General features: G+C 72.4%; 54 protein-coding genes (1 of these 54 only partly in view). 26 read left to right on the top strand and 28 right to left on the bottom strand.

Annotated features, from left to right (window positions below; all coding sequences use genetic code 11):
• Positions 1-200: 200 nt before the first annotated feature.
• Complete coding sequence (locus ACH4RC_RS30880; RefSeq protein WP_398206722.1) at positions 201-1,910, bottom strand: chitinase; 1,710 nt, start codon at positions 1,908-1,910, stop codon at positions 201-203.
• Between the two features lie 187 nt (positions 1,911-2,097).
• Positions 2,098-2,598 carry a DinB family protein gene (locus ACH4RC_RS30885; RefSeq protein WP_398206724.1) on the bottom strand — a complete coding sequence of 167 codons (501 nt, stop codon included), beginning with the start codon at positions 2,596-2,598 and terminating at the stop codon, positions 2,098-2,100.
• A 254-nt stretch (positions 2,599-2,852) separates the two neighbouring features.
• Here ACH4RC_RS30885 and ACH4RC_RS30890 point away from each other — a divergent pair, with 254 nt between their 5' ends.
• On the top strand, positions 2,853-3,266 hold the full coding sequence (locus ACH4RC_RS30890) for a hypothetical protein (protein ID WP_398206726.1): 414 nt from the start codon (positions 2,853-2,855) through the stop codon (positions 3,264-3,266).
• A 25-nt stretch (positions 3,267-3,291) separates the two neighbouring features.
• On the opposite strand, the gene ACH4RC_RS30895 is transcribed toward ACH4RC_RS30890, so the two are convergent.
• Positions 3,292-4,524, bottom strand: a complete 1,233-nt coding sequence (locus ACH4RC_RS30895) for a GNAT family N-acetyltransferase (protein WP_398206727.1) — start codon at positions 4,522-4,524, stop codon at positions 3,292-3,294.
• 254 nt (positions 4,525-4,778) lie between these two features.
• Between ACH4RC_RS30895 and ACH4RC_RS30900 the strand changes: the two genes are divergently transcribed.
• The gene (locus ACH4RC_RS30900; protein ID WP_398206729.1) at positions 4,779-5,807 is read left to right on the top strand and encodes a MerR family transcriptional regulator; all 1,029 of its coding nucleotides are present in this window, start codon (positions 4,779-4,781) and stop codon (positions 5,805-5,807) included.
• On the opposite strand, the gene ACH4RC_RS30905 is transcribed toward ACH4RC_RS30900, so the two are convergent.
• Positions 5,782-7,155: a cryptochrome/photolyase family protein gene (locus ACH4RC_RS30905; RefSeq protein ID WP_398206731.1), complete on the bottom strand. Its 1,374-nt coding sequence runs from the start codon at positions 7,153-7,155 to the stop codon at positions 5,782-5,784. The two genes, ACH4RC_RS30900 and ACH4RC_RS30905, sit on opposite strands and share 26 nt — an antisense overlap.
• Before the next feature lie 505 nt (positions 7,156-7,660).
• Between ACH4RC_RS30905 and ACH4RC_RS30910 the strand changes: the two genes are divergently transcribed.
• A complete protein-coding gene (locus ACH4RC_RS30910; RefSeq protein WP_398206733.1) occupies positions 7,661-8,110 on the top strand; it encodes an ATP-binding protein in 450 nt (149 codons plus the stop codon).
• Positions 8,111-8,219: 109 nt separating this feature from the next.
• Here ACH4RC_RS30910 and ACH4RC_RS30915 read toward each other — a convergent pair whose 3' ends face one another.
• Positions 8,220-9,059, bottom strand: a complete 840-nt coding sequence (locus tag ACH4RC_RS30915) for a SigB/SigF/SigG family RNA polymerase sigma factor (protein WP_398207024.1) — start codon at positions 9,057-9,059, stop codon at positions 8,220-8,222.
• 142 nt (positions 9,060-9,201) lie between these two features.
• On the opposite strand from ACH4RC_RS30915, the gene ACH4RC_RS30920 reads away from it, so the two are divergent.
• From ACH4RC_RS30920 to ACH4RC_RS30930, 3 genes are all read left to right on the top strand, one after another.
• A complete protein-coding gene (locus tag ACH4RC_RS30920; RefSeq protein WP_398206734.1) occupies positions 9,202-10,587 on the top strand; it encodes an FAD-binding oxidoreductase in 1,386 nt (461 codons plus the stop codon).
• 168 nt (positions 10,588-10,755) lie between these two features.
• A complete protein-coding gene (locus ACH4RC_RS30925) occupies positions 10,756-12,063 on the top strand; it encodes a hypothetical protein (protein ID WP_398206736.1) in 1,308 nt (435 codons plus the stop codon).
• 66 nt (positions 12,064-12,129) lie between these two features.
• Complete coding sequence (locus ACH4RC_RS30930; RefSeq protein WP_398206737.1) at positions 12,130-13,005, top strand: universal stress protein; 876 nt, start codon at positions 12,130-12,132, stop codon at positions 13,003-13,005.
• 12 nt (positions 13,006-13,017) lie between these two features.
• On the opposite strand, the gene ACH4RC_RS30935 is transcribed toward ACH4RC_RS30930, so the two are convergent.
• Both ACH4RC_RS30935 and ACH4RC_RS30940 read right to left on the bottom strand, forming a co-directional pair.
• A complete protein-coding gene (locus ACH4RC_RS30935) occupies positions 13,018-13,215 on the bottom strand; it encodes a ferredoxin (protein ID WP_398207026.1) in 198 nt (65 codons plus the stop codon).
• 5 nt (positions 13,216-13,220) lie between these two features.
• Entirely contained in the window at positions 13,221-14,468 is a 1,248-nt protein-coding gene (locus ACH4RC_RS30940) for a cytochrome P450 (RefSeq protein WP_398206738.1), read from the bottom strand.
• 862 nt (positions 14,469-15,330) lie between these two features.
• Here ACH4RC_RS30940 and ACH4RC_RS30945 point away from each other — a divergent pair.
• From ACH4RC_RS30945 to trpS, 3 genes are all read left to right on the top strand, one after another.
• Positions 15,331-16,371, top strand: a complete 1,041-nt coding sequence (locus tag ACH4RC_RS30945) for an NAD(P)-dependent alcohol dehydrogenase (RefSeq protein WP_398206740.1) — start codon at positions 15,331-15,333, stop codon at positions 16,369-16,371.
• Between the two features lie 138 nt (positions 16,372-16,509).
• Complete coding sequence (locus ACH4RC_RS30950) at positions 16,510-17,733, top strand: cytochrome P450 (RefSeq protein WP_398206742.1); 1,224 nt, start codon at positions 16,510-16,512, stop codon at positions 17,731-17,733.
• Between the two features lie 187 nt (positions 17,734-17,920).
• Complete coding sequence (trpS, locus tag ACH4RC_RS30955; RefSeq protein ID WP_398206744.1) at positions 17,921-18,943, top strand: tryptophan--tRNA ligase; 1,023 nt, start codon at positions 17,921-17,923, stop codon at positions 18,941-18,943.
• Between the two features lie 71 nt (positions 18,944-19,014).
• On the opposite strand, the gene ACH4RC_RS30960 is transcribed toward trpS, so the two are convergent.
• The 7 genes from ACH4RC_RS30960 to ACH4RC_RS30990 form a co-directional block, all read right to left on the bottom strand.
• Positions 19,015-20,292, bottom strand: coding sequence for a cytochrome P450 (locus ACH4RC_RS30960; RefSeq protein WP_398206746.1), 1,278 nt, complete (start codon positions 20,290-20,292; stop codon positions 19,015-19,017).
• Positions 20,289-20,903 (bottom strand): GTP-binding protein, encoded by a 615-nt coding sequence (locus ACH4RC_RS30965; RefSeq protein ID WP_398206748.1) that lies wholly within the window; start codon positions 20,901-20,903, stop codon positions 20,289-20,291. Before ACH4RC_RS30965 ends, ACH4RC_RS30960 begins: the two co-directional genes overlap by 4 nt.
• The gene (locus ACH4RC_RS30970) at positions 20,884-21,243 is read right to left on the bottom strand and encodes a DUF742 domain-containing protein (protein WP_398206750.1); all 360 of its coding nucleotides are present in this window, start codon (positions 21,241-21,243) and stop codon (positions 20,884-20,886) included. The genes ACH4RC_RS30965 and ACH4RC_RS30970 overlap by 20 nt, the downstream gene beginning before the upstream one ends.
• A complete protein-coding gene (locus ACH4RC_RS30975; RefSeq protein WP_398206752.1) occupies positions 21,240-21,659 on the bottom strand; it encodes a roadblock/LC7 domain-containing protein in 420 nt (139 codons plus the stop codon). The genes ACH4RC_RS30970 and ACH4RC_RS30975 overlap by 4 nt, the downstream gene beginning before the upstream one ends.
• 108 nt (positions 21,660-21,767) lie before the next feature.
• A complete protein-coding gene (locus ACH4RC_RS30980) occupies positions 21,768-23,411 on the bottom strand; it encodes an ATP-binding protein (RefSeq protein WP_398206754.1) in 1,644 nt (547 codons plus the stop codon).
• Positions 23,412-23,988: 577 nt separating this feature from the next.
• On the bottom strand, positions 23,989-24,237 hold the full coding sequence (locus ACH4RC_RS30985) for a zinc-ribbon domain-containing protein (RefSeq protein ID WP_398206756.1): 249 nt from the start codon (positions 24,235-24,237) through the stop codon (positions 23,989-23,991).
• Between the two features lie 78 nt (positions 24,238-24,315).
• The gene (locus tag ACH4RC_RS30990; RefSeq protein WP_398206758.1) at positions 24,316-24,957 is read right to left on the bottom strand and encodes a MerR family transcriptional regulator; all 642 of its coding nucleotides are present in this window, start codon (positions 24,955-24,957) and stop codon (positions 24,316-24,318) included.
• 85 nt (positions 24,958-25,042) lie between these two features.
• Between ACH4RC_RS30990 and ACH4RC_RS30995 the strand changes: the two genes are divergently transcribed.
• From ACH4RC_RS30995 to ACH4RC_RS31005, 3 genes are all read left to right on the top strand, one after another.
• Positions 25,043-25,522: a DUF4188 domain-containing protein gene (locus ACH4RC_RS30995; protein ID WP_398206760.1), complete on the top strand. Its 480-nt coding sequence runs from the start codon at positions 25,043-25,045 to the stop codon at positions 25,520-25,522.
• A gap of 95 nt (positions 25,523-25,617) precedes the next feature.
• A complete protein-coding gene (locus ACH4RC_RS31000; RefSeq protein ID WP_398206762.1) occupies positions 25,618-26,115 on the top strand; it encodes a peptidylprolyl isomerase in 498 nt (165 codons plus the stop codon).
• A 159-nt stretch (positions 26,116-26,274) separates the two neighbouring features.
• Positions 26,275-27,603 carry a S28 family serine protease gene (locus tag ACH4RC_RS31005; RefSeq protein WP_398206764.1) on the top strand — a complete coding sequence of 443 codons (1,329 nt, stop codon included), beginning with the start codon at positions 26,275-26,277 and terminating at the stop codon, positions 27,601-27,603.
• 6 nt (positions 27,604-27,609) lie between these two features.
• On the opposite strand, the gene ACH4RC_RS31010 is transcribed toward ACH4RC_RS31005, so the two are convergent.
• Entirely contained in the window at positions 27,610-29,790 is a 2,181-nt protein-coding gene (locus ACH4RC_RS31010; RefSeq protein ID WP_398207027.1) for an FUSC family protein, read from the bottom strand.
• A gap of 223 nt (positions 29,791-30,013) precedes the next feature.
• On the bottom strand, positions 30,014-31,654 hold the full coding sequence (locus ACH4RC_RS31015) for a penicillin-binding transpeptidase domain-containing protein (RefSeq protein ID WP_398206766.1): 1,641 nt from the start codon (positions 31,652-31,654) through the stop codon (positions 30,014-30,016).
• Between the two features lie 180 nt (positions 31,655-31,834).
• On the opposite strand from ACH4RC_RS31015, the gene ACH4RC_RS31020 reads away from it, so the two are divergent.
• A complete protein-coding gene (locus ACH4RC_RS31020) occupies positions 31,835-33,022 on the top strand; it encodes an alpha/beta hydrolase family protein (RefSeq protein ID WP_398206768.1) in 1,188 nt (395 codons plus the stop codon).
• Between the two features lie 43 nt (positions 33,023-33,065).
• Here the strand turns inward: ACH4RC_RS31020 and ACH4RC_RS31025 are convergent, their stop codons facing one another.
• Both ACH4RC_RS31025 and ACH4RC_RS31030 read right to left on the bottom strand, forming a co-directional pair.
• On the bottom strand, positions 33,066-33,938 hold the full coding sequence (locus tag ACH4RC_RS31025; protein ID WP_398206770.1) for an SGNH/GDSL hydrolase family protein: 873 nt from the start codon (positions 33,936-33,938) through the stop codon (positions 33,066-33,068).
• A 174-nt stretch (positions 33,939-34,112) separates the two neighbouring features.
• Entirely contained in the window at positions 34,113-34,274 is a 162-nt protein-coding gene (locus ACH4RC_RS31030) for a hypothetical protein (RefSeq protein WP_398206772.1), read from the bottom strand.
• 315 nt (positions 34,275-34,589) lie between these two features.
• On the opposite strand from ACH4RC_RS31030, the gene ACH4RC_RS31035 reads away from it, so the two are divergent.
• Complete coding sequence (locus ACH4RC_RS31035; RefSeq protein WP_398206774.1) at positions 34,590-34,799, top strand: hypothetical protein; 210 nt, start codon at positions 34,590-34,592, stop codon at positions 34,797-34,799.
• Between the two features lie 143 nt (positions 34,800-34,942).
• Here ACH4RC_RS31035 and ACH4RC_RS31040 read toward each other — a convergent pair whose 3' ends face one another.
• On the bottom strand, positions 34,943-35,755 hold the full coding sequence (locus ACH4RC_RS31040) for an alpha/beta fold hydrolase (RefSeq protein WP_398206776.1): 813 nt from the start codon (positions 35,753-35,755) through the stop codon (positions 34,943-34,945).
• Between the two features lie 135 nt (positions 35,756-35,890).
• On the opposite strand from ACH4RC_RS31040, the gene ACH4RC_RS31045 reads away from it, so the two are divergent.
• Positions 35,891-36,715 carry a Cof-type HAD-IIB family hydrolase gene (locus ACH4RC_RS31045; protein WP_398206778.1) on the top strand — a complete coding sequence of 275 codons (825 nt, stop codon included), beginning with the start codon at positions 35,891-35,893 and terminating at the stop codon, positions 36,713-36,715.
• Positions 36,716-36,748: 33 nt separating this feature from the next.
• On the opposite strand, the gene ACH4RC_RS31050 is transcribed toward ACH4RC_RS31045, so the two are convergent.
• Positions 36,749-37,270: a hypothetical protein gene (locus tag ACH4RC_RS31050; RefSeq protein WP_398206780.1), complete on the bottom strand. Its 522-nt coding sequence runs from the start codon at positions 37,268-37,270 to the stop codon at positions 36,749-36,751.
• A gap of 531 nt (positions 37,271-37,801) precedes the next feature.
• On the opposite strand from ACH4RC_RS31050, the gene ACH4RC_RS31055 reads away from it, so the two are divergent.
• The 5 genes from ACH4RC_RS31055 to ACH4RC_RS31075 all read left to right on the top strand — a co-directional run bounded on the left by ACH4RC_RS31055 (position 37,802) and on the right by ACH4RC_RS31075 (position 42,284).
• On the top strand, positions 37,802-37,987 hold the full coding sequence (locus ACH4RC_RS31055; protein ID WP_398206782.1) for a hypothetical protein: 186 nt from the start codon (positions 37,802-37,804) through the stop codon (positions 37,985-37,987).
• Positions 37,988-38,241: 254 nt separating this feature from the next.
• Positions 38,242-39,396 (top strand): alpha-lytic protease prodomain-containing protein, encoded by a 1,155-nt coding sequence (locus ACH4RC_RS31060; protein ID WP_398206784.1) that lies wholly within the window; start codon positions 38,242-38,244, stop codon positions 39,394-39,396.
• Between the two features lie 82 nt (positions 39,397-39,478).
• Entirely contained in the window at positions 39,479-40,264 is a 786-nt protein-coding gene (locus ACH4RC_RS31065) for an NPP1 family protein (RefSeq protein WP_398206786.1), read from the top strand.
• A gap of 216 nt (positions 40,265-40,480) precedes the next feature.
• Positions 40,481-41,806, top strand: coding sequence for a lipase family protein (locus ACH4RC_RS31070; RefSeq protein ID WP_398206788.1), 1,326 nt, complete (start codon positions 40,481-40,483; stop codon positions 41,804-41,806).
• Between the two features lie 67 nt (positions 41,807-41,873).
• Positions 41,874-42,284 carry a RidA family protein gene (locus ACH4RC_RS31075; RefSeq protein ID WP_398206790.1) on the top strand — a complete coding sequence of 137 codons (411 nt, stop codon included), beginning with the start codon at positions 41,874-41,876 and terminating at the stop codon, positions 42,282-42,284.
• An 8-nt stretch (positions 42,285-42,292) separates the two neighbouring features.
• Here the strand turns inward: ACH4RC_RS31075 and ACH4RC_RS31080 are convergent, their stop codons facing one another.
• The 5 genes from ACH4RC_RS31080 to abc-f all read right to left on the bottom strand — a co-directional run bounded on the left by ACH4RC_RS31080 (position 42,293) and on the right by abc-f (position 48,244).
• Entirely contained in the window at positions 42,293-43,777 is a 1,485-nt protein-coding gene (locus ACH4RC_RS31080; protein WP_398206792.1) for a SulP family inorganic anion transporter, read from the bottom strand.
• Positions 43,774-44,352, bottom strand: coding sequence for a carbonic anhydrase (locus ACH4RC_RS31085; RefSeq protein WP_398206794.1), 579 nt, complete (start codon positions 44,350-44,352; stop codon positions 43,774-43,776). Before ACH4RC_RS31085 ends, ACH4RC_RS31080 begins: the two co-directional genes overlap by 4 nt.
• A 74-nt stretch (positions 44,353-44,426) precedes the next feature.
• On the bottom strand, positions 44,427-44,762 hold the full coding sequence (locus ACH4RC_RS31090; RefSeq protein WP_398206796.1) for a hypothetical protein: 336 nt from the start codon (positions 44,760-44,762) through the stop codon (positions 44,427-44,429).
• Between the two features lie 211 nt (positions 44,763-44,973).
• The gene (locus ACH4RC_RS31095; protein ID WP_398206798.1) at positions 44,974-46,605 is read right to left on the bottom strand and encodes an ABC-F family ATP-binding cassette domain-containing protein; all 1,632 of its coding nucleotides are present in this window, start codon (positions 46,603-46,605) and stop codon (positions 44,974-44,976) included.
• The gene (gene abc-f / locus ACH4RC_RS31100; RefSeq protein ID WP_398206800.1) at positions 46,598-48,244 is read right to left on the bottom strand and encodes a ribosomal protection-like ABC-F family protein; all 1,647 of its coding nucleotides are present in this window, start codon (positions 48,242-48,244) and stop codon (positions 46,598-46,600) included. Before abc-f ends, ACH4RC_RS31095 begins: the two co-directional genes overlap by 8 nt.
• A 308-nt stretch (positions 48,245-48,552) precedes the next feature.
• Between abc-f and ACH4RC_RS31105 the strand changes: the two genes are divergently transcribed.
• The 3 genes from ACH4RC_RS31105 to ACH4RC_RS31115 are packed head-to-tail and all read left to right on the top strand — an operon-like array spanning position 48,553 to position 52,466.
• Positions 48,553-49,425 (top strand): ABC transporter ATP-binding protein, encoded by an 873-nt coding sequence (locus ACH4RC_RS31105; protein WP_398206802.1) that lies wholly within the window; start codon positions 48,553-48,555, stop codon positions 49,423-49,425.
• The gene (locus ACH4RC_RS31110) at positions 49,422-50,396 is read left to right on the top strand and encodes an ABC transporter substrate-binding protein (protein ID WP_398206804.1); all 975 of its coding nucleotides are present in this window, start codon (positions 49,422-49,424) and stop codon (positions 50,394-50,396) included. The genes ACH4RC_RS31105 and ACH4RC_RS31110 overlap by 4 nt, the downstream gene beginning before the upstream one ends.
• Positions 50,397-50,399: 3 nt before the next feature.
• On the top strand, positions 50,400-52,466 hold the full coding sequence (locus tag ACH4RC_RS31115) for an iron ABC transporter permease (RefSeq protein WP_398206806.1): 2,067 nt from the start codon (positions 50,400-50,402) through the stop codon (positions 52,464-52,466).
• 19 nt (positions 52,467-52,485) lie between these two features.
• Here the strand turns inward: ACH4RC_RS31115 and ACH4RC_RS31120 are convergent, their stop codons facing one another.
• On the bottom strand, positions 52,486-52,962 hold the full coding sequence (locus ACH4RC_RS31120; RefSeq protein ID WP_398206808.1) for a peroxiredoxin: 477 nt from the start codon (positions 52,960-52,962) through the stop codon (positions 52,486-52,488).
• Positions 52,963-53,045: 83 nt separating this feature from the next.
• On the opposite strand from ACH4RC_RS31120, the gene ACH4RC_RS31125 reads away from it, so the two are divergent.
• The gene (locus ACH4RC_RS31125; RefSeq protein WP_398206810.1) at positions 53,046-53,243 is read left to right on the top strand and encodes a hypothetical protein; all 198 of its coding nucleotides are present in this window, start codon (positions 53,046-53,048) and stop codon (positions 53,241-53,243) included.
• Between the two features lie 15 nt (positions 53,244-53,258).
• On the opposite strand, the gene ACH4RC_RS31130 is transcribed toward ACH4RC_RS31125, so the two are convergent.
• Entirely contained in the window at positions 53,259-53,486 is a 228-nt protein-coding gene (locus tag ACH4RC_RS31130) for a CopG family transcriptional regulator (protein ID WP_398206812.1), read from the bottom strand.
• A 298-nt stretch (positions 53,487-53,784) separates the two neighbouring features.
• Here ACH4RC_RS31130 and msrA point away from each other — a divergent pair, with 298 nt between their 5' ends.
• Positions 53,785-54,306 (top strand): peptide-methionine (S)-S-oxide reductase MsrA, encoded by a 522-nt coding sequence (msrA, locus tag ACH4RC_RS31135; protein ID WP_398206814.1) that lies wholly within the window; start codon positions 53,785-53,787, stop codon positions 54,304-54,306.
• Positions 54,307-54,370: 64 nt separating this feature from the next.
• The gene (locus ACH4RC_RS31140) at positions 54,371-54,781 is read left to right on the top strand and encodes a hypothetical protein (protein ID WP_398206816.1); all 411 of its coding nucleotides are present in this window, start codon (positions 54,371-54,373) and stop codon (positions 54,779-54,781) included.
• A gap of 77 nt (positions 54,782-54,858) precedes the next feature.
• On the opposite strand, the gene ACH4RC_RS31145 is transcribed toward ACH4RC_RS31140, so the two are convergent.
• Positions 54,859-55,761, bottom strand: partial view of an FAD-dependent oxidoreductase gene (locus ACH4RC_RS31145; RefSeq protein WP_398206818.1) — the 3' portion only. The gene runs 462 nt beyond the window's last position; 903 of the gene's 1,365 nt are visible here — the last part of the coding sequence; its start codon lies beyond the right edge, outside the window; it ends in the stop codon at positions 54,859-54,861.

A 55,761-nucleotide genomic window follows, 5' to 3' on the forward strand; every position in this document is an offset into this window, starting at 1 on the left:
GGTAGGTTGCTCCACACTAAACCGATCTCGGTCAACACCTGATCATTCAACCTTTCATGCATTTCCCAAAAACAAGGTTGTTTTACGGCGTTTCGCCGGGGGGCACTCCTCGGCTTCCGCCTCCGCGGAGACGGGCGCCATGTCTGCGGGGCCAGGTGTCCCACGGACACGGACACCACCCCACGGCACGCCATGGCCCGCTACGGCAGGCTGTGCACCTTCGGCCCGACCGCGTTCGACCAGGCGTTGCCCGCCGTCGCGTCCCAGTTCGTGGACCAGGTCATCGCGCCGCGCAGCCCCGGGTAGGTCTTCGCGGGCTTGAAGGAGCCGCAGCCGGTGCCGCGCGCCAGGCAGTCGAGCGCGTTGTTGACGATGGCCGGGGAGACGTAGCCGCTGCCCGCGCCGCGCGTCGACGCCGGAACGCCGAGGCCGACCTGCGACGGGTCGAGGCCGCCCTCCAGCTGGATGCAGGCGAGCGCGGTGAGGAAGTCCACCGAGCCCTGGCTGTACACCTTGCCGTCGCAGCCGAGCATCGAACCGCTGTTGTAGTACTGCATGTTGACGACGGTGAGGATGTCCTTCACGTTCAGCGCCGTCTTGAAGTACTCGCCCGACGTCGACTGCATGTCGATGGTCTGCGGCGCCATCGTGAGCACCAGCTTCGAGCCCGCCTTCGCGGACAGCTGGCGCAGCGCCTTCGTCATGTACGTCGAGTTGAGGCCGTTCTCCAGGTCGATGTCGACGCCGTCGAAGCCGTACTCCTGCATCAGCGCGTACGCGCTGTTCGCGAAGGCGGTCGCCGAGGCGTCGCTGTTGACGGAGATGCTGCCCTTCTCACCGCCGACCGAGATGATCACGGACTTGCCGGCCGCGTGCTTGGCCGCGATGTCCGCCTTGAAGTCGGCGGCGGAGCCGTAGCCGACGGCCGGGTCGAGGTTGAAGGTGATCTGCCCCGGCGTGGTCGTGGCGTCGGCGAACGACACGGCGATGATGTCGTACTGCGACTGGACGTCGCGCAGCTTCTGGACGGTCGCCCCGTTGTCGAAGTTCTGCCAGTAGCCGGTGAGCGCGTGCTTGGGCACGGTGCCGCCGCCCGGGTTGCCCCCGGTCGCGGCCGTCTTCGCGGTCACGGCGGCCGACTTGGCCGACTCGCCGGCCGAGTTCACCGCACTGACCTGGAAGCTGTACGAGGTGCTGGCCGCGAGCCCCGTCACGGTCGCCGAGGAGCCGGTGACGGAGGCGACCTTCGTGCCGTCGCGGTAGACGTTGTAGCCGCTCGCCGTGGAGGCCGGGGTCCAGGACAGGTCGACGGACGAGGAGGTGGTCGAGCCGGCGGTGAGACCCGCGGGCACGCCGGGTATCTCGACCGGGTCGCTGCCGCCGCCCCCGTCGGGCCCGTAGACGCTCAGGTCGTCGACGTAGTACGGGCTCTGCCCGTACCAGCCGTGCGTGTAGACCGTCACCGACGTCGTGTTCGCGCCGGTCTTGAAGCTGGTGGTGAGCTGCTGCCAGGACGAGCTGCCCGGCGTCCAGGTGGAGACGTCCGTCGTGCCGGTGCCGCTCGCACCGAGGTAGGCGTAACCGCCCTGGACCCAACTGCTCAGCGTGTACGTCGAGTTGGGCTTGACCGCGACGGTCTGCGAACACTTGGCGTTGTCCTGGCCCGCCGGTGTGGCCCTCAGCGCTTTGGCGCCGCCGTGCACGGGCGAGGAGACGGCGGTGCCGCTGCCCGCGGAGCAGGTCCAGTTGGCCAGATCTGCCTCGAAGCCGGCGTTCTTGGCGACGTTGACGTCCGCTGCCTGCGCGGGAGCGGCGAGGGCGGTGACGCCGAGCGCCGCGGCCGAGGTGACGGCGAGCGCGCCGCCGAGCCAGCGGCGGGCGCCGGGTCTGCCATGACGTGCACGGTCCACGGGGTGCCTCCGGGGGAAGAGGTGGGAAGGTCGAGTGAACGGTGGCCACCGCTGTGCGCCAAAGCTGGTCCAGACCAATCGAGTTGTCAAGACCTTTGGCACGTCTTGCCCTCCGCCCGCGCCCCGGACGCGCGAACGGCGCCGAACGAGGAGTTCAGCGCCGTTTCACGGAAGTGCGGTGTGGTCGTCAGAGCAGCCCGCGTACGTACGCCGCCTGGCCCGCGTGCTGGAGGTCGTCCGACAGCACGCTGACGAGACGCGCGCCGAGCGAGACCGGCGGGTCCCAGTTCTCGTCGACGATGCGGTCGAGATCGTCGTCCTTCAGGCCGCCGAGGAAGCCGAGCGTCCGCTCGTGCACCGCGTCGTAGTAGCCGAGCAGCAGCTCGCCTGAGTCCACCCGCACCTGGCCGACCTGTTCCGGCGTGTGGCCGTACCCGGTGTCGGTCGCGGGCAGCGGCAGGGCGAAGCGGTCGGCCCACCCCTCGGCCGACCAGACCTGCTCGCCGTCCGACGCGTCGGCGACGTGGTCGTCCTGCACGCGCGTGAGGTGCCAGATCAGCCAGGCGATGGAATTGGCCCCGCCGCCGGGCCGCTTGTGGAGATCGTCGGGGGGAAGGTCCTCGACGGTGGAGTGCACCACTTCCTTAATCCGGCCATAACCTTCGATGAGTACGTCGTGTGAGCGCATGAAGTGCAGTTTCGTCGACCCCGCCGATTTCGGCCAACGGCGCGCCGGAATACGGCGTGAGACTGGCGTGAAAAGCGTGGTGACAGTGCGTTCGAAGTGCCGATACTTCACAGGAGGGACGGTTGAATTTTGTTCGAAGGTGGTGGACGGACGATCAATCCTCTTGATCGCCCCGGCCGTGCCGTCGAAGCCGTCGATCGCTGATCAATTTCCGGACCGGTGCCTCTTCGCGGCGCCGGGCAATGGGGGAGATCGTGCACGACGAATTCCTGTGCCACGTCACCGCATACGGAATCTGCGGCGGACGACGCGTCGGAGTTCCCCTCGGCACTTATCGCGCGCCCACGCTGCCCCTCGCCCTCTGGTGGCTGCGCGACCGCGCCTCCTGGATCGCCGACCGCCTCGACCCGCGCCCCGATCTGCCGCACGTGCCGTCCGGTGCGCTGATGCCGGTCACCGACGACACCACGGACGTGCCCGCCCTGTTGCGCGCGTGGTGCGCGGACACGGTCCAGCAGCAGCGCGTCGCCGAGGAGCTGGCGGGCGGCCGGCTCGTGCGCGTCGCCACCCGGGACGAGACCACCGAGTACGAACTGCTCGCCGAGTCCGTGGACGCCCTCCGTATGGCCCGTACGGCCCTGTGGAGCCCCGCCCACGCCTCGGTGTGACGGCCGGCCGTACCCGGCGGCGGGCTCAGAACCCGTCGACCGTGTGCGGCAGCAGCTCCGTCCGCAGCGCCGCGTCGAACATCGCCGCCGCGTCCTGCTTGTACTCGCCGACCAGACCCGCCCCCACCAGGGCCCGTACGGACGTGGCGCCCATGTAGACCGTCGCGAGGTCCCGCGCCTCGATCACGAGGTCCGGATCGTCCCCGGTCGGCGCGTACGAGAACCCGTCCGGTGACGCGATGAGCCGGAAGCCGCCCGCGTTCGCCGGCACCTGCTCGTCGCGGACCGCGAGGACGAGGTCCACGGGCGCGGCCCAGGTCCGGGCCTCCAGGGCGGCCCGCACGTCGACCAGACGCACCCACAGCGCCGGGAACGTCTCCGTGACCCGCACCTGGTCCGGGTCGGCCGCGAACAGCGGCAGCGGGTCGTCGACCGGCCGGCCCCAGGACCGTACGGTGCCGGTCAGGTCGATGGCGGTCAGGTAGCTCCACAGGGTGGCGGCCGCCTCGGGGGTGTCGGCCTCCAGGTCGTCCACCCGGACCGAGCCCGGCGTACGGGCCTCCTCGTCGCCGGACTTGGTGCGGTAGACCGCGTACCCGGCGAGCGGATCGCCGAGCGCGACGACGCGCGGCGGCGACAGGTCGTCGTCGTCCTCGTCCTTCTCGACGAGCCACTCGTCGCGCCACCACGCCTCCGTACGGGCCGGACGGCCCGCCCGCCGCGTGCGCGTCCGCTCGTAGTACGGGCCGAGCAGCGCGGGCGCCTCCGCCGGGTCGACCAGGCGCAGCGGACGGGGGTCCGGCGCGATTCGCAGCGCCAGGGGGCGCCGCGAGTCGATCCGGAGGCTCGCGCCGTAGGTGCCGGGGCCGAAGCCGAACCGGCCGTAGATGGACGCTTCCGACGCCCACAGCGCGACGAGCGGAGCGCCTTCGCGCGCGCAGCGGGCGAACAGCTCGCTCACCATCCCGGAGAGCACGCCGCGGCGCCGGTGGGTGGGCGCCACCGACACGAACGTCAGACCGGGGCAGGGCAGTTCGCCGCCACCGGGCACGGACACGGAGAACGGGTGCGCGGCCGCGAAACCGACCAGGTCCGCACCGTCGTAGGCGCCGATGCGCAGGAAGCCGGCCATCGTCTCGCGGTGGTGCTTGCGCCGCTCGTCCGGCGGTGACTCGTGGAAGACCAGGTAGGCGAGCGCGAGGGCGCGCTCGATGTCGGACTCGGGCAGCTCACGGATCAGGACGGATCGGGCACTCATGATCACAGACCCTAACCGGGGGGCGCGGCTCGCGCCCCTGGGTCGTCGCCGTGAACGGTGCCCGGTGAGGCACCGTTCACGGGACGGTCCTCGGCGGCGCCGACACCGTCGAGGACGCGCAGAGGCGAACGGAAGCGGACGGAACCAGAGGCAAGCGGGCGGATCGGCCCCGTCCCCGTCCGCGGAGCGGTCATCTTCTGCATAGTCACGGTCGTACCCCAACCCGCATCGTTTGTGCGTCGTATCGTGGGCCGATGGACCTGGAGCGGGACGACGAGCGGGGCGGCAACGGCGCGGTGTCGACAGTGCCGGGGGTCACCACCGGTGCCCTCGCCCGGCGGCTCGGGGTCGCGCCGACGACCCTGCGCACCTGGGACCGGCGCTACGGCCTCGGGCCCGCCCAGCGCGCCGACGGCCACCACAGGCGCTGGTCCGCCGAGGACGTCGCGGTCGTCGAGGAGATGTGCCGCCTCACCGCGACGGGGCTGCCGCCCGCCGACGCCGCCCACCAGGCCGTCTCCCGCCGCGGCACCGGCCTCCTGTCCGTGGCGCTCCCGCCCCAGCGCCGCACGCCGGAGCGCCCCTCGAAGGCCACGCTCGAACGCCAGCACCGCGGCCTCTCCCGCGCGGCCACCCGGCTCGACGCGCCCGGCGTGCGGTCCCTGCTCACCGAGGCGGTGGAGCGGCACGGCATGGTCCACGCCTGGCAGGACGTCATGGTGCCGGTCCTGCACGCCATCGGCCGCAAGTGGGAGGAGGCGGGCGACCGTTACGTGGAGGTCGAGCACTTCCTGTCCTGGCACGTCTCGGGCATGCTGCACCGTGGCCCCGTCGCGCCCGTCACCCTGTCCGTGCCGCCCACCGTCCTGGCCTGCGTACCCGCCGAACAGCACTCGCTGCCCCTCGAGGCGCTGAGCGCGGCCCTCGACGAGATCGGCCTTCCGCAGCGGATGTTCGGGGCGGCCGTGCCCGTCGAGGCGGTCACCGCCGCCGTGCGCCGGACGGGCCCGCGCGCCGTCGTGCTGTGGGCGCAGGCCCGCTCCACCGCCAACCTCCCGCTGGCCCGGCAGCTCGCCGAGAGCCGCTGGGGCGTGCGCGGCGCCCGCGGCGGACCCGCCGTCGTGCTCGGCGGGCCCGGCTGGGCGGGGCGCACGGTGCGCGGCGCGCTGCGCCCCTCGACGCTGCCCGAGGCGCTGGCCGCCATCGAGCGGCTCTATCCGGAGCTCACCGCGTCCACCGTGTCCACCGCGCCAGGGCTCAGCGCACGCCCCGGGCGCGCTTGAACCGGGCGAGCCCGTCGGGCAGTTCGAGCAGCGGCTCCGGATAGTCGTACTCCGCCCGGTCCTTCGCCTTCAGCTTCCACGGCTCGTGCACGGCGGATCCGGAGATGCCGGCGAGCTCCGGTACCCACCGGCGCACGTACGCGCCGGACGGGTCGTACCGCTTGCCCTGCGTCACCGGGTTGAGCACCCGGTTGGGCCGGCTGTCCGTGCCCGTGCCCGCCATCCACTGCCAGTTCATCTGGTTGTTGGCGATGTCACCGTCCACGAGCAGGCTGAGGAAGTGGCGGGCGCCGACCCGCCAGTCGACGTACAGCGTCTTGGCGAGGAAACTCGCGGTCAGCAGCCGGGCCCGGTTGTGCATCCAGCCCTCGTGGCGCAGCTGCCGCATGCCCGCGTCGACCGCCGGGTAGCCCGTGCGCCCCTCCTGCCACGCCTCGATCTCCTTGCGCGCCGAGCGCTGTGAGCGCCAGCGGTCGTGGTGGGTGCGGTAGTCGTCGTGCGCGGCGGCGGGGCGGGCGGCGAGGACCTGGCGGTGGAAGTCCCGCCAGGCGAGCTGCCGTACGAACGCCTCGGCGCCCGGACCGCTCGCGGCCCGCGCCCGCTGCACCGCCTCCGTCGGGCTGATCGTGCCGAAGTGCAGATCGGGGGAGAGCCGTGAGGTGGCGTCGCCCGCCATGTCGTCGTGCTGGTCCTCGTAGGCGCCGATGCCCGAGCGCAGCCACGCGCTGAGGCGCTCCCGGCCCGCTTGTTCGCCGCCCTCGGCGAGCGCCGGTGACACGCCCTCGACGGCGCCGCGCCCGGGCAGCGGTTCGGACTTCACCTCGTCCGGCACGGTGACCTTGCGCGGCGCCCGGCCGACGGCCCGCGTGTGCTCCTCGGCCCATTTCCGGTGGTAGGGGGTGAAGACGGCGAAGTGGTCCTTGCCCGCCGGGGTGACCGCGCCCGGCGGCACGCAGGTCACCACCGCGTCATGGACGACCATCTCGCACCCGGTGCCGTCGAGCGCCGAGCGCAGCCGGTCCTCGCGGCGGTGGGCGTAGCCGCTGACGTCGCCCGCCAGGTGCACGGCGCTCGCGCCGCTCTCCGTGACGACCTTCGCGACCTCCTCCGCCACCGCGCCGGAACGGACGACGAGGCGCCCGCCGCGCTTGCGGAGGTTCGCGTCGAGATCGCGCAGGCAGTCGGCGAGGAACGCCTCCCGGTTCGGCGCGGGGAACCCGGCCCCGGCGATCCCGGTGTCCCGGACGAACAGCGGTACCACCGCGTCGGCGGCCTTGAGTGCGGACCGCAGCGGTGGATGGTCGTGGACCCGCAGGTCGGCGGTGAAGAGAACGACATGAACACGCACGGAGCGGCTCCCGGCTGAGCGGTGACATTGCGACGTCCAACAGGTACTGCATGCGCGCCTGAAAAGCGGGCAAGCGGAAGACAGGGAGGACGGACGGTCACCGAGTGGGAACCGTCCGTACGGTGGAGACGGGCGTGGAGGTGCGGCGCTATGCGGACGACGGTGTTGCGGCGATTTCCCGCGGGGGCGCCCCGCGGTTCCTGGCCGGCGGAGGAGTACGCCGCTCAGGTGCGTGCTCAGGGACGGTCCGCGACGGTGGTGATGGACCTGGATACGGACGCGTTCCTGGTGGTCACCGGTGACGGCGACGTTCCCGGCTGACCCGGCCGCCGGTCCGCGCACGGGCGGCGCGAGGAGCCGGCGAGCCCTTGCTGGGCCCCGTCCCGAGTGGCGGGGCCCAGTGCCGTCAGTCACATCGCAACCCGAAGGACTGCACTGCCCCACTCGGGGTATCAGCATGGCTGCGGGGGCCTGACCACCTCAGGCCCGGTCGAGAGAGACGCGAATGACCGAGTATTTGGACGGGGCAGTGATCCCAATTGGCTTCGACACGCCTGTCGAACCGCTGCGGCGGATGAGCCACTACTCCGGGGAGCCGGGCTGCATAGCGCAAGCCCGGAGCTTTGCGGAGACGTTTCTGGCGCAGCTGACGCAGGAATGGTGTGTCGACGTCGACCGCAGGCTCGCGGGCGACGTCCTCCTCGTCGTCAGCGAGCTGGTCACCAACGCGGACCGGCACGCCCACGGCCCGTACGTGCTGGAGCTCGAGGGCACCGCACGGCAGATCACCGTCGCCGTGTACGACAGCAGTGACACCGTCCCGCGGCGCTATCCACGGGACCCGGGGCGCATCGGCGGCCACGGTCTGGAGATCGTGGGCATGCTCGCCGACGTCACCGTCGAGCGGGTGCCGGTCGGCAAGCGCGTGAAGGCCGTCCTGACGCTTCCGGAATGAGCACGCCTCTGGAGTGAGGACGCTTCCGGAATGAGCACGCCTCCGGAGTGAGGTCGCTTCCGGAATGAGCATGCTTCCGGAGTGAGCCTGGCCGGGGCCGCCCGGCGTCTCAGCTCTGCGTGAGCATCCCGGACCTCAGCCGGGCGATGAGCCGCGTGATCAGCCGTGAGACGTGCATCTGTGAGCAGCCGAGCCGCTCGCCGATCTCCGCCTGGGTCAGCTCCTCCACGAACCGCAGGTGCAGCAGCCTGCGGTCGCGCTCGGGCAGCCGGGCGAGGAGCGGGGCGAGCGCGTGGAAGTCCTCCACCAGCTCCATCGCCGCGTCCTGCGCGCCGATGAAGTCGGCGAGCACCGACTCGTCGTCCTCGTCGCTGTCGCCGCCGGGCGCCGCGTCGAGCGACGTCGACCTGTAGCCGTTCGAGGCCAGCCGGGCCTCGCGGATCTCCGCCTCCGGCAGGTTCATCAGCGTGGCCAGCTCGGCGGTGGTGGGCTCGCGGCCCAGGCGGGTGCGGAGCTCCTCGCGGGCCTTCGCCAGTTCGAGGCGCAGCTCCTGGAGGCGGCGCGGCACGTGCACGGCCCACGTCGTGTCGCGGAAGAACCGCTTGATCTCGCCGCTGATGTACGGCAGCACGAACGAGGTGAACTCGACCTCGCGGGAGATGTCGAACCGGTCGATGGCCTTGATCAGACCGATCATGCCGACCTGGACGACGTCCTCCATGTCGTCGCCGCGATGGCGGTAGCGCCCCGCCGCGAAGCGGACGAGCGACATGTTCATCTCGATCAGTGTGTTGCGGGTGTACTGGTACGCGCGCGTGCCCTCCTCCAGCTCGGCGAGGCGGCGGAAGAAGAGGCGGGAGAGTTCCCGCGCGTCCTGCGGTGTCACGCGCGTGGGGTGCGGGACGCGGGGGAGCGCCGCCCCCGTCTCCGTGGCGTGCGTCCCCCTCATGGTGGAGCCCATCGTCCCTCCCGGCCGTTCGGCGGCGCGAAGCGCTGTCCCATCATGGTGTCCGGGGGTTACCCGGCACCTCGCCGGTCATGCGGACACGCTCTGGAGGTACGACATCAACACGGCAGAAACAGCAGACACGGTGCGCGAACTCGTGGACGCGCTGCCCGGCAGCACCCTTGTCACCGACGCGGACGTCCTCGCGACGCTCGGCCGCGACGACGCCGAGTGGGCGCCCGTGGGCCGCCCGCTCGCGGCGGTCCGCGCCACCTCCACCGAAGAGGTGCGGGCGGTGGTGCGGGTCTGCGCCGAGCGGCGGATACCGGTCGTCACACGCGGCGCGGGCACCGGCCTGTCGGGCGGCGCCAACGCGGTCGACGGCTGCGTCGTCCTCGACGTCTCCAGGATGAACCGCATCCTGGAGATCGACACCGAGAACCTGCTCGCCGTCGTCCAGCCCGGGGTCGTCAACAACGACCTGAAGGCCGCCGTCGCCGAGCACGGCCTGTGGTACCCCCCGGACCCGGCCAGCGCCCCCTGGTCCACGATCGGCGGCAACGTCTCGACCAACGCGGGCGGCCTGTGCTGCCTCAAGTACGGCGTCACCCGCGACTACGTCCTCGGCCTCGAAGTCGTCATGGGCGGCCCGGCGGGGGAGTACGGCAGCCGCGTCCGGCTCGGCCGGCGCACCACCAAGGGCGTCAGCGGCTACGACCTGACGAGCCTGTTCGTCGGCTCCGAGGGCACCTTCGGCGTCATCACCGAGATCACCCTGCGCCTGCGGCCCGCGCCCGCCGCCGAACCGCGTACGGTCGTCGGCGCGTTCGACAGCCTGGTCGCCGCCGGCGCCGCGGTCGCGCTCGTCACCCGCCGCGGTCTCGCCCCCGCCGCCCTCGAACTCCTCGACCGCGCCTGCATGGAGGCCGTCGAGGACTGGAAGCACCTGGGCATCGAGCCGGGCGCCGAGGCCATGCTGCTCGCCCGCATCGACGCGGCGGGCGACGCGGGAGCCGCCGAGGCCGCCGCGGTGGCGGACGCCTTCCAGGAGGCCGGCGCGCTGTGGGCCGAGCAGTCCACCGACGCCGTCGAGGCCGAGGCCCTGTTCGACGTACGACGCCTCGCCTATCCCGCGCTGGAGCGGCTCGGCCCCGTCCTCACCGAGGACCTCTGCGTGCCCCGCTCGGCCGTGCCCGACATGCTGGCCACCATCGAGAAGATCGGCCGCCGGCACGGGGTCCGCATCGCCACCATCGCGCATGCCGGTGACGGCAATCTGCACCCCCTGCTGATCACCGAACCCGGCGACGAGGCGGCCCGCGTCGCCGCGCAGGCCGCGTTCGAGGAGCTGCTCCAGGCGGCGGTCGCCGCGGGCGGCACGGTGACCGGTGAGCACGGTGTGGGCCTGCTCAAGCGCGGCGGCATGCGCAGCGAGCTGGGCCCCGAGGTCTGCGCGATGCAGCGAGCCGTGAAGCGGACGCTCGACCCGCTGGACCTGTTCAACCCGGGCAAGGTCGTCGGCGAGGACTGACGCCCCGCCGTCCCGGTCCGCCACTCACCCGTTGGCGCATCCCCTCACCCGTTCGCCCGGCGCGTCGCACTAAAAGTCCGTTTAGTCCGTTTATCGGATTTACGGTGCGAAGGTCGATGTCAATGGGGGACACACAACGCGCCTCGCTCGGCGCGGATGGGGATCTGCATGAGTGGAATCAGCCGCAGAGGAGCAGCGCGCCTGGGGCTCGGGATCGGCCTCGGCGCCGCGGCCGGGTCCCTCACGGGTTGCGGCCACGGCGAGGCCGGGGGCTGGCCCCCGGCGGGCCCGGGGCAGCGCCAGGAAGGGCCCCAAGGGGCGCCGAAGAAGGTCGCGCCGCGGCTGATCGGCGACGGTTCGACCTCGTACACCGGCAAGCAGCCGCGCCAGCCCGGCGCGGCCGCGCCCCTCGAGGCCGGCGAGCGGCCCCCGCAGTTCGTCGTCTTCTCCTGGGACGGCGCGGGCGAGGTCGGCAACGGCCTCTTCCCCCGCTTCCTGGAACTGGCCCGCGAGCACAACGCGCACATGACCTTCTTCCTCTCCGGCCTCTACCTGCTGCCCGAGGAGAAGAAGCGCCTCTACCGCCCGCCGAACAACCCGGTCGGCGCCTCCGACATCGGTTACCTGACGAACGACCACGTCAAGGAGACCCTCAAGTACGTGCACCAGGCCTGGCTCGAGGGCCACGAGATCGGCACGCACTTCAACGGGCACTTCTGCGGCGGCGCCGGATCCGTCGGCAACTGGAGCGCGGCGCACTGGCGCAGTGAGATCGAGCAGGCCCAGGCGTTCGTCAAGACCTGGCGCAGCAACACCGGCTGGCACGAGCAGCCGTCGCTGCCCTTCGACTACGACCAGGAGCTGATCGGCGGCCGCACCCCCTGCCTCCTCGGCCAGGAGAACCTGCTGCCGGTCGCCCGTGAACTCGGCTGGCGCTACGACGCCTCCTCGCCCGGCGGCGAGCAGCGCTGGCCCGACAAGAAGCACGGGGTGTGGGACCTGCCGCTGCAGGCCGTCCCGTTCCCGGGCCACCGCTTCGAGGTCCTGTCGATGGACTACAACATCCTCGCCAACCAGTCGAAGAACTCCACCCGCGCCCCGTCCTACAACTACCCGGGCTGGCGCACCCAGGCCACGCAGGCCTACGTGCACGGCTTCCAGCGGGCCTACGAGACGAACCGGGCCCCGTTCTTCATCGGCAACCACTTCGAGGAGTGGAACGGGGGCATCTACATGGACGCCGTCGAGGAGACGCTCAAGCGGGTCGCGGACAACAAGGACGTACGGCTCGTCTCCTTCCGGCAGTTCGTCGACTGGCTCGACGCGCAGGACCCCGCGGTCCTCGCCAAGCTGCGCGGCCTGAACGTGGGCGAGCGGCCGCCGGGCGGCTGGAACCGCTTCCTGCGCCCCGAGAAGCCCGCCGGGCCCGGGAGGCCCGAACCTTCCGGGGCCACCGGCGCCCGCGTCGCCACGTAGGGCAGGATCGGCGGTGGACGGCGGCAGCCGCACGGCGCGGCCACGGACCCTACAGGAGGCCCCACCATGACCCGGCCGATCACCGCGGGAGTGGACGGATCACCCGAGAGCGAGGCCGCGGCGGCCTGGGCGGCGCGCGAGGCGGTGCGGCGCGGGACGCCGCTGCGTCTGGTGCACGTCGGCACGCCCGCACCGGAGGCGCTCGCGCTCGCCGCCGACGCGGACGCGCAGGCCCGCTGGGCCCGTGACCTCCTCGAGGAGACCGAGCAGGAGATCGCCGAGCGGCACCGCACTCTCGCCGTCACCACCGACGTCCTCGACGCGGACGGTGCCGCCGACGCGCTCCTCGCCGTCGCCCGGGGCGCGGAACTCCTCGCGCTCGGCTCGCGCGGGCACGGCCCCCTCGTCGGTTTCCTCCTCGGTTCGGTCGGCCGGCAGGTCATCGCCCGGACCGAGCGGCCCGTCGTCCTGGTCCGCGCGGACGACAAGGCCTTCACCGAGGCGGCCGGGCACGAGGTGGTCGTCGGGCAGGAGGGCGCACCGGAGGACAGCGCCGCCGCGCTGGAGTTCGCCTTCCGCACGGCGGCGGCCCGCGGCGCGAGCGTCCGGGCGGTGCGCGCCTGGAGCCTGCCGCCGGTCTTCGCCTACAGCGCCGCCTCGCTCGAACTGCTCGACGAGGCGGGCGGCATGGAGCCGTACGAGAAGAAGGCGCTCGGCGCGGCTCTCGCCCCGTGGCGTGAGCGCTTCCCCGACGTGCCCGTCGTCGAGCACGTCGAGATCGGCAGCGCCGGGCAGGTGCTGCTCTCGGTGGCGCCGCGGGCGCAGCTCCTGGTCGTCGGCCGCCGCGCCCGGCGCACCGCCGTCGGCGCCCGCATCGGCTCGGTCGCGCACGCGGTGCTGCACCACGCGCCGTGCCCGGTGGGCGTGGTGCCGCACGTCTGAGACGCCGGGCCGTCAGGTCCCGGTGACGGAGACCGCCCCCACCGGGCAGGCCCGTACCGCCTCCTTGACCATCGGGTGCTCCCCGGCCCGTTCGGCGCCGCCGGGAAGCACCTCGCTGAAGCCGTCGTCGTCCTGCGTGAACACGTCAGGGGCGGTCAGCGCACACATGCCCGCGCCGACGCAGCGCTCCTTGTCGACCTCGATCCCCACGGCGCTCACCACGCCACGGGCAGTTCGAGCATGCCCTGGATCGTGTCGCCGGGTTTGAACGGGATCTCCTCGGCGGGCGCCGCGAGGCGGAGCCCCGGCAGCCTCCCGAAGAGGGTGCGCAGCGCGATGTCCAGCTCGGCGCGGGCGAGATTCTGGCCCAGGCACTGGTGGATGCCGAAGCCGAACGCGAGGTGGTGGCGGGCCGAGCGGTCCCAGTCGAGGGCGTCCGCTCCCGGGAACGCCCCCTCGTCCCGGTTGATGAGGGACGTCGAGAACACCACGCCCTCGCCGGCCCGGATGGTTCGCCCCTCGACCTCCATGTCCTCGTTGGCGACGCGCAGCAGCCCGTCCGCGATCGACAGGTAGCGCAGCAGCTCCTCCACGACGACGGCCGTGGTCGTCTCCCCGGACCGCAGCGCGGCGAGCTGCCCGGGGTGGCGCAGCAGCGTGAACGTGCCGAGCGAGATCATGTTCGCCGTCGTCTCGTGCCCGGCGATGAGCAGGATCACCGCGTAGGCGATGAGCTGGTCGCGGTCGGGCGGTCCGTCCGGCCCGTCCCGGTGGATCAGTTCGTCGAGCAGCCCGTCGCCGGGCTGGCGCCGTTTGCGGTCGATCAGGTCGCCGAGGTAGCCCTCCAGCTCGACCCTGGCCTGCTCCACATCGGCGGCGGCCGGTCCGCGCAGCAGGCGCCGGGAGCGCTCCTCGAAGAACTCGTGGTCGGCGTAGGGCACGCCGAGCAGCGAGCAGATCACCATCGACGGCACCGGCAGGGCGAAGGCCCCGACCAGCTCGGCCGGTGGCCCCTGCCGCTCCATCGCGTCGAGCAGCCGGTCCACGGTCTCCTGGATGCGCGGGCGCAGCGCGGCGATCCGCTTCACCGAGAAGCTCGGGATCAGCAGGCGGCGCTGGGCGTTGTGCTCGGGGTCGTCGACGCCGAGCAGCGCCACCCGGCGCGCCCTGGTCTTCGCGAGCCGTTCGGTCGTCGCCGGGAAGTCGGCCCTCGTCCGGTCGCTGGAGAGCCGGGGGTCGGCCAGGAGCCGCCGGGCCAGGGCGTGCCCGGTGACGACGTGCGCCCAGGTGCCGTCGAAGAGGGTGATCCTGCCGAGGGGAGCCGTCTCGCGCAGCGGCGCGTACGCGGTGGGCGGGTGGTAGGGGCAGCCCCGGTCCTGCGGGAAGGAGACCTCGGTCGTGAGGGTCGGGGGATGAGGGTGGTGCAGGTCCTGGCGGGCCGGTTCCGTCGTGGATTCCGTCATGGATCGGATCGCCTCGCAGTGCTCGTCCGTGCGCGCGGAGCTGGTCGTTCCGCGCTCCACCTCTATTGGATGCCTCAGGCATCTACCTGGTCGACGGCAAGACCGGCCAGTTCCGCCGGACGGGGGATCTGGCCGGTGCTTTTCGCACGTGTTCGATCGGGGGCGGCGTTTCCTCAGCTCGGAGCGGGCCCGTACGACCGGGGCCCGACCGGCATCTGGCGCGTCGGCGGCCTGATGGCTCCCGCACACCGACCGGAATCATGCCGTCCGTACCTGCCGCCGACGCGTCCGCGTCTTCTGGCGCGGGCTGAGGCGAGTGATTTGCGGCTGATGCTCCTATGTGTCCGACCTCACGCGGCGTACCTTGATCGCATGTATCGGACGCGGTTGGTTCGCTGTTAAACTTATGAGCGAGGCCCCGACCGTTCTCCCCCGTACGGTCGGGGTCCTCTTATGTCCGCGCGCCTGTACGGGCGGCGGGCCCGGGCCGATGGCCGGGCCGGCGGTCCTGGCGGTGCGACGTCGCCCTGCCGCAGAGCGCCGCTTCCTGGCGGCCGGTGCCCGCCCTCGCCGGACTCGTTCGGCGACGTGCCGCAGGTCCCCAAGGTGCTGAACGTCCACCCCAATGCGCTGTGCCATCCCGTCCGTGAAGCCGTGGCGCCCGTCGGCCTCGACCTGGCGACCCGGAACACCGGCTCGCCGCGATGCTCCTCCGGCTCTCCGGTGACCACCCACGCTAAAGTCCCATCGGGACGGAAGTCCCACTGAGACGGAAGTCCCATCGAGACATATGTCCCAGTGGGACGCGAAAGAGTTACGGTAGGGGCGCGGGGGACCGAGAGAGCGACGAAGGAGTCGAGCCATGAAGGCACTTCAGTACCGGACCGTAGGGGCAGCACCCGAGGTCGTCACCGTCCCCGACCCGGAGCCCGGCCCCGGGCAGGTCCTCCTGAAGGTCACCGCCGCCGGCGTCTGCCACTCCGACATCGCGGTCATGAGCTGGCCCGCGGAGTCCTTCCCGTACGAGCTGCCGCTCACCCTCGGCCATGAGGGCGTCGGCACCGTCGCCGCGCTCGGCGCGGGCGTCAGCGGTCTGGAGGAGGGCGACTCCGTCGCCGTCTACGGGCCCTGGGGCTGCGGCACCTGCGCCCCCTGCGCACAGGGCAAGGAGAACTACTGCCTGCGCGCCGACGAGCTCGGTATCCGCCCGCCCGGCCTCGGCGCCCCGGGCTCCATGGCCGAGTACATGCTCGTCGACGACTCACGCCACCTCGTGCCGATCAACGGGCTCGACCCCGTCGCCGCCGTGCCGCTCACTGACGCGGGCCTCACCCCGTACCACGCGATCAAGCGCTCGCTGCCGAAGCTCGTGCCCGGCTCGACCGCCGTCGTCATCGGGACCGGCGGCCTCGGCCACGTCGCCATCCAGCTTCTGCGCGCCATGTCCGCGACGCGCGTCATCGCCCTCGACGTCTCCGAGGACAAGCTCGCCCTGGCCCGTACGGTCGGCGCGCACGAGGCGATCCTGTCGAACGCCGAGGCGGCCGGGAAGGTCAAGGAGCTGACCGGCGGCATCGGCGCCGAGGCCGTCTTCGACTTCGTCGGCGTCCAGCCCACCGTCGACATCGCGGGTGCCGTCGCCGCCATCGAGGGCGACGTCACCATCGTCGGCATCGGCGGCGGCACCCTGCCCGTCGGCTTCGGGCAGCAGAACTTCGAGGTCAGCGTCACCGCGCCGTACTGGGGCAGCCGCGGCGAACTCATCGAGGTCCTCGACCTCGCGCGGGCCGGCGCCGTCTCCGTGCACACCGAGACGTACTCGCTCGACGACGCGCCCCTCGCCTACGAGCGCCTGCACGACGGCAAGATCAACGGGCGCGCGGTGATCCTGCCCAACGGCTGACATCAGCCGCCACGCCGACCGTTTTCGGCCACGAAATTCGTGTAGTCCTCAACTGACGGCGTGGAGGGGGCTGTTCCGGGTGGCGGGCGATCCCTAGCCTTGGCGACGGATCGTCCGTTCACCCACTCAGGGAGCTCCATGTCCACCGCGCAGGTCCCCGACATCCTCTCGCCGGAGTTCGCAGAGAACCCCTACCCCGCGTACCGCGAGATGCGCGCGAACGCGCCGCTCTTCTGGCACGAGCCGACGCAGAGCTGGATCGTCTCGCGGTACGCCGACGTGGAACGCGTCTTCAAGGACAAGGCGGGCCAGTTCACCACCGACAACTACGACTGGCAGCTGGAACCCGTCCACGGCAAGACGATCCTCCAGCTCAGCGGGCGCGAGCACGCGGTGCGCCGCGCGCTCGTCGCCCCGGCCTTCCGCGGCAGCGACCTCCAGGAGAAGTTCCTCCCCGTCATAGAGGCCAACTCCCGTGCGCTGATAGACCAGTTCCGGCACACCGGCGCCGCCGACCTCGTCCACGACTACGCCACCCGGTTCCCGGTCAACGTCATCGCCGACATGCTCGGCCTCGACAAGGCCGACCACGCCCGCTTCCACGACTGGTACACCGCAGTCATCGCCTTCCTCGGCAACCTGGCGGGCGACGCCGAGGTGACGGCTGCGGGGGAGCGCACCCGTGTCGAGTTCGCCGAGTACATGATCCCGATCATCCGGGCGCGCCGCGAGAACCTCGGCGACGACCTGCTCTCCGCGCTGTGCGCCGCCGAGGTCGACGGCGTGAAGATGAGCGACGAGGACATCAAGGCGTTCTGCAGCCTGCTCCTCGCCGCCGGAGGCGAGACCACCGACAAGGCCATCGCCAGCATCTTCGCCAACCTCCTCGTCAACCCCGAGCAGCTGGCCGCCGTCCGCGCGGACCGCTCGCTGATCGAGCGCGCCTTCGCGGAGACGCTGCGGTTCACCCCGCCCGTCCACATGATCATGCGTCAGTCGGCGGTCGACGTGGAGGTGTCCGGGGGCACCATCCCCGCCGGGGCCACCGTCACCTGCCTCATCGGCGCCGCCAACCGCGACGAGGACCGCTACGCGGACCCGGACCGCTTCGACCTCTTCCGCACCGACCTGACGGCCACGACCGCGTTCTCGGCCGCCGCCGACCACCTCGCCTTCGCCCTCGGACGGCACTTCTGCGTCGGCGCGCTGCTCGCCAAGGCGGAGGTCGAGATCGGGGTCAACCAGCTCCTCGACGCCATGCCCGACGTCCGTCTCGCCGACGGCTTCGACCCGGTCGAACAGGGCGTGTTCACGCGCGGCCCGCAGTCGCTGCCGGTCCAGTTCACACCGCTGGCACCCTAAGAGCCGCACAGGCGGGTGTTAGGCTCGTCGTATGTCCGACTTCTCGTGTCTGTGCTGGTGGCGCCTCACTTAGAGGCGGCCACAGCCATGCGCGAACCGAAGGGCCGTCCCCCGGACGGCCCTTTTCTCTCTTCCCCAGGGAAGTCATGCCGTCCCGAGGGCGCCCATGACCAGGGAGAGAGAAACCATGACCAGCACCGAAGAACTCATCCGCAAGGAGCCCGGCCGCCACCGCGTCCTCACCGGCGACCGGCCCACCGGACGCCTCCATCTCGGCCACTACTTCGGCACCCTGCACAACCGCGTCAGACTCCAGGACCTCGGCGTCGAGACCTTCGTCCTCGTCGCCGACTACCAGGTCCTCACCGACCGCGACGTGGCCGAGAATCCGAAGGAGTACGTGGAGGAGCTCGTCCTCGACCACCTCGCCGTCGGCATCGACCCGGACCGCTCCACGATCTTCGCGCACAGCGCCGTGCCCGCGCTCAACCAGCTCCTGCTGCCGTTCCTCAGCCTCGTCTCCGTCTCCGAGCTGAGCCGCAACCCCACGGTCAAGGACGAGATCGCGCACTCCCGGCAGGCGGCGGTCAGCGGGCTGATGTTCACCTACCCGGTGCACCAGGCGGCCGACATCCTCTTCTGCAAGGCGAACGTGGTCCCGGTCGGCCAGGACCAGCTGCCGCACCTGGAGATCACCCGCACCGTCGCCCGCCGCTTCAACGAGCGCTACGGCCACGGGGAGCAGGTCTTCCCGCTGCCCGAGGCGCTGCTGTCCACGGCGCCGCTGCTGCTCGGCACCGACGGCACCAAGATGAGCAAGAGCCGGGGCAACGCCATCGCCCTGTCCGCCGACGCCGACGAGACCGCGCGCCTGATCCGCGGCGCCAGGACCGACGCCGAGCGCCACATCACCTACGACCCCGACGCGCGGCCCGAGGTCTCCTCGCTCGTCCTGCTCGCCGCGCTGTGCGAAGGTGCCGACCCGCTCCGGGTCGCCGAGGAGATCGGCGCCCAGGGAGGAGCCGCGCTCAAGCGCCGCGTCACCGACGCCGTCAACGGGTACCTCGCCCCGATCCGGGCCCGCCGCGCCGCCTACGCCGAGGACCGCGGCTACGTACGAGAGGTGCTCCGGGCCGGGAACGAGCGGGCCAACGCGATCGCCGACGCGACCCTGAGGGACGTGCGGGCCGCGATGCGCGCCGATTACTGAAGAAGGCACGGGCTGTGCACCCGCGGACGGGTGCACAGCGGCTACCGCACGCCCGGCTACCGCACGACGTGCTACTGCACGACCGGTGTGAAGCTGACCGGCAGCTCCGTGAGGCCCCGCATCCAGATCGAGGGCCGCCACCTCAGCTCCGCCGGGTCCACCGCCAGGACGATGTCCGGCAGCCGGTCCAGGAGCGTCTCCACCGCCGTACGGGCGATGACGTCGGCAAGGAGCGGAGCCGGGTACGGGCAGCGGTGCTCGCCGTTGCTGAACGACAGGTGCGCCGCGTTCTCCGCGCCCACGTGGGACTCCGGCCAGATCTGCGGGTCGGTGTTGGCGGCGGCGAGCCCGAGGACCAGACAGTCACCCGCGCGGATCTGCCGCCCGCCGAGCTGCGTGTCGCGCACGGCCCAGCGGCCGATGAAGTTCTGCGTCGGGGTGTCGAGCCACAGCACCTCGTTGAGCGCCTCGCCGACGCTGAGCCGGCCGCCCGACACGTTCAGGGCGAACCGCTCGTCCGTGAGGAGCAGGCGCAGCGTGTTGCAGATCCAGTTGGCCGTGGGCTGCTGGGCCGCGGCGATCACCGAGATCAGGTCCTGCACGATCTCCTCGTCGGTCAGCCCCGCCGGGTCCTGGATCATCCGCGAGGTGACGTCGGCGCCGGGCCGCTCCCGCTTCTCCTTCACGAGCTGCTGAATGCGCTCGCCGACGCGCACGTACGCGGCCACGGGGTCGTCGCCCTCGGCCGCGTCGAGGGAGATCTTCAGGTCGTCGACCAGATCCTGGGTCTCCGTGCCCGAGAGCGGCATCCCGCACATCCGCACCGCGGCGAGCATCGCGAGGGGGTGTGCGAACGCGTCCATCAGCTCGGCCTGGCCGCTGCCCGCGAACCCGGAGATCAGCCGGTCGGCGATGAGCGCGCACTCCCTGGCCAGCTCGAACTGGTCGACCTGTTCGAGGGCGTTCGTGATCACGCCCGCGCGCCGCCGGTGCTCGGCGCCCTCGGTGAACAGCACCGAGGGCTGGTAGCCGACGAACGGGAGGAGCGGCCAGTCCGCGGGGATGTGCTCCCACTGGTTCCAGCGCCGCGAGTCCCGCGCGAACAGCTCGTCGTGCGCGGTCACGTAGCTCACCTCGGAGTAGCCGAGTACCAGCCACGCGGGCACGTCCCCGTCGAGCAGCACCGGCGCGACCGGGCCGTGCTCGCGCCGCAGCGCGCGGTAGAGCTGGGACGGCGTCTGCTGGTACTCCAGGCCGCTGAGCGGGACCGCGCCCGCGTGCGCGGGGCAGCCGGGGGGTGCGGCGCCGGGGGCGGCCTCGGTCGAAGGGAGCGGGCTCTGCTCGGTCACGGTGTCGTCTCCTGGGCCATGGCCAGTGCGTAGAGGTGGTCCACGAGGGTGATGAGCACGTCCTTGCCGGACGATCTGACCCGGGCGTCGCAGTCGATCATCGGCACGTGCTCGGGCAGCGCGAGAGCCTGCCGTATCTCGTCGAGGGAGTGGCGCACGGGCTCGTCGTCGAAACGGTTGACCGCGACCACGAACGGTGTGCCGTGGTGCTCCAGGCGGTCGATCGCGTACCAGGAGTCGTCCATGCGGCGGGTGTCGACGAGGACGACCGCGCCGAGCGTCCCGGAGAACAGCCGGTCCCACAGGAACCAGAACCGCTCCTGGCCGGGCGCCCCGAACAAGTACAGGACCATACGGTCGTTGAGGCTGATGCGGCCGAAGTCGAAGGCGACCGTGGTCGTGGTCTTCGACGCCACGCCGGTCGTCTCGTCGACGCCGACCCCGGCCTGCGTCATCACCTCTTCGGTGTTGAGCGGCCGGATCTCGCTGACGGAGCGGACCAGCGTCGTCTTGCCGACGCCGAACCCGCCGACCACGACGATCTTCAGGCCGGTGTCCGCGAGGGCGCCGAGCGGTGTGCGTGCGGGCAGTTCAGAGGTTGCGGAGCCCATGGAGCACCTCCTTGAGAAGGTCGGAATCGGGGAGCGAGGCGATGGTGTCGGCCGCGCGCGGATGCCGGGCGGTGACCTTGCCGCCGGCGAGCAGGTCGCCGAGGAGGATCCGGACGACCGTGATCGGCAGCTTCAGCTCGGCCGCGATCTCGACGACGGCGGCCGGCTGCCGGCACATCTCCAGAATGCGAACGTGCTCGGACTGCATCCCCGCGACCGGCTCGCACTCGCTGACCACCAGCGTGACCAGGTCGAACGACTCGTCGTCGGCGCGGCTGCGGCCCCCCGTGACCGTGTAGAGCCGGTCCGGGTCGCCGGTGTCCACCGGCCGCCGTGTCATGAGGCGCCGCCTCCTGCGGGCGACTGGCGCGGCTCGGCCCGCAGGTGCTCGCCGATCTGCTCGACCAGCTCCGTCATCTGGTGGCCGACCACGCCCGGGTCGGCGTCCTCGTCGGCGACGACCGCCAGGTGCGCACCCTCGCCCGCGTCCACGATGAACAGCAGGCCGCCGTGGAACTCCGTCATCGAGTGCCGTACGCCGCCGGTCCCGTCGCCGAACTCGACCGAGGCGCCCTGCGCGAGGGCCTGGATGCCGGAGCAGATCGCCGCGAGCTGGTCGGCCTGGTCGAGGGTGAGGTGCTCGCTCCAGCACAGCTTGAGCCCGTCCCGGGACAGGACGAGGGCGTGCCGGGTGCCGGGGGTGCGCTGGAGCAGGCTCTCCAGGAGCCAGGTCAGGCTGGTGTCAGTGGTCTGCATGGCGGGGTCGGGCGGCGCTGCGTCCGGCTGGGCCGGAGACCGCCCGTGCCTCCAATCTCACGGTGTAGAGCGGGGGTTACGAGATGTCGGGGGGCGCGGGGGCGCGGCCTATTCGGGGCGGTCGGCGTCCTTGCCCTTGCGGCCGCGGTGGAAGGCGCCGAAGCGGGCGCCCGCGTCACGTCCCGGCGGGGTGACCCGGTCGGCGGCGGGCTGCTCGGACTGTCGCCCGCGCTGCTGTTCGGCGGCGGCCATGGTGCGCCCCGGCGGCCGTACCGGCAGCCCGTTCGGGGTGGCCGACGCGGGCTCGGCGGGCCGGGGTTCGCCCGGTCCCGGGAGCGCGGTGGGTTCGGCGGCGCGTTCGTGCGTCTCCGCCGGGGCCGGGCGCGGCGCGGGCAGGCCGGGGGAGTGCACGAGGTCGCGCTGCTGGGCGAGGAGCTGGGGCGGCAGCAGGACGACGACGCCGGTGCCGCCGCGCGAGGAGGGGCGGAAGTTGACGTCGATGCGGTACTTCGCGGCGAGCCGGCCGACGACGGCGAGCCCGAGCCGCGTGCCCTGCAGCGAGGCGAGGTCGGTGAGCTGCCCGGACACCGCCTGCTCGGCGCGGCGCATCGCCGCGTCGGCCATCTTCAGACCGCTGTCCTCGATGGTCACCACGAGCCCGGCGGACCGTTCCTCCACGTAGACGTGGACCTCGTCGATGGGCGGCGAGAAGTTGGCGGCGTTGTCCATCAGCTCGGCGAGGAGGTGCATGACGCCCTCGGCCGCGAACCCCGCGATCGCCGCGTCCGTGGCGCAGTGCAGCCGCACCCGCTGGTAGGCGGAGATCCGGCCGACGGCGCCGCGCAGCACGCTCTCCATCACGATCGGCTTGTTCCAGGCGCGGCTGGAGCGGCCGCCCATGAGCAGCGCGAGCCGGTCGGTCAGCAGGCCGAGCTGGGACGTGGCGTGGTCCAGGCGCAGCAGGTCGCCGAAGACCTCCTCGCCGTGGCGCTCCTGCATGGAGCGCAGGTCGGCGAGCATGCTGACGGACTTCGCCTGGACGCGGCTGAGCGCCTTGGCCGAGGCCGCCTGCGCGGCGGCCGAACCCCGCTCGCTGCGCGCGAGTTCACGCAGGGACGCCTCGGCAGGGACGCGCAGGAACGGGCTCTGCGGCCAGTCGAGCTCGGCGAGGACGGTCTCGGCCGACGAGCCCTCGCGCAGCCGGGCCACCGCGGCGGGAAACGTTTCCGCGGTGAGGCGCTCCAACTCCCGCCCCGCACGCTCCAGTTCGCCCCGGGCGGCGTCACGCTCCGCCGCGGCATGCGCGGCCTCCCGTACGCACGTCTCGACGGCGGCCGTGAACTCGTCCAGTATCCGGCGCAGTTGCGGGTCGGAGGGCACCGTGACCGGGCCCGTGCCCGCCGTCTCCCGCAGCCGGCGCAGGATGCCGGGCAGTGTCACGTTCACCAGCTGCGCCGACTCCGCCGCCTGCTGGGTCAGCCGGCCCTGCGCCTGCGCCAGTTCGGCCCGTGCCCGCGCGCCGGAACGGCGGGCGCGGGCGAGCAGCAGGGTGCCAGCGACGACGGCGACGGCCAGGCACACCCAGGCGACCGCGGCCGTCCACACCGCCCAGGCGCGGGCGGCCGACGGGGCGAGGGCCGCGGCGGCGCCGGCGGCGGCCGCCGCCACCACGAGCACGGCGAGCGCCGGGCCGAGCGGGGAGCGTTCCGCCTTGGCCATCGCGTGCGGGCTGGGGGGTGCAGGCACTGACATTCCGCGGGTCCCTCGGTCCTTGAGTGGGAAGCGACGAGCCGACCGGTCGAGTCGGCTGCGGGTCCGGCCGGCGGGCGTCGAAAGGGACGCCGATCTTCCGGACCGTACGGCGTTCATGCTAGTCATGCCGCGCGCCGAGCAGACCGGACAAGCCGGATAGTCCGCCCCACCGGTGACTTCGTCGTGAAGTCGCCGTCGGGCGGCGGGGGCGTGCTACCTCCCGGGCCGCCCGTTCCGGCATCGGAAACACGGAGATTCCGGACCGGCCGCGACGACGAAGACCTCCGGGACGGCCATCGGAACCCGGCCGACGGCCGCCGTGACCCAGTCGTGACCGAAGTTTTTCGGCCATCGTCGGCGGGTCCGGCGCCCTCGCGTCGGCCCTGCGGCGGCCCCGTGGCCCGACGGTCGCGCGGCCGCTGCCGGGACCCGCGAAAAAATTCCGCGACAGTCGTGCATGCCCCGGCCGAACCGGGGCACCCGCAGGTTGAGCGGCTCCAGCACCCCACCCCCCCCGGGCGCTCGAGTCTGTGGCCCCGTCGCCTCCTCTCCCCCCCTGTGAGGCGACGGGGCCTTCTCATGAGGCCGGGGCCGCCGGCCGCGCGAGCATGGCGTCCGCCCGCTCCTTGCCGATCTGGTGCTCGACGCCGCAGAGCGTGCACTGCGTGCGGAACTTCGTCGAGACCGGGAAGAGCGGGATGAAGAACAGCGTGAACTTCGTGACGTGCTTGCGCAGGGTGTGCGCCGTGGAGTTGCCGCAGTTGCCGCAGACGAGGGTGAGTACGGCGAGCTGGAAGACGTAGCCCCGCGTTCCGAAAATGATCATCGGTGGTCCTTCCCGTTCCGTGGCCACCGCCGGGCGGCCGGGGCCGGAACGTCATCGTAGGCAGCGGGCCCGCCGCTCTCACAAGCCGTAGCGCCGCGTGGAGTGCTCCTCCTGCGCCAGCCGGCGCAGTGCGAGCAGCACCGGCTCGAACAGGACGGCCGACGCGACGGCCGCCTCCGCCTTCTCGCCGTCCTCGTCGAACGCCTCGAGGCGCTCGATGTCGTGCTGTGCCACCCGCTCCATCTGGCGCGCGTACACCGCCAGGGACTCCGGGTCGTGCGCGTAGCCGAGACGGGCCAGCGTCGTGACGGTGGTGACCAGCGAGCGGTAGCTGGGGGACAGGGTGCCGATCTCGCGCGCGTGTTCCCAGCCGAGGGTGGCGAGGAGGTGGTCGACGACGGCCGTGACCTCGGCGGTGACGGGGTCGTCGGCGGGCGCGTCCGGCGGATGCGGCAGCGCCCAGAGCGCGGCGCCGAGGCGGATCGTCGTGCCGAGCGAGGCGTCGTCGACATGGGCGAGGACCTCCCGCGCGGTGGCCACCGGCACCCGGCCGATCTGGATCAGCGCCCGCACCAGGTTCAGCCGGCGCAGATGCGTCCCGTCGTACTCCGCCTGCGTCGCGCTGACCCGCCGGCCCGGCGCGAGCAGCCCTTCCCGCAGGTAGTACTTGATCGTGCCGACCGGTACCCCGCTGCGCTCGCCCAGCTCCGCAAGCCGCATGCCTTGTGCCCCCTCTTGGAAAGTGCCACTATCCAACCATTGTCAGCGCTCCTGCACACGAACTGCCCGACAGATCGGGGGAGTTGTGCCAACCTCACCACAGCTGGGCCGGACGACCACGGCCGCCGAGGGCGATGTCGTCGTCTTCCTCATCGGTATGCGCGTCAACCACCTCTGGGCGGTGCACCGCTGGCTCCCGGTGTTCTGCGCCATGCCCATGATGCTCAGGGAGCTCGGCAAGGACCGCGGCCTCGGCCTGCTCCACCACATCCTGGGCACCGCGAGCCCGCGCCAGTACTACGTCGTCCAGTACTGGGAGTCGAAGGAGAAGCTCCTCGCGTACGCCACCGCGTCCGACCGGCTCCACCGACCCTGGTGGGCCCGCGTCAACCGCTACGCGCGCAAGGGCGCGGGCCACGTCGGGCTCTGGCACGAGACCTACGTGGTCCCGGCCGGCTCCTACGAGGCCATCTACGGCGACATGCCGCCGTACGGACTCGGCAAGGCGTACGGGACGCGTCCGCTGGACGACGGGGTGCGGGCCCAGGACCGGCTCGCCGTCTGACACCCTCCGTGAGAATCGCGTCACACGGTGTACGGGTGCGGCCGCATCGCAGGGCCGAATCGGCAATCCGGGGGTCGTGATGAAAGGATTGCGGCATGGCAATCAAGACCTACTTCGACATCACGATCAACGGCGAGCCCGCCGGGCGGATCACGTTCAACCTCTTCGAGGACGTCGTCCCGAAGACCGCGGAGAACTTCCGCGCCCTGTGCACGGGCGAGAAGGGCTTCGGCTACGCCGGTTCCTCCTTCCACCGCGTCATCCCGGACTTCATGCTGCAGGGCGGCGACTTCACCGCCGGCAACGGCACGGGCGGCAAGAGCATCTACGGCGAGAAGTTCGCCGACGAGAACTTCACGCTCAAGCACACCAAGCCGGGCCAGCTCTCCATGGCCAACGCGGGCGCGAACACCAACGGCTCGCAGTTCTTCATCACGACCATCGTCACCGACTGGCTCGACGGCAAGCACGTCGTCTTCGGCGAGGTCGCGGACGACGAGAGCATGAAGCTCGTCAAGAAGATCGAGGCCCTGGGCTCCCGCTCCGGCGCCACCTCGGCCAAGATCACCATCGCCGCGTCCGGCCAGCTCTGACCGGCTGCCACTGACACGACACCCGGAGCCGGGACCCCGCCGCACAGGCGGGGCCCGGCTCCGGGTCATTTCCGCGTGACGCAACTCGGCTCCGGGCGCCTCGGGTTAAGGTCTCGATCACCGAGACCCACCTCACATTCCCCGGCCCGGGAGGCTTCCTTGCGTCTGCGCACCCTGCCCACGCTGCTGTTGTCCGCCGTTCTCACCGCGGGCGCCCTCGCCGCGACCGCCGCACCGGCGAGCGCCGCGACCCGCGCCGCGGCGTCCTTCGAGGACCAGCTGCGCGCGATACCCGGCGTCACCGTCACCGGTGTCACGGACAAGGAGGGCTACCCCCTCTACTCCCTGTCGATCACCCAGCCGGTCGACCACGAACACCCCCGCGCGGGCACCTTCCAGCAGCGCTTCACCCTCTGGCACAAGTCGGCGGCGAAGCCGGTCGTCTTCTACACCGGCGGCTACGGTCTCTCCTCGACCACCCGCGAACCCACCACGCTCCTCGACGCCAACCAGCTCAGCGTCGAGCACCGCTTCTTCGGCCCGTCCGTCCCGGCCGGCGGCACCCCGTGGAAGAAGATGACCGTCCAGCAGGAGGCCGCCGACGAGCACGCCATCGTGCGCGCGGTGCGTCCCCTGTACGCGAAGGCCTCGAAGTGGCTCGCCACCGGGGGCAGCAAGGGCGGCATGACCGCCACCTACCACTACCGCTTCTACCCGCGCGACTACGACGGCGTCGTCGCCTACGTCGCCCCGAACGACGCGGACAACAGAGACGACAGCACGTACGACCGCTTCTTCGGGTCGGTCGGCACGAAGGAGTGCCGCACCGCGCTCGACGCCGTCCAGCGCGAGATGCTCGTCCGCCGCTCCGCGCTCCTGCCGGAGTTCGAGAAGACCGCGCGGGACGCCGGCTACACCTTCACCGACACCCTCGGCACCACCGACCGCGCCTACGAGTTCGCCGTCCTGGACCAGGTGTGGAACTTCTGGCAGTCCGGCTCGATCGACAACTGCCCGACCGTCCCCGACGCGAAGACCGTCTCCGACGACGACCTGTACCAGTGGTCGCTCGACCACGGCCTGTCGATCTACGAGGACTCCACCCTCGGCGCCAACAGCTCGGGCCCCTACTACCGGCAGGCAGCGGCCCAGCTCGGCTGGGCGGACCTCGCCTTCAAGCACCTCAAGGGCGTGCGCCACTACCCGGACATCTACCAGCCGAACTCGGTGCTGCCCGCCGACATGCGGACCGGCTACGACGGCGCGGTCATCAAGGGCGTCGACAAGTGGGTGCGTACGGAGTCGCAGCGGATGCTGTTCGTGTACGGGCAGAACGACCCGTGGAGCGCGGAGCAGTTCAGGCCGAGCAAGCGCGACTCGTACAAGTACGTCGTGCCGAACTCCAACCACAACGCCCGGATCTCCGCGCTCCCGGCGGGCCAGCGGGACGCGGCGACCGCGACCATCAAGCGGTGGGCCGGTCAGTAGCAGCCCTCACTTCCGGGGCCCCACCGGGACGCCCAGCGGCCTGGCCAGACCGGTGATGCCTTCGTCGAGGCGTTGCAGGTGACGCAGGACGCGGAAGGTGACGGTGTTCGCGGCCGGGACGCCGAGGCCGTCGGTCTCCAGCATCGCGGCGATGCTCGCCCCCGACTCCACGGTGCCCGTCGTGTCCGTCTCATCGACGTGCGCGACGAGCACGCCGATGTTGTGGGCGATGCGCCGCGCGGCCCGGCCGAGGCGCGGGTCGGCGCCGACGCGCTTGCTGTACGGGACGAGCTCGGCGGTGGCCGCGAGGGAACGGGCGTGGTAGGCCGAGGTCTCCAGGAGCGCCACCAGATAGCGGACGGTCTGGCGGCGCTCCCGCAGCGGCGTGATCGGGTGGGTCAGGGGCCGGGTGGAGCCCCGGAGGTCGTCGAGGGCGGTGTCCAGGTCCCGCGCCTTGTCCAGGAGGTCGGCGGCGGGCCCGCCGCTGAGCTGGCTCACCGCGCCCGCCACGACGTCACCGAGGCGTTCGAGGACGGTGGCGAGCAGTTCGTCGGTGCGGCTGTCGGTCCGCACCGGGAGGATCAGGACGGCGGCGATGATGCCGCACGCGGCGCCGAGGGCCGTCTCCTCGATGCGCAGGATCAGCACGTCGAAGCTGTAGGTGTTCAGGAGCGTGTAGAGCAGCCCGAGCATCGCCGTCACGAAGAACGACATCAGCGCGTACGACAGCGGCGCCGTGAAGAACATCGCGAACACGCAGAGCAGGACCAGGACGAACGCGAGCCAGGTGTGGTCGCCCACCGCGCCCGCGAGGACCACACCCGCGACGACGCCGAGGACGGTGCCGAGCAGGCGCCGGTAGCCCTTGACGACGATCTCGCCGGTCGAGGCCGTGTTGAGGAAGACGACCCAGCAGGTCAGGACGGCCCAGTACCAGCGCTGGCTGGAGAGGAACTCGCCGCCGACGATGGCGAGCGCCGAGCCGACGGCGACCTGGAAGGCGGCCCGGGTGGTGGGCCGCCGGAGCCCCTTGGGGTCCTCGGCCTCCTCGGCGGCCGGGGCCTCCTTCTCGGCCGTTATCGACACGTCCTCCGCGTCGAACTCCTCGCGCGAACGCGTCGTGGCGGGGGAGTCGTCGGACTCGTCCTGCGGCCCGTCGAGCGCGAGGCGCAGACCCATCACGGCACGGGCCGCCTCACCGATGCCGCGGAACACGTCCTGCGCGGCGAGCGTGGCGCCCGGCGGGATGGCCTCCTCGTCGCGGTAGCCGAGCAGCCGGTTGCGTACGTGGGCGACGGCGGTGCCCCGGTTGGCGTCGGCGGGGCGCGACGCCAACAGGTACAGGGCGGACAGGTCGCGGCGGAGCGTGGCCGTCGCCTCGTCCTCGCGGGGCAGCAGTGAACCGGCCGCCGGGACCGGGGCGCCCGGCAGGTGGAGCGTCAGGGTGTCGGCGCGCTCGGCGCTGCGGGCGTTCAGGAGCAGCATCCCGAGGCGTTCGGCGGCGACCTCGGCGTCGGCGACACGGCGCTGGATCAGCGCGGCGGTCGCGTCGTCGCGGGCGCCGTCCTCCAGGCGGGCCTGGATCATCAGGGCCGCCTCGTGCAGCCGGGCCGTGTGGCGGCGCAGATCGTCGAGAACGTCGTCGAGTTCGCCGGGGGGCGCGTCGAGAAGGCGGGTCTGCGCGGTGACGAGCTGGCCGAGCCGGGCCCGGAACGCCTCGCGCAGTCGCCCGAGGACGCGCTGCGGCGTCTCCGGCACGAGCACGAAACGAGCGATCGCGCTGCACGCGAAGGCGATCGTCAACGTGGCGTAGAGCGTGGGCAGTTGGCTGACCGTCGCGTTCACGAACAGGGACACGAAGTAGACCTGGAAGCCGATCAGGCCGAGCGCGGTGCCCCGGTCGCCGAATCTGCGACTGTAAACCGCGGCGAAGATGAGTGCGACGAAGAACAGGTCACCGGCGACGACATGGCTGTGCAGGAGCGCGCCCAGCGACATCGCCACGAGCGCCATCGGCAGGCCGAGCGCGAGCGTCGCCGCCTGCCCGCGCACCGTCTTCTCGCGGATCGCGAACGTGCCGACCATCGCCGCCATCGCACCCGCGACCATGTGCGTGACCTGGGTCCCGGCCAGGCCGAGCACCGCGAGGGCGAGGCCGATCGCGGCGACCGTCCGCAGCCCGGCCATCAACCGCAGCAGTCCGGGGTCGGATGCCACGAAGCGGTCCCACGTACCGGCCCGGCTGGGCCGTCGCGCCACCTGGGTCACTCGAGTCACTCCAAGATCGATCCGACGTTCGTGCCCCCGAGCATACGAGGATGCGAACGCGGCCTTGGCGTGAGCATGGCCTGGGCTTTCGCGCGGGGCCCGACCGCCGTCCGCAAGCCTGGGCGATGTTCACGGAGCTGAATCAGCGACCCCCTGACGACATGTCCGCGCCGGCCGATCGCAGCACCGCGGCCACGAGCGGGCCCGAGGTCTCGCCGCCCCGGCCGCCGCGCACCATCACCGCCGCCGCGGCGAGGTCACCGCGCCAGGCCGCGAACCAGCCGTTGGGCTTCTCCTGCCCGGTCACCTCGGCGGAGCCGGTCTTCGCGCCGACGTCCCCGCGCAGCCCCGCCATGGCGCCCGCCGCGGAGCCGGACGTCGCCGTGGTGTGCAGCAGGTCCCGCAGCTGTTCGTGGGCGCGCGGCGACAGGGCACGCCGCGCCGAGGCGAGCCTGCGGTGATCGACCGAGGGCGCGACGAGATAGGGCTGCCGGAACCGCCCCGTCCGGGCCGTCGAGACGACCGAGGCCATGGTCAGCGGGTTCATCCGCACCCGCGCCTGCCCGATGAGGGACGCCGCCTTGGACGCGGCGTGCTCGACCGGCACCGCCCCGTCGAACGCGTCGACGCCGACCGACCAGCCCGTGCCGATCCCGAAGACGTCCCGGGCCTGCCGGGACAGGTCGTCGTCCGCGAGCCTGCCCGCCTGCGAGACGAAGGCGGTGTTGCACGACGCGGCGAAACAGTCCCGGAAGGTGCCGCCGCTGATGTCGGAGTCGTCGACATTGTGGAACTGCCAGCCGCCGTAGGAAGCGGTCTTCGGGCACGGATGCGGCTTGTCCGGATCGGCGATCTTCTTCTCCAGGAGCAGCGAGCCAGTGATCATCTTCATGGTCGAGCCGGGCGCGAGCCGCCCTTCGAGAGCCCTGTTCCCCGCGCCTTCGCCCGAGTCGGCGACCGCCAGAATCTCTCCGGTCGACGGCTTGAGCACCACGATCGAGGCGTCGGCGCGGCGCGCGACCTCCCGCTCCGCCGCCTTCTGCACGCGCGCGTCGAGCGTCGTCCGCAGCCGTCCGGGCGCGCCCTCGGGGACGGAGAGCACCGGCGTGCCGCCCGGCGGTCTCGCGTGCGCACCGGCCGCGCCCGCCGCCGCGAGCCGCAACTCGACCCCCGGCGTGCCGCCCGCCGTCTTCCCGTACGTCCGCCGCAGCCCGTCCACGAGCGGGCCGAGCGAGGAGAGCGCCCGGGTGTCGAGGGTGTGGCCGTCGCGGTCGAGCGCGCGGACCGGCGCGTCCCCGGCCTGCCGCGCCACCAGCCGTTCGCCCTGTCCGAGCCCCGGGTGCAGCACCCGCGGCTCCCAGCGCACGACGGCCTTCCCGTCCCCGGCGCGACGCACGACGGTCAGCGCGGTCCTGTAGGCCAGCGGAGCGCGAGCCCCTTCGTACGCGAACTCGGCCTTCACGGAGAACGGCACCCGCGCGCCCGCCGCGGCGCCCGGGCGCAGGTCACGCGCCACGAGGTGGGCGCCCTTCCGGTAGTCGCGCAGTGCGGCACCGGCCGCCCGCGCGTCGTCCGTACGGTCCGCCGCCGCGGCCGTGTCGCCGTCGGCCCAGGCGTCGAGGAAACCGTGCGCGGCCGAGCGGACCTCCGCCGCCGACAGGGGCCCGGTCCGCGGGGCGTCGTCACCGCCGAACGCGGCCCAGGCGCCGGCCCCCGCACCGGCGAGGCCGAGCGTGGCCGCGCCCGCGATCCAGAGGTGCCGTCTCCTGCGCTCGCCGCTCACGGGTCTCCGCCCTGCCGCCTGTAGGTGCCTGGGCTCTCACCGTAGGGCGGGGGAAAGGCCGCTTCCTGTCGGAGTGAGCTGTTCAGGGGCGTGCGCGCGGCGGTGCCGGGGGATGCCCCCCGACGACGCGGCGGGTCAGCCGGATGGTGCGGCGCACCCCCGCTCGGCCAGCCTGGACGCATGGACGATCACGAGATCACCGCACCCTTCCGGCCCGCCCGCCGCTCCGTACTCGCCGTCGGCGCCGCTCTGTCGGCGCTCGGCGCGACCCCGGCGGCCGCCGCCACGCGGGCCCGCGCGAGCGACCGCGTACGGCTGCGGCTGCCCGCGCCGACGGGCCCGTACGCCGTGGGCACGACACGGCTCCACCTGGTGGACAGGGCGCGGCGCGACCCGTGGACGGGCGACCGGGTCCGCGAGGTGATGGCGGACGTGCGCTACCCGGCCCGCTCGGTGTCCGGGCACCCGCGCGCCGCTCAGATGACCGCGCGGGAGGCGGCGGGCTTCGACCGGCTCAACAACTTCGCGGGGCTGCCCGCGGGCCGCGTCGACTGGGCCGCGACCCGCACCTTCGCCCACCGCTCGGCGCCGCTGGCCCGCACCGCGCCGCACCCGGTGGTGCTGTACTCGCCCGGCGTCCTCGACCCGCGCACGCTCGGCACCACCCTGACCGACGAACTCGCCTCGCACGGCTACGTGGTCATCGCGATCGACCACCCCTACGACGTGTCGGCCGTCGAGTTCCCCGACGGGCGCGTGGCGACGAGCCGGCTGCCCGAGGAGTTCGCCGCCGCGCAGAAGGCGGGCGGGGCCGCGGTGACGTCCCTCCTGGAGAAGACCACTGCGGTCCGCGTCGCCGACCTCCGCTCCGTCCTGGACACGGTGGAGCGCGCCTTCGACGACGGACGGCTCCGCCGGGCGCCCGTCGGCGCGTTCGGCCAGTCCGCGGGCGGCTTCGCCGCCCTCCAGGCGCTCCACGACGACCGGCGCCTCGCCGCGGCGGCCGACCTGGACGGGGTCCTCGCGTACGTCCAGGACGACCGGGACGAGGGCCACTTGTCCACCGTCGCGGCCGAGGGCACGGACCGCCCGGTGCTTCTGATGGGCAGCGACGGCAACGACCGCACCACCGTGCCCTCCTGGCGCGAGCTGTGGCGGCACAGCACCGGATGGCGTCGCGAGCTCACCCTCGGCGGCTCCCGGCACGCCACGTACACCGACGCGGCGACGTTGCTCCCGCCGGTCGCCGCGGCGCTGGACCTGGACCGGGAGACGCTGACCGGCTGGGTCGGCACGATTCCGACGGCCCGCGCGGTCGCGGTCCAGCGCGCGCAGGTGACCGCTTTCTTCGACCGGCATCTATGGTGAGACGGTCTGCGTGCAGCCGCTCACCACCGGCGGGCCGTCGCTCCTACAGGCCGAGGGCGCCGATCGCGAGGTCCGCCATCGCCGCTTCGCCGCGGGCGTTGGGGTGCACAGGGACGAAGTTCGTGCCGAACAGCGCGGGCTCCACCCAGCGCGTGCCGGCCGACTGACAGGCGTCGTGGCCTTCCGACGCCTTGGACAGGTCCACGTAGATCGCGCCGGTCTCGGCGGCGGCGCGCCGCACCGCGTCGTTCAGGTGGGTCTGGATGTCGCGCACGTACGGTACGTCGCCGGAGGCGATCGGCATCTTGAGGAAACAGCCCGCCTTCGCCGTGGGCGGCATGATCCACGGGTAGCCGAGGATCGCGACGCGCGCCTGCGGCGCCTTGTTCCTGGTCGCCTGGAGGGCCGCCTTCACCGCCGGGTACGTCTTGTTGTCGATGTCGTCGGTGAACGTGTCCCCGTACAGGGTCGTGCACGGATGCCCCTGCCCGGCCGTGGCGATGCCCGCGGAGGCGCAGGCCAGGACGGTGCTGATGAAGGTGTTGTTGTCGTTGCCGCCGATCGTCATGGTCACGAGGCGGGTGTCGGCGCCGAGGGCGTCGAGCTGCGGGGGGACGCCGGGGTACTGCGCTCCGGCGTAGTCCTTCGTCTGGGCCGCGCCGCAGGTCACGTCCTTGAGCGTGGCGCCGGTGCGCTGGGCGAGGACGTGCGGGTAGTTGGCGGTGGAGCGGGCGCAGAGCGGGCTGGCGGACGGGTCGAGCGGGAGGACGCCGGACGCGGCGCTGTAGCTGTCACCGAGCGCGACGTACGGCAGGGGCTGCGGTGCGGCCTGTGCCGGGGCGGTGAGGCCGAGGCCCGCCACGGTCGCGGCCACCGCCACGGCGGCGCAGTGCTTCATGAACGCGCGAATCGCCATCTGTTGCTCCTTCGAAACCTTCTCGGCGCACAGCCAAGTTCCGGATGAGACAGGGGATTTCAGCGCTGACAGTTGAAGCTACCGACGAGTTCGAATTTGCGTCAATAGGCGTGCACGCGGTCGTGGCGCGAGGTGCGCGAGGTGCGCGAGGTGCGGGAGCGAGCCGGCGTGCGCTCAGCCGTTCCGCGCCGCGTCCTGGGGGATGTCGAAGTCGAGGACATCCTCCGCGGTGCGCTCGGTCTGGTGTGCCGCTTCGCGCACATCGGCGAGCACGTCACCCTGCTCGTCGACGAGACGGTCGTAGATGGGCGCCGGGGCGGTGGACGGTGCGGGCACGGTACGAAGCTCCTGATCTGTGTGGCACGAGCTGCCACCTGGTGGTCCAAGACAGAAGGGGACCCTACGCTTCCGCTTCTGCCGCCGGTCGGGCGGGGTGCGGCGTGAGACCGGGGGCGGGCTGGCCGAAAGGCGCGGCGGTGCGCGGAGAGCTGGGGTGCGGGGGCAGCGGAGTGGCGGGCGAGTGCGGTGATGTCGGGGCAGGGTTCGCATTCCGGAAGAGTTCGGGCCAAGTGCGGGCAAGTCCGGGACGGCGGGAGCGAGGGGACGCTACACAGAAGTGGGGGAGCACGGTGGACTGGGGAGGGCCGAGACGTGGTCACCATCGATGTCGCAGTGATCCTGGCGATCGTCGCCATCCTGCTGCTGCGCCGCCCGGTCGCCCCGCGGAAGCGGGGGGACACGGTCCTTGTGATGCTGATCCTTCTCGTCCTCGGCGTGCTCATCGCCCCGACCGCGCTGGGGCAGGCGATCACGGACATGATGGGCGAGCTCTCGGACGCGCTCACCTCGATCGGCGACTGACCGGGCACCGCCGCGTGCCGGACCCGGGCACATGAGGATCAGAGATGCCCAGGACGAGGACCGGGAGCGCGTCCGGCCGTTCTGGCGGCGGATCGTCCGCGCCGGGGAGACGTACACCTGGGACCCGTCTTACGGTGAGCGTCTCACGGGGTCGGGCAGCGCTCGCGCAGGAAGTCGAGCAGCACGCTGTTGAACCGCTCCGGCCGCTCGGCGCCCGGCAGGTGTCCTGCCCCCTCGACGACGGCGAGCGTGGCGTCCGGGACGAGCCCGGCGATCGCCTCGGCCTCGGCGACCGGCGTGTAGACGTCGTCCGCGCCGACCACGACCAACGCGGGCACGCGCGCGGCCGCGAGGCTGTCCCGGTAGTCGGGCCGCTCGGCCCGCCCGCGGAGCGCGGCCGCCGCGCCTCGCGGGTCCGTGGCGCGCATCATGCCGAGGACGTGGGCGGCGACGTCCGGCAGCGCCGCCACGTTGTAGGCGGCCAGCATCTTGTCGATGACCTCGTCGGCGTACCCGGCCATGCCCTCCCCGAGGAGCCGGTCGGCGAGCGCGTTGCGGAACGCCTTGCCCTCGGCGGTCTCGGCGGGTGCGGAGGTGTCGGACAGGACGAGGGCGCGGACCCGTCCCGGGTGGCGCAGATGGAACTCCATGGCGATCTGCCCGCCCATGGAGACACCGCCGACCACCGCGCGCTCGACGCCGGCGTGGTCGAGGAGGGCGGCGACGTCGTCGGCGAACCGGGACAGCAGGACGCTGCCGGGCGTGATGTCACTGGCGCCGTAGCCCCGCAGGTCCGGCGTGAGCACCCGGTACCCGGCCGCGACGAGGGCCGCCGCCTGCGGACGCCACAGCGTCCGGTCGAACGGGTGCCCGTGCACGAGGACGACCGCGATCCCGTCCGCCGGGCCCGCGTCGTCGTACCGCAGGGCGGCGCCGGCCACCGTGAGCTGATGCATCGAGCACTCCTGACGTGAGCGGCCGCGGCCGGGGATCATGGCCGCACGGTAGGCCCGCCCGCCCGCTCCGATCAAGGGCGCGACCAGCCCGGACACGTACCTAGACTGGGTGGGTACCCGTACTGAGGATCGATTGTGAACACGCACCACAAGGCGGACATCCGCCTCGTCGTCACCGACATGGACGGCACCCTCCTGGACGCCGACGGACGCATACCCGACGCGCTCTGGCCGCTCCTCGCCGAGCTGAACGAGCGCGGCATCGTCTTCTGCCCCGCGAGCGGCCGCCAGTACGCGACCCTCGCCGACCAGTTCGCCGCCGTGGACGACGGCGGCATGGTCTACATCGCGGAGAACGGGACCTACGTGGTCCGCGGCGGCGTCGAACTCAGCTCCGACCCGCTCGACCCCGAGACCGCCTCCTGGCTGGTCAAGGCGGTGCGGCAGCTCACGGACCAGGGCGTGGACGCGGGCGCCGTCGTCTGCGGCAAGCGGTCCGCGTACGTGGAGCGGTCCGACGAGGCGTTCATGACCGAGGTGCGCAAGTACTACCACCGGCACGAGATCGTCGAGGACGCCTCCGCCGTCGACGACGAGGTGATCAAGGTCGCGCTCTTCGACTTCGGCCGCGCCGAGGAGACCACCGCGCCCGCCCTGAGCGTGCTCGCCGACTCCCACCAGGTCGTCGTCTCCAGCGAGCACTGGGTCGACGTCATGAACCCCGCGGCCAACAAGGGCGAAGCCGTACGGAGCCTCCAGCGGGCGCTCGGCATCACCGCCGCCCAGACCATGGTGTTCGGCGACTACCTCAACGACCTGGAGATGCTCGACGCTGCCGACTGGTCCTACGCCATGGCCAACGCCCACCCGGAGGTGCGACGGCGCGCCCGCCACCAGGCACCGTCGAACACGGAGAACGGGGTCGTGCGCACGGTCAGGGAGACCCTGGGTCTGGAGTGACCCCTCGGCCTCTCGTCCGGGCGGGGCGGTCGCTCAGTGCCCGGCGGCCAGCTTGACCGCGACCACCCCCACACCGATCACGGCGTTCAGCGCGCCCGTCACCAGCGATGCGAGCCGGCCCGCGCCGACCCGCCGCCCGCCGGTGACACCCCACGCGGCCAGCGCCACGACCTCGCTGCCCACCGCGATCCACAGCGCCGTGATCAGCTCCACGACGCCCACCGCGGACAGCCCGATCACCAGGAGCGGGCCGATCGCGCTGGTCAGCAGCGGGCCGCTGGTGAACATGGTGTGCCGGATCTCCGGCAGCCCGGGCATCCGCCCGTGCGCCACGGGGTGCGCCTGCAGATCCGCGACGAGCGTCGCCAGCCACAGCCCGAGCGCCGTCACCGCGACCGACACGGCCGCCCCCACATGCCGTGGATGCCCGCTCTGCGCCTGCCCCACCAGGACGGCGAGCAGGGTGAGCGAGGCATAGATCCGCTCCTTGAGCCGCTCCCGCAACACATCCGCATGCTCCTGCACGACTTCGCTCGGCGACATGCTTTCCGTCATGCGCGCAGCCTAGGCCGGTGCAAGGGCCCGCGGGGCAGCGCAGGCCGGTCCCCGGCGTCATGAGGGCGGCCCCGGCCACTGCCGCGGGCCGGATCGCCCGCACAACGCCTCCGCCTACGGACAAGCCCACGCCTCCGGACCGGGTGGGCTTCCCTGGCCGGTGCTCCAGGGGGTGTCCGCGTGGCGCCGCGCGACGCGTCCGCTTACTGGCAGGCTCGCGCCTCCGGGCCGGGTGGGCTTCCCTGGCCGGTGTCCCAGGGGGTGTCCGCGTGGCGCCGCGCGATGTCTCCGCTTACGGACAGGCTCGCGCCTCCGGGCCGGATGGGCTTCCCTGGCCGGTGGCCCGGGGTGTCCGCGTGGCGCCTTCGCTTACTGGCAGGCTCGCGCCTCCGGGCCGGGTGGGCGACCCTGGCCGGTGGCCCGGGCCGGGGCGCCGCATGGTCACGCGCGACGCCCTCGCCTGCCGACGGTCCGCTCCCCGCTCGCCCAAGTGGGCAGCCCAGGCCGTTGCCCGCGGGGCAGAGTGGCCGCATGACACCGCATCCGACGCCTCCGTCTGCCGACAGCCGCCGCGCCTCCGGGAGTTCCCGGGGCTGCTACGCCTGCGCCGGCGAAGCCGGGTTCGCCGGTCTGCCGCCGCGCGAGCACATCGCCTCGGACCCGCATCGGCGCGGCACACCCGAGCCCGGCTCACCCCCGTACCGCCCGACGGCGTGATCAAGACACCCGGCCCGTACGTCGCACCCCCGCGCGTTTCCCTCAACCCCCTTCCCCGAAACCCCAGTTCACAGAGGCCCCGCCCCACTCACCCCCGGCCCGCACAATGCCCGGAACGCATCGCTCCATTGGCATGGACCTGCCCATGATCACTCGCTACGCTCCCCAGTGACATGCCGCACGAGCGCACCCCGCGTGCCGTTCCACCCCTGTGCCAACCCCACACCACACGGGAAACGACGAAGGGCCGACCCATGCGACGTACCAGACCCATACGTGCCGTCCTGACCGCCCTGCTGGTCTCCGGAGCCTGCGCCACCGCCGGGTTCCTCCCGGCCCAGGCGGCCGGCGCGGACACCGCGCGGGCCGAGCGCGCGCCCGCCTCCGAGGGCCTCCTCACCGCGATGCAGCGCGACTTCGACCTCACCGCGCCGCAGGCCAAGGCGCGGCTCGCGGCCGAGAAGCAGGCGACCGCCACCGAGAAGAAGGCCCGGAAAGCCGCCGGTTCCGCGTACGCCGGTTCCTGGTTGACCCCCACGGACCAGGAGCTGACCGTCGCCGTCACCGACCGCGACAAGGCCGCCGCGGTACGGGCCACCGGAGCCACCGTCCAGCTCGTCGGCCGCAGCGCCGCCCAGCTAGACGCCGCCAAGAAGCGCATCGACGCGCTCGACGCCCCGGCCGGCGTCAGCAGTTGGCGCGTCGACTGGCAGTCCAACCGCGTCGTCGTCGAAGTCCTCGCGGACCAGCAATCAGACAACGATGTCAAGGCGTTCCTCGCACGCGCGGCCAAGACAGGACCCGTGACCGTGCACGCCACGGAGCACGCTCCGACCACCTTCGCCGCCGGAACGGTCGGCGGCGACCCGTACTACACCGGCAACGTCCGCTGCTCCATCGGCTTCTCCGTCCACGGCGGCTTCGTCACGGCAGGCCACTGCGGCGGCGCCGGACAGAGCGTCAGCGGCTGGGACCGCTCCTACATCGGCAACTTCCAGGGCTCGTCGTTCCCCGACAACGACTACGCCTGGGTCAACGTCGGCAGCGGCTGGTGGACCGTCCCGGTCGTCCTCGGCTGGGGCACCGTCTCCGACCAGCTCGTACGCGGCTCGAACGAGGCCCCGGTCGGCGCGTCCATCTGCCGCTCCGGCTCCACCACGCACTGGCACTGCGGCACGGTCCTCGCCAAGAACGAGACCGTCAACTACAGCCAGGGCGCCGTCCGCCAGATGACCAAGACGAGCGTGTGCGCCGAAGGCGGCGACTCGGGCGGCTCGTTCATCAGCGGCGACCAGGCCCAGGGCGTCACCTCGGGCGGCTGGGGCAACTGCAGCAGCGGCGGTGAGACCTGGTACCAGCCGATCAACGAGATCCTCGGCCGCTACGGGCTGACCCTGCACACGGCCTGAAGTCCCGACACGACGACCTCGGAGGCGTGGCACGGGTGAGCACCATCCCGTGCCGCGCCCTCCGTGATGCCCAGGAGACCCGTTGAACCCCACCCGCACCACCCGCACCACCCGCACCATCCGCCGCGCCGCCCTCACCACCGGCGGCGCCCTCGCCCTCGTCATCGGCTTCGCGGGCAGCGCCCTCGCCGCGCCGCCGCCCGCCCTGCCCGGCAACGCCGACGCGACCGAGCAGACGTACCAGCCCGCGTACGACTACGACACCGACGGCTGCTATCCCACGCCCGCCATCGGCCCTGACGGGACCGTCAACGGCGGGCTCAAGCCGAGCGGCGCGCTCAACGGACAGTGCCGCGACGCCTCGGACCTCGACAACACCAACGGTTACTCCCGCACCAAGTGCGACAACGGCTGGTGCGCCGTGATGTACGGGCTCTACTTCGAGAAGGACCAGGCGGTGGCGGGCAGCGGGCTGGGCGGGCACCGCAACGACTGGGAGCACGTCGTCGTCTGGGTGCACGACGGGCAGGCCGCGTACGTCGCCACCTCTGCCCATGGCGGGTTCCACATCCATCCGCGCGATCAGATCCGCTGGGACGGCACCCACCCCAAGATCGTTTACCACAAGGACGGCATCAGCACCCACTGCTTCCGCGCCGCGACCGCGAACGACGAGCCGCCGGAGAACCACAAGGGCACCTGGCAGTTCCCGGCTCTCGTCGGCTGGAACGGCTATCCGGCCGGGCTGCGCGACAAGTTGAGCGCGTACGACTTCGGGAGCGCCAATTTCGGCCTGAAGGACAGCAGTTTCGCCAGTCATCTGGCCGCCGCGCTGCCGCCGGGGGTGCCCTTCGACGTCAACGCGTAGGCGTCCCGCACGCACGCATACGCGTATACGCGCGAGTAAGTTACTGAAACGTAACCCTCCGAGTGCTACCGGCGGTAACTCCGTCCTGGATACCGTCCCCGCGAAGCGTGGGGACGGTGGGACGACCGGGCCGCACGCACCGTCGGCCTGCCCCACCCCGGCCGACTGCCGCCAGGTCCGGAGTCGAGAACTCCGCCTGCACTCAGGAGGTTTGCCATGCCCGCTCCCACCCGCCTGCTGGCCGCCGCCGTCACCGTCGCCGCCTGCGTCGGCGCGCAGGCCCTGCCCGCCGCCGCTGCGGCCGGCTCGCAGAACGTGGTCTCGCGCGGCGTCACCATCCCCGAGTTCTACAACCCGCCCGCCGAACTGCCGGACGGCAACGGCGCGCTGATCCGCAGCGAGCCGCTCCCGCTGGCGCTGAGCCTGCCGACGCTGCACGGCCCACTGCCCGGCAAGGCCACCCGCATCATGTACCGCACGACGGACTCGACCGGCGGCCCCGCCGCGGTCACCGGCGCCTACATCGAGCCGACCGCGAAGTGGCGCGGCAACGGGCCCCGGCCGCTCGTCGCCGTGGCCCCCGGCACCATGGGCCAGGGCGACCAGTGCGCCGCGTCGCTCGGCCTGGAACACCCGCTGAGCCTCAACGGCGACACGGTCTCGGTGGGGTACGAGGATCTGTCGATCTACCGGCTGCTCGCGGAAGGCGTCGCGGTCGTCGTCACCGACTACGTCGGCCTGGGCGCCACCGACCGCCTGCACACCTACGTGAACCGGCTCGACGGGGGCCACGCCGTGCTCGACGCGGTCCGCGCCGCCCGCGCGCTCCAGGGTTCGACGATCACCGCCGCCTCGCGCGTCGGCCTGTTCGGCTACAGCCAGGGCGGCGGCGCCACCGCGGCCGCCGCCGAACTGCAGCCGTCGTACGCGCCCGAGATCACCCTCGCCGGTACGTACGCGGGGGCGCCGCCCGCCGATCTGACCGAGACGACCAAGGGCATCGACGGCACCGATCTCGCGGGCGCCCTCGGCTGGTCCCTCAACGGGTTCCTGCAGTCCGACCCGGAGTTGCGGCCGATCGCCGAGGCGCACCTCAACGACAAGGGGCGCGCCGCGCTCCAGGATCTGTCGACGATGTGCGTGGGCGACACCATCTTCCGCTACAACTCGGCCCGCAGTGCGGACTGGACGAGCGACGGGAAGTCACTCGCCGAGATCATCGAGTCCGAGCCGAAGCTCCAGGCGTTCCTCGCCGACCAGCGGATCGGCACGATGAAGCCGGCCGGTCCGGTCCGGGTGGCCACCGGTGTCAGCGACAACCTCGTGCCGCACGGCCAGGCGCGGCAGATGGCCGTCGACTGGTGCGGGCGCGGCGCCCAGGTCACGTACAAGCCGGTGCTCCTGCCGAACGTGGGGCGCGCCCTGCTCAACCACTTCGCACCGCTCCTCACCGACCAGGGCAGCGCCATCGACTGGCTGACCGACCGGCTCGACGGCAAGGCGGCCGGGAACAATTGCGCGACCATGCGCCTGCAGCCGTGATCTGATGAGGCGGCGCGACGGGTCGCGCCGCCTCTGTCCAGGCCTCACGCAAGGGATGCCCAGCCTCATGGTCCGTGCCGTCACCCTCATCCGCTCGGACGCGCTGTCCGACGTCGCCGAGTACGCGTACGCGGCGACGGCACCGGCCGCGGCGCGGCTTGTCTTCCTCGCCGGTTCCTGCCCGTTGGAGAAGGACGGTTCGACCGCGGCGGTCGGTGACTACGCGGGCCAGGCGGCCAAGTGCGTCGAGAACCTGCGCACCGCGCTCGCCGCGGCGGGCGCGGACCTCCAGGACGTCATCAGCACCCGCGTGCTCGTCGCGTCGGCGCGGCAGGCGGATCTGGTGACGGCCTGGGAAGTGGTCCGCGACGCCTTCGGCGAGCACGACGTGCCGAGCACCCTGATGGGGGTCACGGTGCTCGGCTACCACGACCAGCTCGTGGAGGTCGAGGCGGTCGCCGCCGTGCTCGACGACTGACAGCGGGGTCAGGGCCGGGCGGTGGTGACCTTGACCGGTTCCGTCTCGGCGGAGCTGTGCCGCTCCGCCCAGCTCTCCAGGGCCGTCCTGCACGCGTGGTCGAGGTGGTGGACCCCGGACAGGTGCAGTTCGACGGGGCGGTTCTGCGGCAGCGCCTCCAGGCTGTCGAGGATCTTCGGCAGCCGCAGGAACGTCGCGTTGCCCGTCAGGTAGGCCTGGACGGGACCGGCCCCCTTGTCGATGACCTCCAGCTTCACGTGCGAGGCGTCCCAGGCCGTCTTGGCGACGGACAGGGCGATGCCGACGAGGACGCCCTCGAACATGCTGACCGCGACGATCGACACCGCGGTGACGACCAGGATCAGCGCCTCGCCGCGGTGCTCGCGCCACAGCGCGACGAGCGAGCGCGCCGGGATCAGCTTGGCCCCGGCGTGCACGAGCACACCGGCGAGCGCCGGGAGCGGGATGTAGGCGAGGACGCTCGGCAGCAGCGCCGCGAACAGCAGCAGCCAGACGCCGTGCAGCACGCGGGACGCCTTGGTGCGGGCGCCCGCCTGGACGTTGGCCGAGCTGCGCACGATCACCGCGGTCATCGGCAGCGCGCCGAGCACACCGCACACCGCGTTGCCCGCGCCCTGCGCCATCAGCTCCTTGTCGTACTGGGTCCGTGGCCCGTCGTGCATCCGGTCCACGGCCGCCGCGCTGAACAGGGACTCGGCGGACGCGATGAGCGTGAACGCCACGATCGTGCCGATGAGGCCAAGGCCCGCGAGTTCGCCGAACGCGTCCATGGACGGCGGCTGGACCGACCCGAGCAACCCGTTGACCTCGACGGTGGCGACGGGCGCGGAGAACACGACCGAGGCCGCCGTCGCGAGGCCGACCGCGGCCAGCGGACCGGGAACCACCCGCACGCGCGCGGGCATCCGCTTCCACAGCACCAGGACGGCGACGGTGCCCGCGCCGAGCGCCAGGGAGGCGAGCCCCTCGGCACTGCCGGCGACCTCGACCAGCGCCTCGGGCAGCCCGGCTATCTTGCCGAGCCCCGACTCCGGCGCCTTGGCGTCCAGGACGGTGTAGAGCTGGCCCGCGATGAGGACGAGCCCGATCCCGGCCAGCATGCCCTCGACCACCGAGATCGAGATGGCCCGGAACCAGCGGCCCACCTTCAGGGCGCCCATCCCGATCTGGAGCAGTCCGGTCGCGAGGACGACGACGCCGAGCACCGGCAGACCGAACTCGTCCACGGCCTCGTACACGAGCACGGTGAGCCCGGCGGCCGGGCCCGACACCTGGAGGCTGCTGCCGCGCATGAGCCCGGTGACGAGGCCGCCGACGATGCCGGTGACCAGGCCGAGTTCGGCGGGGACGCCCGAGGCGACGGCGACGCCCACGCACAGCGGCAGCGCGACGAGGAAGACGACGAGGGAGGCGACGAAGTCGGCCTTGAGGTGCGGGTACTTGCGCGCGTCGGCGCGCACCGGGGCGCTCACAGCGCCTCGAAGGCGTCGGTCCCGGAGCGGTGCGCTCGGACGCGGCCGGTGTGCACCTCGTAGTACCAGCCGTGCAGACGCACCCGGCCGTCCGCGAGCCGCCGCTGCACGCACGGGTAGGCGCGCAGCCGCTCCAGCTGGGTCACGACGTGCCGCTGCACGGCGGCCGAGACCGTCGGATCGCCGGGGTCCGGTCCGGCAGGTGCCGCCGCGGCGTGCGAGAGCCAGTCGCGGACGTGGGGCACGGCCGTGAGGTCGTCGCCGCGGACCAGCGCGCCGACGGCGCCGCAGTGCGAGTGCCCGCACACGACGATGTCCTGGACGCCGAGCACCTCGACGGCGTACTCGATGGTCGCGGCCTCCCCGCAGGGGCCGCCGGCCGGGTCGGGCACGATGTTGCCCGCGGTGCGCAGCTCGAAGAGCTCCCCCGGGCGGGCGCCGGTGATCAGTGCGGGCACGACCCGCGAGTCGGAGCAGGTGATGAACAGGGCCTGGGGAGACTGGCCTTCGGCGAGCCCGGCGAACTCCTCAGGGCGTCGTCCGAACGTACGGGCGTGGTCGATGAGGGGCTGCATGACGTGACGTTTCCTCCTGGCGCGCCGTGAGGGCGCGTCGGACTGACAGGACGGTGGGGGGTGGCAGCCGTCTGTCAGCAGAGGAAGACCTGCAACGCGGCAGGGGTGAGGTCGGGCACGGAGCGGCAGGGGCGGGCGCGCGCTTGTGTGACCGGGAGGAACGGGGCGAAGACCGGATGCCGCCGCCCCGCCGCCGGCGGCGGCGCGGGGCCGGGGGACTGAGCGCTTCCGGAGGCCGCGCGGTGCCGGTCCCGGGTGCGCAGCACCTCGACCGCGTCGTGGGGCCGCGGCTGCCCGGGACCGGCGACCGGAACCCGCTCGGCGACGGCCGACACCGTCCACGGCCGCGGCTCATGTGCGGGAGCGAACGCGCGTGCGAAAGCGAAGGAGGGCAGGGTCAGTACGGCCACGACGGCCAGTGCCACCCAGTGACAAGCCCTCCCACCTCGCAACGCGCGTCCTCCTCCCGGCGACCGGAACTTCAAGACAGAACCAATGGTTGGTCAACCAAAGGTCAAGTCGAAGAGTAGCTGTGCAAAGGTGATCGCCGGGTTAACAGCATGTTGCGGCTGTGAGGAAGCGTGAAAAGTGCGGTCTATTGGCGAAAAACGAGCACGGAGATCAGTTCCGGCCCGCGTCGAGCCGTAGCTCCCCGCCCTGCCAGCGCCCGCGCAGCCAGCGGTCGTGGCTGGCGACCACGATCGCGCCGGGGCCCGCGCCCATGGCGTCCTCCAACTCGTCGCACAGGCGCGGGGACAGATGGTTCGTCGGCTCGTCCAGGAGCAGCAGTTCAGGCGGCGCCGCCACGAGCAGGGCGAGCGCGAGGCGCCGCCGCTGCCCGACCGAAAGCTGCCCCACCGGCTTGTCGAGGTCGCTCTCGTGCAGCAGCCCGAGAGAGCGCAGCGGCACCGCGTCCGCCCGCTCGAAGCCGAGCACGCGCGTGTACGTCTCCCGTGCCGTCCGCTCGGGCCGGGCGAACTCGGAGTCCTGCGCGAGCAGCCCCACCGCCGCGCCCTCCCGGCGGCGCACCTCGCCCTCGACGGGCAGCCGCCCCGCGAGCACAGCGAGCAGGGTCGACTTGCCGCTGCCGTTGACGCCGGTGACCAGAAGCCGTTCGGTGGGGGACACGTCGAGCCGGTCCAGGGACAGCCGGCCCGGCACGCGCGCGTGGCGCACTGTCACGAGGGGGGCGTCCGCGTCCGTCGTGCCGGTCGCGCCGAGTGCGACCGGCCGGAACCGCAGAGGGCGCGGCGGCTCCCCGACCTGGCGGCGCTCCAGGTCGTCGAGGCGGCGGGTGGCGTTGCGCACGCGGCGCGCGATCTGGCTCTGCACGCGGTTCGCCCGTACGCCGTACCCCATCTTCTCGTTGTCGCGCATGCCCCGGTCGGGGGCCACGCGGTGCGCGGTGACCCCGGCCGAGGTCCGCAGCTGCTCCAACTCCTCCTGCTCCTCGGCGTAGCGCCGCTCCCAGCGTTCGCGCTCGGCCCGCTTCTGCGCCAGGTACTCGCTGTAGTTGCCGCCGTACCGCACCGGTCCGTCGACCGCCGGATCGAGGTCGACGAGGTCGGTGCAGACGGCGTCGAGGAAGGCGCGGTCGTGGCTGGCGAGGATCACCGCGCCCGGCAGCGCCCGCAGTCGCTCCTCCAGGAAGCGGGCCGCGCCGTCGTCGAGGTGGTTCGTCGGCTCGTCCAGGAGCAGTGCGGACGGGCGCCGTACGAGGAGCGCGGCTAGGGCAAGACGACCGCGCTGCCCGCCCGAGAGCGAGCCGAGGGTCCGGGTGTGCGCCAGCGCGTCGAGGCCGAGCCCGGCCAGGACGAGCGCGGCGCGCCGGTCGGCGTCCCAGACCTCGCGCGCCCGGGCGCTCTCGAGCCGCCGCCCGTAGGAGTCGAGCAGCTCCGGGTAGGAGGGGTCGTTCTCGGGTGTGCGGGCGAGCAGGTCGCCGAGGCGTTCGAGCTCGGCGAGGTCGTTCCGGGCCTCGCGCAGCGCGTCGTCCAGGACGTCGGCGAGGGTCGTCCCGGCGTCGTACGCCATCTCCTGGTGCAGGAAGCCGAGGTCGTGGGGGCGTTCGACGGTGCCGGCGTCGGGGGTGTCGGCCCCGGCGAGCAGCCGTAGCAGTGTCGATTTGCCGACACCGTTCTCGCCGATGAGGCCGATGCGGTGGCCGGGCGAGGCGGTGAGGGAGACGCCGTCCAGGACGCGCCGGGTGCCCAGGGTGCGGATGAGGTCGTGGGCGAGCAGGGCGGGTTCAGGCATCGTCGCCCGCCTCCCCCACCGCGATCTCGGTCAGGCGGCCGTCGGCGAGGCGCAGCGCACGGTCGACGCCGATGGCGGAGAGGAACCGCTCGTCGTGGCTGACCACGAGGAACGCGCCCTTGTACGCGGTGAGCGCGTTCTCCAGGCGGGCGACGCCCGCCAGATCCAGGTTGTTCGTCGGCTCGTCCAGGAGCAGCAGCTGCGGTGCGGGTTCCGCGCACAGGACGCAGGCCAGGGTGGCGCGCAGGAGTTCGCCGCCGGAAAGCACGCCGACGGGCAGGTGGGCGCGCGGCCCGCGGAAGAGGAAGCGGGCCAGGAGGTTCATGCGCTCGGCCTCGGGCCGCTGCGGCGCGAACTCGGCGAAGTTCTCCGCGACCGTGCGGTCGGGGTCGAGCAGGTCGAGGCGCTGGGAGAGGTAGGCGATCCGCCCGTCGGCGCGTCGGACGGTGCCCTCGTCCGGCTCCAGGTCACCGAGGACGAGCCGCAGCAGGGAGGTCTTCCCGGTGCCGTTGGGGCCGGTGAGCGCGATGCGTTCGGGGCCGCGCACGGTCAGGTCGATGCCGTCGCCCGCGAACAGGTCCTGCTCGCCGCGCTCGAGGCGCAGCCCCTCGCCGTGGAAGACGGTCCGCCCGGCGGGCACGCGGGTGTCCGGGAGGTCGAGGGCGAGGGTGGGTTCGTCGCGCAGCTCCCTCTCGGCCGCGTCGAGCCGGGCCTGCGCCTCGCCGACCCGGTGGGCGTGCGTCTGCCCGGCCTTGCCCGCCGCCTCCTGCGCGCCGCGCTTCATGTTCCCGGCGAAGATGCGGGGGAGCCCGGCGTTCTTCAGGTTGCGGGCGGCGTTGGAGGCGCGCCGGTCGGCGCGTTCGCGGGCCTGCTGGAGTTCGCGCTTCTCCCGCTTGACCTCTTGCTCGGCGTTGCGGACGTTCTTCTCGGCGACCTCCTGCTCGGCCCGTACGGCTTCCTCGTAGGCGGTGAAGTTGCCGCCGAAGTAGCGGAGTTCACCGGCGTGCAGTTCGGCGATGCGGTCCATGCGGTCGAGGAGCGCGCGGTCGTGGCTGACCAGGAGGAGCGTGCCGGGCCACTGTTCGAGGACGTCGTAGAGGTGGTGGCGGGCGTCGAGGTCGAGGTTGTTGGTGGGCTCGTCGAGGAGCAGCACGTCCGGGCGCTTGAGGAGCTGCGCGGCGAGGCCGAGCGAGACGGCCTGGCCGCCGCTGAGCGTGGAGAGGCGGCGGTCGAGCGCGACGCCGCCGAGGCCGAGGGCGTCGAGCTGGGCGCGGGTGCGCTCCTCGATGTCCCAGTCGTCGCCGATGACGGTGAAGTGCTCCTCGGCGACGTCGCCGGACTCGACGGCGTCCAGGGCGCGGATCACGGCGTCGACGCCGAGGACCTCCGCCACGGTCAGGCTGTCGCTGAGCGGGAGCGTCTGCGGGAGGTACCCGAGAGGGCCGTGGACGGTGACCGAGCCCCGGGTGGGCGTCAGTTCACCGGCGATGAGCCGCAGCAGAGTGCTCTTGCCGGAGCCGTTGGGCGCCACGAGGCCGGTGCGGCCCGCGGGCACGGTGAATGACAGCGAGTCGAGCACGGGGGTGTCGTCCGGCCAGGAGAAGGAGAGGTTCGAGCAGATGACGGACGTGTCGGACATGGGGGAGACCTCATGGATGAGACGGGTAGCCGAAAACAGGCCACCCGGGACACGGAAAAGGGGACGACTTGGAGGCCATGACGGCGTGCGATGCTCCACGGCGTGCGTGGCACCGGCCGATGGCCTGTCAGATCCGGATCTCATCCGGAGATGTCGTCGTCACCCACCATGTTCGGCTCCTCGACTCATGCGGAAGGTCCGAGAACATTACCACCCGTCCCTGTCGTCACGCAGGGGGAGACCTGGGCCGCGTGTTGGCAGGGGAGGGGTGGTTTCGCGCCAGATAAGGTTAGGCTAACCTTCGATTTGTGAGATCTGGTGAACGCGCAGGCAGCGCCCCACGTCCGCGCGGTCATGAGCTGTCGGCCGCGCAGGTGACCGTGTCGTACGACGGCGTCGACGTCGTGCACGACGCGGCGCTCGTCCTCCGGCCCGGCGAAGTGACCGCCCTGGTCGGCCCCAACGGCAGCGGCAAGTCGACCTTGCTGCGCACGATCGCGCGGCTGCAGGGCGCCCGCACGGGCACGCTGACCCTCGACCCCGGGACGACCGAAGCGACCGACGGCTTCGACCTCACGACCCGTCAGTTCGCGCGCCGGGTCGCCCTGTTGACGCAGAGCCGCCCCACGCCCGCCGGGCTCACCGTCCGCGACGTGGTCGAGTTCGGCCGCTACCCGTACCGCGGGCGCTGGGGGCGCACCGACCCCGACGGCGCGGACGTGGTCGAGCGCGTGCTCGCCCTGACCGGCGTCGCGGAGCTCGCCGAGCGCGGCGTCGACCAGCTCTCCGGCGGCCAGTTGCAGCGGGTGTGGCTCGCGGGCTGCCTCGCCCAGCAGACCGGCGTGCTCCTGCTCGACGAACCCACGACCTACCTCGACCTGCGCTACCAGGTCGAACTCCTCGACCTGATGCGCGATCTCGCGGACGACGACGGCATCGCCGTCGGCGTCGTCCTGCACGACCTCGACCAGGCCGCCGCCGTCGCCGACCGCATCGCCCTGCTCAGCGCGGGGCGCGTCATCGCCGACGGCGCGCCGCAGGACGTGCTCCAGCCGGAGCGGCTGTCCGAGACGTACGGCATCCGTATCGACGTCGACACCGACCCCTTGACCGGCCGCCTGCGAACCCGCGCGATAGGCCGGCACCACAGCAGAAGCGAAAGGCTCCCCAGCACGCCATGAGACGACTCCTGATCACCGCGGCCGCCGTCACCGCGGCAGCCCTCGCCCTGTCCGGCTGCGGTTCGTCCGAGCCCGCCAAGGCCTCGGCCGACACCAAGTCCGAGAAGATCACGGTCACCGACGCCAATGGCGCGAAGGTGACGCTCGACCACGCGGCGACCAAGGTCGTCGGCACCGAGTGGAACGTCGTCGAGTCCCTCGTCACCCTCGGCGTCGACCCCGTGGGCGTCGCCGACGTCAAGGGCTACACGGCGTGGGACAAGGCCGCCCCGCTGACGGGCTCGCCCAAGGACATCGGCACCCGCGGCGAGCCCAGCATGGACACCATCGCGGGCCTCGCCCCCGACCTCATCGTCGCCACCACCGACCTGTCGGCGTCCGCGATCAAGCAGATGAAGAAGATCGCCCCCGTCCTCCAGGTCAAGGCCGCCAACGGCGCCGACCAGATCGGGCAGATGAACGACACGCTCGACGCCGTCGCCAAGGCGACCGGCAAGGAGAGCGAGGCCAAGGCCGCGAAGACGGAGTACGAGGCCAAGATCGCCGCGGGCAGGAAGGCCCTGAAGGACGCCGGGCTCGCCGGTACGCAGATCGCCATGGCCGACGGCTACTCCGCCTCCAACCAGGTCTCCGTGCGCGCCTACACCAGCGGTTCCCAGCTCGGCACCGTCAACGAGGCGCTCGGCCTGAAGAACGTCTGGAAGCTCAAGGGCGACAAGGACTACGGCCTCGCCACCACCGACGTGGAAGGGCTCACCGGGCTCGGCAAGGGCACCCAGTTCCTCTACATCGGCAACAAGTCCGAGACCGACGTCTTCACCAAGGACCTCGCGGGCAACGCCGTCTGGAAGTCGCTGCCCTTCGTCAAGAGCGGTGACGTGCACCGCCTTGACGACGGGATCTGGATGTTCGGTGGGCCGAAGTCGATGGAGCAGTACATCGACGCGGTCGTCAGCACTCTCACGAAGTAGGCCATGACCGTCACCGCAACCCCTACCGCCACGCCCGAGCGCTCGGTCGCGTCCCCCTCGGGCGCGGTCGCGGTGACGGTCGGGCTCCTCCTCCTCGTCGTCGCACTCGCCGTCGTCGACATCACGCAGGGCACCGCCTCCGTCGGCGCGAGCCAGGTGTGGAAGGCGCTCACCGGCCACGCCGAGGAGGGCGACGCCTCCGTGGTCATCGCCTCCCGGCTGCCCCGCATGGTCGCCGGGATCCTCGTCGGCGTCGCACTCGGCGCGGCCGGCGCGGTCCTCCAGGCCGTCAGCCGCAATGTCCTCGCCGCGCCCGACACCCTCGCGGTCAACGCCGGTTCGTACCTCGCGCTGAGCGTGCTCACCGTGACCGGCGTCAGCCTGCCGCTGCTCGCGTCGTCGTCGGTCGCGTTCATCGGCGGGCTCGCGGCGGCCGCCGTCGTCCTCGGCCTCGCCGGACGCGGCGCCGGATCCGTACGCCTCGTCCTCGCGGGCAGCGCGCTGACCCTCGGTCTCAACGCCGTCGTCGAAGCGCTGCTCCTGCTGTTCCCCGAGTCCACCGACGGCATCTACCAGTGGGCTCAGGGCAGCATCAGCCAGAACGGCTTCAGCGGCATCGTCCGCATGGCCCCGGTCGTGCTCGCCGCCCTGACCGCCCTCACCTTCCTCGCCCGGCGCGTCGACGCCCTCGCCCTCGGCGACGAAGCCGCGCGCGGCCTGGGCGTCTCCGTCCGCTCCACCCGCGTCATCACGGTCGTCCTCGCCGCCCTGCTGTCGGCGGCGTCGGTGACCCTCGCCGGGCCCATCGGCTTCGTCGGCCTGTGCGCACCGGCCCTGGTCCGTCCGCTCGCGCGCCGCGTCCGTCCCCTCGTACGGCACCGGCTGCGGATCCCCTTCGCGGGGCTCGTCGGCGCGGCGCTCGTGCTCGGCGCGGACGTCCTGCTGCGCACCGTGACCTCGGCCGAGACCGCGGTGACCGTGCCGACCGGCGTCGTCACCAGCGTCATCGGCGCCGTCTTCCTCGTCGTCATGGCGGTACGGATGCGGGACGGCGACGCCGCCGCCGCGCAGGAGCACCTGCGCATCCCGAGCCGGGCCGCGTTCACGCTCACCGTGATCGTCCTCGTGGCCGTCCTCATCGGCGCGACCGTCGCCGGGGTCCTCGTCGGCGACAACACGCTGCTCCTCGGCGACGTCACCAACTGGCTGACCGGGCAGGCCGGGCAGGCCGTCAGCTTCGTGCTCGACACCCGGGTGCCCCGCGTCCTGGCCGCCCTCACCGCGGGCGCGGCGCTCGCCCTCTCCGGCACCCTCGTCCAGTCCGTCAGCCGCAACCCGCTCGCCGAACCCGGCACCCTCGGCGTCTCCGGCGGCGCGGGGCTCGGCGCCGTCCTGCTCGTCACCACCGCGCCCGGCGCCGGGGCGTGGGCCATCGCGGGCGCGGCGCTCGTGGGCGCCGCGGTCAGCTCCTCGCTCGTCTTCGGGCTCGCGGCGAAGGGCGGGTTCCAGCAGAGCAGGCTCGTTCTGATCGGCATGGGCGTCGCCACCGGCGCGACCGCGCTGATCAGCCTCCTCATCGTGCTCACCGACCGGTTCAGCGCCACCAAGGCCCTGATCTGGCTGTCGGGTTCGACGTACGGGCGCACCGGCACCGACGTCCTGCCGGTGGCGGCGGTCCTCGTCATCGCCACCGCCGTCACGGTCGTGCGGCGCAGGGAGCTCGATCTGGTCTCCCTGGACGAGGACACCCCGCGCCTGCTCGGCCTCGACCTCGCGCGCGGCCGCCTCGGCTTCCTCGTCCTCAGCGTGCTGCTCAGCGCCACGGCCGTCGCCGCCGCGGGCACGATCGGCTTCGTCGGCCTCATCGCCCCGCACGCGGCGCGCGCCCTGGTGGGCCGCAAGCATGTACGGGTCGTGCCCGTCGCAATGCTGCTCGGCGCGACGCTGGTGTGCGCCTCCGACCTGCTCGGGCGCACGGTGATCGCCCCGGCGCAGCTCGGCGCGGGCCTGATGACGGCGGTCATCGGGACGCCGTACTTCGTGTACCTGCTGGTGCGCAGCCGCCGATAGCGGCTCCGGACGAAGGGTTCTACCGGGCGTCGGCCGCGCGCAGAGCGGCCAACGCCTTGTCCGCGTGGGCGCTCATCCGGAACTCGCTGCGGACGATCTCCAGGACGCGGCGGTCCGTCCCGATGACGAACGTGGCCCGCTTGGTCGGCAACGGGCCGAACCCGCGCGCCACGCCGAACCGCCCGCGTACCGCGCCCTCCGGGTCCGAGAGCAGCGGGAAGCCGAGCGTGTTCCGCCCCGCGAACTCCTGCTGCCGCTCCACGGCGTCCGAGCTGACCCCGACCGGGCGGGCGCCGACCGCGGCGAACTCGGCGGCCAGGTCCCGGAAGTGGCAGGCCTCGGCGGTGCACCCCGGGGTCATCGCGGCCGGATAGAAGAACAGCACGACCGGCCCCCCGCCGAGCAGGGAGGACAGGGACGTGGGGGTGCCCGTCTCGTCGGGCAGGGTGAACTCCTCGACGACGGATCCGACTTGGATGCGGGGGGACGCGGGCACGGCGGGCTCCTGAGGGACGCGGGTGATGGACGAAGATTGCCTGAACGGGCTCTAAGGCGCGCCACGCTGGGTAAGGGCGCGCAATGAACTCGCATGATCAGAACGTGGAGACGGCGGCGGCAGCCGCGGAGTTCCTGGCCGGGCAGCAGGTCACGGAGAAGCAGTGCGGAGGCTGCGGCTCTGTCGTCGCGGGCATCAACGGCCGCTACGCGTGCGGTGCCTGCGGCTGGATCAACCACTGGTCGGACGGTGACACCCGGCTGCCCGGCACCGACGGGTGAGGACCCCGTGAACGATCACAGGATGTGAATGCGCTCCAGCTCGCCGTCCGTCTTGCGGATCATGAGCTCGTGGCCCTCGGCCCGCTCACGCTCGACGAAGCCGAGCAGCAGCACGGCGCGGTTGATGACGTCCGCCTTGCTGACGCCACCGGTCTCGGCCAGCTCGTTGACCGCGACGACGGCGGGCGGTGCCAGCGTGACGGAGAAGCGTTCGCTGGGCGGGTGGTCCGGGTGTCGTGCCATGGGTGGGCCTCCTCGGCCTCCTCGTCGGTACGGGCTGACTCGTCGAGTGAACCACAAGCGACCCGCAAACGCACCACATATGCACCACCACGTCCCCCGCCGCCTGCCGCACCGTCGGCGGGGTCGCCCGTCCGGAGCCGGTGCTCCCGGTCCTGCCCGGCGCCCGGATCGCGGGCGACGTGGCGGCCGGCGCGGACCGGCTGAGGGAGGGAATCGGCCGGCCCCGCCGTGCGTTACAGCTCCTGCGGCCCGAACAGTGAGAACGGGCCGTCACCACCGATCTGGGCAGGAGTTTCGCATGACCGTGGGAACCGAGAAGGCTGTGCTGGCCGGAGGCTGCTTCTGGGGCATGGAGGACTTGATCCGCAAGCAGCCCGGAGTGGTGTCCACGCGCGTGGGCTACAGCGGCGGTGACACACCCGACGCCACCTACCGCAACCACGGCGACCACGCCGAGTCCATCGAGATCGTCTACGACCCGTCGGTGACCAGCTACCGGGACGTACTGGAGTTCTTCTTCCAGATCCACGACCCGTCGACCCGGGACCGGCAGGGCAACGACATCGGCCGCAGCTACCGTTCGGCCATCTTCTACGCGGACGAGGCACAGCGCGCCGTCGCCGAGGACACCATCGCCGACGTCGACGCGAGCGGCCTGTGGCCGGGCAAGGTGGTCACCGAGGTCGAGCCGCTCGGTGACTTCTGGGAGGCCGAGCCCGAGCACCAGGACTACCTGGTGCGCTACCCGAACGGCTACACCTGCCACTTCCCCCGCCCGAACTGGAAGCTGCCGAAGCGCGCGGAGTCGGCCACCGGCTGACCTCGCACACCCCGGCGGGCGGTAGCGTGCTGCGGTGGACGGGGCGCGTGGGAGGGAACCGGCGATGGTGGAGTGGAGACGGATCGGACGGGGCGTCCGGCAGGTTCCGGAACCGTGGGCGACCCCGCTCATATGGACCGCCGCCTACCTGGGCGCCTTCGCGCTCGTCGCCCTCCTCGACGTGCTCGGCTTCCTCGACCGTACGGGCCTCGCGCTCCTCGTGCTCATGCTGCTCGCGGCGCTGCTCGGCATACGGGGCCGTTTCATCGCGGCGCCCGGCACCGCGCTGCTCTGCTGGACCTGTCTCAACGTCCTCGGCACGGAACCGGCCGGTGAGCTGTCGTGGGCCGGGCACCGCGACCCGGGGTGGATGGCGTGCCTGCTCGCGGCGGCGGTCGTGGGGACGGTCGCGGGCCGCGTGCTGCACGCGCGGGCCGCGTACCACCGGGTGACACCGTTCGACGAACCGGTCTGAGATCACCGCTTGCACCACAGGGAAGGGCCCCTGCCGCACATCGCGGCAGGGGCCCTTCCTTCGTTCGAGCGGCCGGGTCAGGCACCACTGGCGTCGAGCATCGCGTCGCGCTCGACGATCTTCACGCGCTCGCGGGACTGCGGCTCGCCGAGCGCCTTCTCGGCGGCGTCGAGCTTGTACCAGCCGTCCCACGTGGTGTACCGGACGCCGCGCTCGCCGAGGTACGCCTCGACGGCCTCGGGGGCCGGGGAGGCCGGGGCGGGCAGACGGCCGGCCCCGAAGTCCTCGAGGAGGTTCGCCACGGTCTCGTTGGCGTCGCCCTTGGTGTGGCCGATCAGACCGATCGGGCCGCGCCGGATCCAGCCGGTGACGTAGGTGGACGGCAGGTGCTCGCCGGACTCCTGGATCACGCGGCCGCCCTCGTCGGGGACGGTGCCGGTGGCGACGTCCCAGGGGAGCTTGGGCAGCTCGTCGGAGAGGTAGCCGACCGCGCGGTAGACGGCGGTGACGTCCCAGTCCGTGAAGTTGCCGGTGCCCTTGACGTTGCCGGTGCCGTCCAGCTCGGTGCGCTCCGTGCGCAGCGCCGTGACCTTGCCGTCCTCGCCGACGATCTCGGTGGGCGACTCGAAGAAGTGCAGGAACAGCTTGTGCGGGCGCTCGCCGATGTCGCGGATCGCCCAGTTCTCCAAGGTCTTGGCGACCATGTCGGCCTGCTTGTTGGCGCGGCGCGTCGCGATCGAGCCCTCGTCGTAGTCGATGTCCTCGGGGTTGACGATGACCTCGATGGTGGGGGAGTGGTCCAGCTCGCGCAGCTCCATGGGGCTGAACTTCGCCTGCGCCGGGCCGCGGCGGCCGAACACGTGGATCTCGCGCGCCTTGTTGGCCTGAAGGCCCTCGTGCACGTTCGGCGGGATCTCGGTCGGAAGAAGCTCCTCGGCGGTCTTGGCGAGGATGCGGGCGACGTCGAGGGCGACGTTGCC

Origin of the sequence: Streptomyces sp. NPDC016845, assembly GCF_044332585.1 — a bacterium.
GTDB lineage: Bacteria > Actinomycetota > Actinomycetes > Streptomycetales > Streptomycetaceae > Streptomyces.

Bases quoted from the DNA above. Each gene is read 5' to 3' on its own strand.
- ACH4RC_RS30885 (WP_398206724.1), bottom strand. From the start codon at position 2,598: ATGCGCTCACACGACGTACTCATCGAAGGTTATGGCCGGATTAAGGAA.
- ACH4RC_RS30895 (WP_398206727.1), bottom strand. From the start codon at position 4,524: ATGAGTGCCCGATCCGTCCTGATCCGTGAGCTGCCCGAGTCCGACATC.
- ACH4RC_RS30900 (WP_398206729.1), top strand. From the start codon at position 4,779: ATGGACCTGGAGCGGGACGACGAGCGGGGCGGCAACGGCGCGGTGTCG.
- ACH4RC_RS30910 (WP_398206733.1), top strand. From the start codon at position 7,661: ATGACCGAGTATTTGGACGGGGCAGTGATCCCAATTGGCTTCGACACG.
- ACH4RC_RS30915 (WP_398207024.1), bottom strand. From the start codon at position 9,059: ATGAGGGGGACGCACGCCACGGAGACGGGGGCGGCGCTCCCCCGCGTC.
- ACH4RC_RS30925 (WP_398206736.1), top strand. From the start codon at position 10,756: ATGAGTGGAATCAGCCGCAGAGGAGCAGCGCGCCTGGGGCTCGGGATC.
- ACH4RC_RS30930 (WP_398206737.1), top strand. From the start codon at position 12,130: ATGACCCGGCCGATCACCGCGGGAGTGGACGGATCACCCGAGAGCGAG.
- ACH4RC_RS30940 (WP_398206738.1), bottom strand. From the start codon at position 14,468: ATGACGGAATCCACGACGGAACCGGCCCGCCAGGACCTGCACCACCCT.
- ACH4RC_RS30945 (WP_398206740.1), top strand. From the start codon at position 15,331: ATGAAGGCACTTCAGTACCGGACCGTAGGGGCAGCACCCGAGGTCGTC.
- ACH4RC_RS30950 (WP_398206742.1), top strand. From the start codon at position 16,510: ATGTCCACCGCGCAGGTCCCCGACATCCTCTCGCCGGAGTTCGCAGAG.
- trpS (WP_398206744.1), top strand. From the start codon at position 17,921: ATGACCAGCACCGAAGAACTCATCCGCAAGGAGCCCGGCCGCCACCGC.
- ACH4RC_RS30965 (WP_398206748.1), bottom strand. From the start codon at position 20,903: ATGGGCTCCGCAACCTCTGAACTGCCCGCACGCACACCGCTCGGCGCC.
- ACH4RC_RS30970 (WP_398206750.1), bottom strand. From the start codon at position 21,243: ATGACACGGCGGCCGGTGGACACCGGCGACCCGGACCGGCTCTACACG.
- ACH4RC_RS30975 (WP_398206752.1), bottom strand. From the start codon at position 21,659: ATGCAGACCACTGACACCAGCCTGACCTGGCTCCTGGAGAGCCTGCTC.
- ACH4RC_RS30980 (WP_398206754.1), bottom strand. From the start codon at position 23,411: ATGTCAGTGCCTGCACCCCCCAGCCCGCACGCGATGGCCAAGGCGGAA.
- ACH4RC_RS30985 (WP_398206756.1), bottom strand. From the start codon at position 24,237: ATGATCATTTTCGGAACGCGGGGCTACGTCTTCCAGCTCGCCGTACTC.
- ACH4RC_RS30990 (WP_398206758.1), bottom strand. From the start codon at position 24,957: ATGCGGCTTGCGGAGCTGGGCGAGCGCAGCGGGGTACCGGTCGGCACG.
- ACH4RC_RS31000 (WP_398206762.1), top strand. From the start codon at position 25,618: ATGGCAATCAAGACCTACTTCGACATCACGATCAACGGCGAGCCCGCC.
- ACH4RC_RS31010 (WP_398207027.1), bottom strand. From the start codon at position 29,790: ATGGCCGGGCTGCGGACGGTCGCCGCGATCGGCCTCGCCCTCGCGGTG.
- ACH4RC_RS31020 (WP_398206768.1), top strand. From the start codon at position 31,835: ATGGACGATCACGAGATCACCGCACCCTTCCGGCCCGCCCGCCGCTCC.
- ACH4RC_RS31025 (WP_398206770.1), bottom strand. From the start codon at position 33,938: ATGGCGATTCGCGCGTTCATGAAGCACTGCGCCGCCGTGGCGGTGGCC.
- ACH4RC_RS31040 (WP_398206776.1), bottom strand. From the start codon at position 35,755: ATGCATCAGCTCACGGTGGCCGGCGCCGCCCTGCGGTACGACGACGCG.
- ACH4RC_RS31050 (WP_398206780.1), bottom strand. From the start codon at position 37,270: ATGACGGAAAGCATGTCGCCGAGCGAAGTCGTGCAGGAGCATGCGGAT.
- ACH4RC_RS31055 (WP_398206782.1), top strand. From the start codon at position 37,802: ATGACACCGCATCCGACGCCTCCGTCTGCCGACAGCCGCCGCGCCTCC.
- ACH4RC_RS31060 (WP_398206784.1), top strand. From the start codon at position 38,242: ATGCGACGTACCAGACCCATACGTGCCGTCCTGACCGCCCTGCTGGTC.
- ACH4RC_RS31070 (WP_398206788.1), top strand. From the start codon at position 40,481: ATGCCCGCTCCCACCCGCCTGCTGGCCGCCGCCGTCACCGTCGCCGCC.
- ACH4RC_RS31075 (WP_398206790.1), top strand. From the start codon at position 41,874: ATGGTCCGTGCCGTCACCCTCATCCGCTCGGACGCGCTGTCCGACGTC.
- ACH4RC_RS31085 (WP_398206794.1), bottom strand. From the start codon at position 44,352: ATGCAGCCCCTCATCGACCACGCCCGTACGTTCGGACGACGCCCTGAG.
- ACH4RC_RS31095 (WP_398206798.1), bottom strand. From the start codon at position 46,605: ATGCCTGAACCCGCCCTGCTCGCCCACGACCTCATCCGCACCCTGGGC.
- abc-f (WP_398206800.1), bottom strand. From the start codon at position 48,244: ATGTCCGACACGTCCGTCATCTGCTCGAACCTCTCCTTCTCCTGGCCG.
- ACH4RC_RS31110 (WP_398206804.1), top strand. From the start codon at position 49,422: ATGAGACGACTCCTGATCACCGCGGCCGCCGTCACCGCGGCAGCCCTC.
- ACH4RC_RS31115 (WP_398206806.1), top strand. From the start codon at position 50,400: ATGACCGTCACCGCAACCCCTACCGCCACGCCCGAGCGCTCGGTCGCG.
- ACH4RC_RS31125 (WP_398206810.1), top strand. From the start codon at position 53,046: ATGAACTCGCATGATCAGAACGTGGAGACGGCGGCGGCAGCCGCGGAG.
- ACH4RC_RS31130 (WP_398206812.1), bottom strand. From the start codon at position 53,486: ATGGCACGACACCCGGACCACCCGCCCAGCGAACGCTTCTCCGTCACG.
- msrA (WP_398206814.1), top strand. From the start codon at position 53,785: ATGACCGTGGGAACCGAGAAGGCTGTGCTGGCCGGAGGCTGCTTCTGG.
- ACH4RC_RS31140 (WP_398206816.1), top strand. From the start codon at position 54,371: ATGGTGGAGTGGAGACGGATCGGACGGGGCGTCCGGCAGGTTCCGGAA.